At 72.1% G+C, this 54267-nt stretch carries 52 protein-coding genes; 13 read left to right on the top strand and 39 right to left on the bottom strand.

Annotation, left to right across the window (positions count from 1 at the left end; all coding sequences use genetic code 11):
* Positions 1 to 79: 79 nt before the first annotated feature.
* Entirely contained in the window at positions 80 to 1165 is a 1086-nt protein-coding gene (locus tag ACZ56E_RS38155; protein WP_471221601.1) for a methyltransferase, read from the top strand.
* A 66-nt stretch (positions 1166 to 1231) separates the two neighbouring features.
* Here ACZ56E_RS38155 and ACZ56E_RS38160 read toward each other — a convergent pair whose 3' ends face one another.
* The 9 genes from ACZ56E_RS38160 to ACZ56E_RS38200 all read right to left on the bottom strand — a co-directional run bounded on the left by ACZ56E_RS38160 (position 1232) and on the right by ACZ56E_RS38200 (position 12092).
* Positions 1232 to 2758 (bottom strand): MDR family MFS transporter, encoded by a 1527-nt coding sequence (locus tag ACZ56E_RS38160; protein ID WP_471221602.1) that lies wholly within the window; start codon positions 2756 to 2758, stop codon positions 1232 to 1234.
* A gap of 26 nt (positions 2759 to 2784) precedes the next feature.
* Entirely contained in the window at positions 2785 to 4242 is a 1458-nt protein-coding gene (locus tag ACZ56E_RS38165) for a multicopper oxidase family protein (protein WP_471221603.1), read from the bottom strand.
* A gap of 130 nt (positions 4243 to 4372) precedes the next feature.
* Entirely contained in the window at positions 4373 to 5134 is a 762-nt protein-coding gene (locus ACZ56E_RS38170; protein ID WP_471221604.1) for a winged helix-turn-helix domain-containing protein, read from the bottom strand.
* A 40-nt stretch (positions 5135 to 5174) separates the two neighbouring features.
* Complete coding sequence (locus ACZ56E_RS38175) at positions 5175 to 5612, bottom strand: GNAT family N-acetyltransferase (protein WP_471221605.1); 438 nt, start codon at positions 5610 to 5612, stop codon at positions 5175 to 5177.
* Positions 5596 to 6885 carry an adenylosuccinate lyase gene (gene purB / locus ACZ56E_RS38180; protein WP_471221606.1) on the bottom strand — a complete coding sequence of 430 codons (1290 nt, stop codon included), beginning with the start codon at positions 6883 to 6885 and terminating at the stop codon, positions 5596 to 5598. The genes ACZ56E_RS38175 and purB overlap by 17 nt, the downstream gene beginning before the upstream one ends.
* 25 nt (positions 6886 to 6910) lie before the next feature.
* Positions 6911 to 8422, bottom strand: coding sequence for a glutamine synthetase family protein (locus tag ACZ56E_RS38185; protein ID WP_471221607.1), 1512 nt, complete (start codon positions 8420 to 8422; stop codon positions 6911 to 6913).
* 3 nt (positions 8423 to 8425) lie between these two features.
* Complete coding sequence (locus ACZ56E_RS38190) at positions 8426 to 9823, bottom strand: amidase (RefSeq protein WP_471221608.1); 1398 nt, start codon at positions 9821 to 9823, stop codon at positions 8426 to 8428.
* The gene (locus ACZ56E_RS38195; protein ID WP_471221609.1) at positions 9820 to 11769 is read right to left on the bottom strand and encodes a hypothetical protein; all 1950 of its coding nucleotides are present in this window, start codon (positions 11767 to 11769) and stop codon (positions 9820 to 9822) included. The genes ACZ56E_RS38190 and ACZ56E_RS38195 overlap by 4 nt, the downstream gene beginning before the upstream one ends.
* Entirely contained in the window at positions 11766 to 12092 is a 327-nt protein-coding gene (locus tag ACZ56E_RS38200) for a 4Fe-4S dicluster-binding protein (RefSeq protein WP_468612746.1), read from the bottom strand. The genes ACZ56E_RS38195 and ACZ56E_RS38200 overlap by 4 nt, the downstream gene beginning before the upstream one ends.
* A gap of 197 nt (positions 12093 to 12289) precedes the next feature.
* Here ACZ56E_RS38200 and ACZ56E_RS38205 point away from each other — a divergent pair, with 197 nt between their 5' ends.
* Positions 12290 to 12772: a VOC family protein gene (locus ACZ56E_RS38205; RefSeq protein WP_468612744.1), complete on the top strand. Its 483-nt coding sequence runs from the start codon at positions 12290 to 12292 to the stop codon at positions 12770 to 12772.
* An 87-nt stretch (positions 12773 to 12859) separates the two neighbouring features.
* On the opposite strand, the gene ACZ56E_RS38210 is transcribed toward ACZ56E_RS38205, so the two are convergent.
* Together ACZ56E_RS38210 and ACZ56E_RS38215 are read right to left on the bottom strand one after the other, a co-directional pair.
* Positions 12860 to 13312 carry a carboxymuconolactone decarboxylase family protein gene (locus ACZ56E_RS38210; protein WP_471221610.1) on the bottom strand — a complete coding sequence of 151 codons (453 nt, stop codon included), beginning with the start codon at positions 13310 to 13312 and terminating at the stop codon, positions 12860 to 12862.
* 183 nt (positions 13313 to 13495) lie between these two features.
* Positions 13496 to 15679, bottom strand: a complete 2184-nt coding sequence (locus ACZ56E_RS38215) for an MMPL family transporter (RefSeq protein ID WP_471221611.1) — start codon at positions 15677 to 15679, stop codon at positions 13496 to 13498.
* 217 nt (positions 15680 to 15896) lie between these two features.
* On the opposite strand from ACZ56E_RS38215, the gene ACZ56E_RS38220 reads away from it, so the two are divergent.
* Positions 15897 to 16766: a sigma-70 family RNA polymerase sigma factor gene (locus ACZ56E_RS38220; RefSeq protein ID WP_471221684.1), complete on the top strand. Its 870-nt coding sequence runs from the start codon at positions 15897 to 15899 to the stop codon at positions 16764 to 16766.
* Positions 16767 to 16855: 89 nt separating this feature from the next.
* Here ACZ56E_RS38220 and ACZ56E_RS38225 read toward each other — a convergent pair whose 3' ends face one another.
* From ACZ56E_RS38225 to ACZ56E_RS38280, 12 genes are all read right to left on the bottom strand, one after another.
* Positions 16856 to 17353 (bottom strand): RICIN domain-containing protein, encoded by a 498-nt coding sequence (locus tag ACZ56E_RS38225; RefSeq protein WP_471221612.1) that lies wholly within the window; start codon positions 17351 to 17353, stop codon positions 16856 to 16858.
* A 136-nt stretch (positions 17354 to 17489) separates the two neighbouring features.
* Positions 17490 to 18356, bottom strand: a complete 867-nt coding sequence (locus tag ACZ56E_RS38230) for an alpha/beta hydrolase (protein ID WP_471221685.1) — start codon at positions 18354 to 18356, stop codon at positions 17490 to 17492.
* 596 nt (positions 18357 to 18952) lie between these two features.
* Positions 18953 to 20617, bottom strand: a complete 1665-nt coding sequence (locus ACZ56E_RS38235) for an FAD-dependent monooxygenase (protein ID WP_471221613.1) — start codon at positions 20615 to 20617, stop codon at positions 18953 to 18955.
* Positions 20618 to 20719: 102 nt separating this feature from the next.
* The gene (locus ACZ56E_RS38240) at positions 20720 to 22282 is read right to left on the bottom strand and encodes an FAD-dependent monooxygenase (protein WP_471221614.1); all 1563 of its coding nucleotides are present in this window, start codon (positions 22280 to 22282) and stop codon (positions 20720 to 20722) included.
* Between the two features lies 1 nt (position 22283).
* Positions 22284 to 23228, bottom strand: coding sequence for an aromatase/cyclase (locus ACZ56E_RS38245; RefSeq protein ID WP_471221615.1), 945 nt, complete (start codon positions 23226 to 23228; stop codon positions 22284 to 22286).
* A gap of 37 nt (positions 23229 to 23265) precedes the next feature.
* Positions 23266 to 24051: a 3-oxoacyl-ACP reductase FabG gene (fabG, locus tag ACZ56E_RS38250; protein WP_471221616.1), complete on the bottom strand. Its 786-nt coding sequence runs from the start codon at positions 24049 to 24051 to the stop codon at positions 23266 to 23268.
* A 13-nt stretch (positions 24052 to 24064) separates the two neighbouring features.
* Positions 24065 to 24331, bottom strand: a complete 267-nt coding sequence (locus ACZ56E_RS38255) for an acyl carrier protein (protein ID WP_468612726.1) — start codon at positions 24329 to 24331, stop codon at positions 24065 to 24067.
* A 68-nt stretch (positions 24332 to 24399) separates the two neighbouring features.
* Positions 24400 to 25611, bottom strand: a complete 1212-nt coding sequence (locus tag ACZ56E_RS38260; protein ID WP_471221617.1) for a ketosynthase chain-length factor — start codon at positions 25609 to 25611, stop codon at positions 24400 to 24402.
* Entirely contained in the window at positions 25608 to 26879 is a 1272-nt protein-coding gene (locus ACZ56E_RS38265) for a beta-ketoacyl-[acyl-carrier-protein] synthase family protein (protein ID WP_471221618.1), read from the bottom strand. The genes ACZ56E_RS38260 and ACZ56E_RS38265 overlap by 4 nt, the downstream gene beginning before the upstream one ends.
* Positions 26876 to 27205: a TcmI family type II polyketide cyclase gene (locus tag ACZ56E_RS38270; protein WP_471221619.1), complete on the bottom strand. Its 330-nt coding sequence runs from the start codon at positions 27203 to 27205 to the stop codon at positions 26876 to 26878. The genes ACZ56E_RS38265 and ACZ56E_RS38270 overlap by 4 nt, the downstream gene beginning before the upstream one ends.
* 172 nt (positions 27206 to 27377) lie before the next feature.
* On the bottom strand, positions 27378 to 28073 hold the full coding sequence (locus ACZ56E_RS38275; RefSeq protein ID WP_471221620.1) for an antibiotic biosynthesis monooxygenase family protein: 696 nt from the start codon (positions 28071 to 28073) through the stop codon (positions 27378 to 27380).
* Between the two features lie 51 nt (positions 28074 to 28124).
* Complete coding sequence (locus tag ACZ56E_RS38280) at positions 28125 to 29567, bottom strand: FAD-dependent monooxygenase (protein ID WP_471221621.1); 1443 nt, start codon at positions 29565 to 29567, stop codon at positions 28125 to 28127.
* Between the two features lie 196 nt (positions 29568 to 29763).
* Between ACZ56E_RS38280 and ACZ56E_RS38285 the strand changes: the two genes are divergently transcribed.
* Entirely contained in the window at positions 29764 to 30231 is a 468-nt protein-coding gene (locus tag ACZ56E_RS38285) for a nuclear transport factor 2 family protein (RefSeq protein WP_468612714.1), read from the top strand.
* A gap of 41 nt (positions 30232 to 30272) precedes the next feature.
* On the opposite strand, the gene ACZ56E_RS38290 is transcribed toward ACZ56E_RS38285, so the two are convergent.
* A complete protein-coding gene (locus ACZ56E_RS38290) occupies positions 30273 to 30689 on the bottom strand; it encodes a pyridoxamine 5'-phosphate oxidase family protein (protein ID WP_471221622.1) in 417 nt (138 codons plus the stop codon).
* 90 nt (positions 30690 to 30779) lie between these two features.
* Positions 30780 to 30908: a hypothetical protein gene (locus ACZ56E_RS38295; RefSeq protein WP_471221623.1), complete on the bottom strand. Its 129-nt coding sequence runs from the start codon at positions 30906 to 30908 to the stop codon at positions 30780 to 30782.
* A 210-nt stretch (positions 30909 to 31118) separates the two neighbouring features.
* On the opposite strand from ACZ56E_RS38295, the gene ACZ56E_RS38300 reads away from it, so the two are divergent.
* Complete coding sequence (locus ACZ56E_RS38300) at positions 31119 to 31331, top strand: DUF6059 family protein (RefSeq protein WP_471221624.1); 213 nt, start codon at positions 31119 to 31121, stop codon at positions 31329 to 31331.
* Positions 31332 to 31353: 22 nt separating this feature from the next.
* Here ACZ56E_RS38300 and ACZ56E_RS38305 read toward each other — a convergent pair whose 3' ends face one another.
* The 12 genes from ACZ56E_RS38305 to ACZ56E_RS38360 form a co-directional block, all read right to left on the bottom strand.
* The gene (locus ACZ56E_RS38305; protein ID WP_471221625.1) at positions 31354 to 32397 is read right to left on the bottom strand and encodes a ParB/RepB/Spo0J family partition protein; all 1044 of its coding nucleotides are present in this window, start codon (positions 32395 to 32397) and stop codon (positions 31354 to 31356) included.
* A 200-nt stretch (positions 32398 to 32597) separates the two neighbouring features.
* On the bottom strand, positions 32598 to 33479 hold the full coding sequence (locus ACZ56E_RS38310) for an ABC transporter permease (RefSeq protein WP_471221626.1): 882 nt from the start codon (positions 33477 to 33479) through the stop codon (positions 32598 to 32600).
* Positions 33466 to 34254: an ABC transporter ATP-binding protein gene (locus ACZ56E_RS38315; protein ID WP_471221627.1), complete on the bottom strand. Its 789-nt coding sequence runs from the start codon at positions 34252 to 34254 to the stop codon at positions 33466 to 33468. Before ACZ56E_RS38315 ends, ACZ56E_RS38310 begins: the two co-directional genes overlap by 14 nt.
* A 29-nt stretch (positions 34255 to 34283) precedes the next feature.
* Positions 34284 to 35432, bottom strand: a complete 1149-nt coding sequence (locus tag ACZ56E_RS38320; RefSeq protein WP_471221686.1) for an ABC transporter substrate-binding protein — start codon at positions 35430 to 35432, stop codon at positions 34284 to 34286.
* A 2-nt stretch (positions 35433 to 35434) separates the two neighbouring features.
* Entirely contained in the window at positions 35435 to 36760 is a 1326-nt protein-coding gene (locus ACZ56E_RS38325; protein ID WP_471221628.1) for a sulfate adenylyltransferase subunit 1, read from the bottom strand.
* A gap of 1 nt (position 36761) precedes the next feature.
* Positions 36762 to 37709: a sulfate adenylyltransferase subunit CysD gene (gene cysD, locus ACZ56E_RS38330; RefSeq protein WP_471221629.1), complete on the bottom strand. Its 948-nt coding sequence runs from the start codon at positions 37707 to 37709 to the stop codon at positions 36762 to 36764.
* On the bottom strand, positions 37706 to 38242 hold the full coding sequence (gene cysC / locus ACZ56E_RS38335) for an adenylyl-sulfate kinase (RefSeq protein WP_471221630.1): 537 nt from the start codon (positions 38240 to 38242) through the stop codon (positions 37706 to 37708). The genes cysD and cysC overlap by 4 nt, the downstream gene beginning before the upstream one ends.
* 48 nt (positions 38243 to 38290) lie before the next feature.
* Positions 38291 to 39790, bottom strand: coding sequence for an FAD-dependent monooxygenase (locus tag ACZ56E_RS38340; RefSeq protein ID WP_471221631.1), 1500 nt, complete (start codon positions 39788 to 39790; stop codon positions 38291 to 38293).
* A 2-nt stretch (positions 39791 to 39792) separates the two neighbouring features.
* A complete protein-coding gene (locus ACZ56E_RS38345) occupies positions 39793 to 41289 on the bottom strand; it encodes an FAD-dependent monooxygenase (protein ID WP_471221632.1) in 1497 nt (498 codons plus the stop codon).
* A 241-nt stretch (positions 41290 to 41530) separates the two neighbouring features.
* Positions 41531 to 43048, bottom strand: coding sequence for an alpha/beta hydrolase (locus tag ACZ56E_RS38350; protein WP_471221633.1), 1518 nt, complete (start codon positions 43046 to 43048; stop codon positions 41531 to 41533).
* A 301-nt stretch (positions 43049 to 43349) separates the two neighbouring features.
* Entirely contained in the window at positions 43350 to 44075 is a 726-nt protein-coding gene (locus tag ACZ56E_RS38355) for a sulfotransferase family protein (protein ID WP_471221634.1), read from the bottom strand.
* 136 nt (positions 44076 to 44211) lie between these two features.
* Positions 44212 to 44658 (bottom strand): carboxymuconolactone decarboxylase family protein, encoded by a 447-nt coding sequence (locus tag ACZ56E_RS38360; RefSeq protein WP_471221635.1) that lies wholly within the window; start codon positions 44656 to 44658, stop codon positions 44212 to 44214.
* Positions 44659 to 45024: 366 nt separating this feature from the next.
* Here ACZ56E_RS38360 and ACZ56E_RS38365 point away from each other — a divergent pair, with 366 nt between their 5' ends.
* The 5 genes from ACZ56E_RS38365 to ACZ56E_RS38385 all read left to right on the top strand — a co-directional run bounded on the left by ACZ56E_RS38365 (position 45025) and on the right by ACZ56E_RS38385 (position 49962).
* Entirely contained in the window at positions 45025 to 45798 is a 774-nt protein-coding gene (locus ACZ56E_RS38365) for an SDR family oxidoreductase (protein WP_471221636.1), read from the top strand.
* 129 nt (positions 45799 to 45927) lie between these two features.
* Positions 45928 to 46260, top strand: a complete 333-nt coding sequence (locus tag ACZ56E_RS38370; RefSeq protein ID WP_468612680.1) for a Rieske (2Fe-2S) protein — start codon at positions 45928 to 45930, stop codon at positions 46258 to 46260.
* Positions 46257 to 46976, top strand: a complete 720-nt coding sequence (locus ACZ56E_RS38375) for a gamma-glutamyl-gamma-aminobutyrate hydrolase family protein (protein ID WP_471221637.1) — start codon at positions 46257 to 46259, stop codon at positions 46974 to 46976. Before ACZ56E_RS38370 ends, ACZ56E_RS38375 begins: the two co-directional genes overlap by 4 nt.
* 219 nt (positions 46977 to 47195) lie before the next feature.
* A complete protein-coding gene (locus ACZ56E_RS38380) occupies positions 47196 to 48974 on the top strand; it encodes an FAD-dependent monooxygenase (RefSeq protein WP_471221638.1) in 1779 nt (592 codons plus the stop codon).
* A gap of 121 nt (positions 48975 to 49095) precedes the next feature.
* Positions 49096 to 49962, top strand: coding sequence for an NmrA/HSCARG family protein (locus ACZ56E_RS38385; RefSeq protein WP_471221639.1), 867 nt, complete (start codon positions 49096 to 49098; stop codon positions 49960 to 49962).
* Between the two features lie 73 nt (positions 49963 to 50035).
* Here ACZ56E_RS38385 and ACZ56E_RS38390 read toward each other — a convergent pair whose 3' ends face one another.
* The gene (locus ACZ56E_RS38390) at positions 50036 to 50812 is read right to left on the bottom strand and encodes an alpha/beta fold hydrolase (protein ID WP_471221640.1); all 777 of its coding nucleotides are present in this window, start codon (positions 50810 to 50812) and stop codon (positions 50036 to 50038) included.
* Positions 50813 to 51031: 219 nt separating this feature from the next.
* Between ACZ56E_RS38390 and hemG the strand changes: the two genes are divergently transcribed.
* From hemG to ACZ56E_RS38405, 3 genes are all read left to right on the top strand, one after another.
* Positions 51032 to 52492, top strand: coding sequence for a protoporphyrinogen oxidase (hemG, locus tag ACZ56E_RS38395; protein WP_471221641.1), 1461 nt, complete (start codon positions 51032 to 51034; stop codon positions 52490 to 52492).
* Positions 52493 to 52547: 55 nt separating this feature from the next.
* A complete protein-coding gene (locus ACZ56E_RS38400; protein ID WP_471221687.1) occupies positions 52548 to 53180 on the top strand; it encodes a mycothiol-dependent nitroreductase Rv2466c family protein in 633 nt (210 codons plus the stop codon).
* A gap of 158 nt (positions 53181 to 53338) precedes the next feature.
* Complete coding sequence (locus ACZ56E_RS38405; RefSeq protein ID WP_471221642.1) at positions 53339 to 53788, top strand: YdeI/OmpD-associated family protein; 450 nt, start codon at positions 53339 to 53341, stop codon at positions 53786 to 53788.
* Between the two features lie 85 nt (positions 53789 to 53873).
* Here the strand turns inward: ACZ56E_RS38405 and ACZ56E_RS38410 are convergent, their stop codons facing one another.
* Complete coding sequence (locus tag ACZ56E_RS38410) at positions 53874 to 54233, bottom strand: hypothetical protein (protein ID WP_471221643.1); 360 nt, start codon at positions 54231 to 54233, stop codon at positions 53874 to 53876.
* Positions 54234 to 54267: the final 34 nt, after the last annotated feature.

A 54267-nucleotide genomic window follows, 5' to 3' on the forward strand; every position in this document is an offset into this window, starting at 1 on the left:
CACTGTCCCCACCTTCCGTTCGTATCGGCCGGGCAACCGCCCGGCCATCCCGCAGCAACCGTCCAGCCGGAGGAATGTCATGCCGCCACTGCCGCCCGCCCGTGTCGTCCGTGCCGTGGAGAGTGTGCGCGCCGCTCTGCAGAGCCTGACGCGCAGACTCGCACCGCCGCCGTTCGCCCTGCTCGAACTCGTCCAGGGCGCCATGGTCAGCCAGGCGATCCACGTGGCCGCCGAGTTGCGCGTCGCGGAGACCCTCGTGGACGGCCCGCTGAAGCCGGCGCAGATCGCCGAGCGGGTCGGCGCGGACCCCGAGGCGCTGCACCGGCTGCTGCGCCTGCTTTCGACCTACGGCATCTTCACCGAGCACAAGGACGGGCGGTTCGCCCTGACCCCGATGGCGCGGGCGCTGCTCAAGGACGCCCCGATGTCCATGTACGGCATCGCCCGGCTGATGGGCCATCCCATCCACTGGGAGGACTGGGGTCACCTGGTCGACGCGGTGCGCACCGGTGAGCCGAGCCTGCCCAAGCTGCGCGGCATGGGCGCCTTCGAGTATCTGGAGGCCAACGCGGAGTACGGGGCGATCTTCACCGGCGGCATGGGCGCGATGTCGGGCACGGAGACCGAACCGCTGCTGGCCGCCTACGACTTCGCGCGCTATGGCACGGTGGTCGACTTCTGCGGCGGCCGGGGTGATCTGCTGGCCGGTGTGCTGAAGAAGACGCCCGCGGCGCGGGGCATCCTGTGCGACCCGCGGGTGGGCACCAACGGCGCCGCTGCCTTCCTGGCGGAGCAGGGCGTGGCCGGCCGGTGCACGGTCACCGACGGCGGCCTGTTCGACGCGGTGCCCGGCGGCGGTGACGCCTACATCCTCAAGCACATCCTGCACGACTGGCCGGAGCCGCAGGCCCTGGAGATCCTGGGCAACGTCCGCAAGGCGATGAAGCCCGGCGGCCGGCTCCTCGTGATGGAGATGGTCATCCCCGACAAGGTCAACGGCCCGCACTCGGGCAAGCTGGTCGACCTGTGGCTGATGCTGCTGGTCGGCGGCAAGGAGCGCACCCGCGCCCAGTACGCCGAGCTGCTGGCCAAGGCCGGCTTCCAGCTGGAGCGCGTGGTGCAGACGCCGGCGGCGATCTCGATCGTCGAGGCGAGCCCGCGCTGAGCGTGCCGGTGCACGTGCCGGCGCCGCGGCCCCCGTTCTTCCCGGGCCGCGGCGCCGGCTCTTTTTTCAGCGCTGCTGTGGTTGCTTGCGGGTGGTGCGCAGGGGGACCTCGCGGACCAGGAGCGCGGCGGTCAGGGCGAGTCCGGCGGCCAGCGAGGCCAGCAGGAACGCTCCTTGGACGCCCTGGGCGACGGCGCTTTGGTAGAGGGTGCGCAGGGCGGCCGGCAGGCGGCCCATGCCTTCGGCGTCCAGCCGGGTGTCGCCGGGGGCGGCGCCTTGGTGTGCGCTCATCGCCTCGCGTACGCGGTGGTTGAACAAGGTGCCCATGACGGCGACGCCGACCGACTGGCCCAGGGTGCGGAAGAGGGTCATGGCGGCGGAGGCGACGCCCACTTCCTGCGGGCCGACGCTGTTCTGGGCGACGGTCATCACGTTCTGTCCCAGAAAGCCCATGCCGGCGCCGAGCAGGGCCATGAAGAGCGCGGCGGTCGGGCGGGAGGTGCCGGTGCCCAGGTGGGAGAGGAGCAGGGTGCCGGTGAGCATGGCGGCCGAGCCGGTGAGCTGGAAGATCTTGTAGCGGCCGGTGCGGGCGACGGTGCGTCCCGAGAGCTGGGAGGCGAGGACCAGGGCGGCGAGCATGGGCAGCAGGAGCAGGCCGGAGCCGGTCGCGGAGAGGCCGTGCACGGCTTGTTGGTAGAGGGGGAGGTAGAGGACGGCGCCGAACATCACGAAGCCGTTGGTGAAGCTCAGGACGGCCATGAGGCAGAAGTTGCGGCGGCGGAAGAGGTGCGGGGGCAGGACCGGTTCGACGGCGCGGGACTGGGCGTGGACGAAGCCGGCCAGGGCCGCGGCGGACAGGGCGGCCAGCGTCACGATCACCTTCGAGTCCCAGGCGTGTTCGACGCCGCCCCAGGTGACCACCAGGACGAAGGAGACGATGCACAGGACCAGCAGGAGCGCGCCGACGTAGTCGATGTGTGCTTTCCTGCGCCGGCCGGTCACCCGCACCAGGCGGGCGATGAGGACGAGGGCCAGGGCGCCGACGGGCAGGTTGATCCAGAAGGCCCAGCGCCAGCCGATCCAGTCGGTGAGGGCGCCGCCGGCCAGCGGGCCGACGATCATGGAGAAGACCATGACGCTGGTGATCATGCCCTGGTAGCGGCCGCGTTCGCGGGGCGGGATCAGTTCACCGATGACCGCCATGACGCCGACCGCGAGCCCTCCCCCGCCCAGCCCCTGCAGGGCGCGGGCGGCGATCAGCTCGGGCATGGCCTGGCTCAGCCCGCACAGCAGGGAGCCGGTCAGGAACACCGACATCGCCACGACGAGCCACCGCTTGCGCCCGTACATGTCGCCGAGCTTGCCCCACAGGGGGACGGAGGCCGCGGCGGCCAGGGTGTAGGAGGTGACGGCCCAGGACAGGTAGGTGGTGCCGCCGAGTTCACCGGCGATGGTGGGCATCGAGGTCGCCACGATCGTGGTGCCCAGCGAGGAGGGCAGCATCGCGAGCAGCAGGGGTATCAGCGCGAGGCGTACGCTGCGCTGCCGGGGGCCGTGTCTGGTCCCCTCGGTCTCGCCCGTCGGCGCGTCCACGGGCTCCTCCTTCTGGCCTGGGCTCCTCATCTGATGTGCATGGTGGCCATCATGCCCCGCACGCCGTGCTCGAACATGTGGCAGTGGTAGAGGTAGTGGCCGCGGTAGGTGTCGAAGACGGCCTGGAGCCGGACGGTTTCGCCGGGGGCGAGGAAGATGGTGTCTTTGAGGCCGCTCTCCCCCGGCTCCGGCGGCCGGCCCGCGCGTTGCAGGATGCGGAACTGCACCAGGTGCAGGTGGAAGTTGTGTTCGGCGCGGGCGTTGGCGTTGGTGACCGTCCAGATCTCGCTGGTGTTGAACTTGATGCGGGCGTCGACGCGTTCGGGGTCGTACACCTTCTCGTCGATGTAGGCGCCGGGGTGTTCGCCGCCCTCGTCCATGCGCAGCACGACCTCGCGCTCGGTGTCGGGGCGGGGCAGCGGCGGCAGGGTGCGCAGCCGGCCGGGTATCTCGCTGGGGTCCGCTGCCGTGCGCACCACGTCGAAGCGCAGTACTTCGCCGATGTCCTGGGCCGGTCCGCTGCCGGTGGTGTTGGTCAGCACCACGCTGCTGCCCACGGGGTAGCGGGAGAAGTCGACGATGACGTCGGCGCGTTCGCCCGCGGACAGCGCGATGCGGTCGGTGGTGTGGGGGGCGGTGAGCAGGCCGCCGTCGGAACCGATCTGGACGAGGGGGCCGCCGTCGGCCAGGCGCAGTTCGAAGCGGCGCTGGTTGGAGGCGTTGAGCAGGCGCAGCCGGTATTTGCGGGCGGCGACCTGGAAGTAGGGGTAGGGCACGCCGTTGGCCAGGAGGGTGTTGCGGCCGCGGTCGCCCATGGCGTAGGCGAGTTGGCCCTGTGCGTCGAAGCGGGCGTCGCGCAGGGCGATGACGACTTCGTAGCGTCCCTTGGGCAGGGGCAGGGAGCGTTCGGTGGCGTCGGTGAGCAGGTAGCAGCCGGACAGGCCACGGTAGACGTTCTCCGCTTCGAGGTGGTGGGCGTGGTCGTGGAACCACAGCGGGGCGTGCGGCTGGCGGTTGGGGTAGTGGTAGACGCGGTCCTTGCCGGGTTCGATGACGTCCATCGGGTCGCCGTCGCTCTCGGGGCGCACCGCGGCGCCGTGCAGGTGGACGGCGGTCGGCACGGTGAGGCGGTTGCGCTGTCTGATCACGACGGGGCGGTTGGTGCGGGCCTTGATGACGGGGCCGGGGAAGTGGCCGTCGTAGGTGAGGACGTCGGTGGGGGCGCCGGGCAGGATCTGTGCGCGGGCGGGCTGCATGGTCATCACGTACACGTCGCTCTTGCCGCTGCGGCTGTGGGGTCGCTTCACGGGCAGCAGCGGCATCGGGCGCCGGAACTTTTCCAGGGCCTGGGCGGGCGCAGGGGTGGTGTCGGGGGTGGGTGGGGTGCGTGCGTGGGCGGCGAGCAGCGGGGTGAGGCCGGCGCCGGTCAGTGCTACTCCGGTGGTGGCGAGCGTGGCGCTCAGGGCACTGCGTCGGGTGATCATGGGTGTCTCCAGGGCTGGTCGGCACCGCTGCCGGCGTGGGCGTGGTGGTGGGTCGGGCAGTCATGCGGTCGTGCGGCAGGGTGCGCGCGCGTGCGGTCGGTGCGTGGGGTGGGGCGGTGGCCGGGGGTGCTCATCCGGTGCCGAGCTTGAAGCCCACTCCGCGGACGGTGACGACCCATCCGCTGGCGCCGAGCTTGCCGCGCAGGCTGCTGACGTGGGTGTCGATGGTGCGGCGCGACCAGGAGTCGCCCCATACCTGCTGCAGGAGCTGCTTGCGCGGGATGACCGTGTCGGGCTGGGAGGCCAGCAGGCACAGCAGGTCGAACTCCTTGCGGGTCAGGGCGACCGGTTCGTCGTCCACGGTGACCTGGCGGGAGTCGACGTCGATGCGCAGCCGGCCGTGGTCCAGTTCCCTGGCCGCGGCGGGCTGCCAGCGGGTGCGGCGCATCACCGCCTCGATACGGGCGATGAGTTCGCGCAGCCCGTAGGGCTTGGTGACGTAGTCGTCGGCGCCCGCGTGCAGGCCGAGGACGCAGTCCAGTTCGGACTGGCGGGCGGTGACGATGATGATGGGGACCCGGCTGACCTCGCGGATCGCCCGGCACACCTCCAGGCCGTCCAGGTCGGGCAGGTCGAGGTCGAGGAGGACCAGCTCGACGTCCTCGTAGGCCTGCAGGGCCGCGCTGCCGTGCCGGACGCCGATGGGGTCGTGGCCGTGGCGGCGCAGCTGGGCCGTGAGGGAGCCGGCCAGGGCGGTGTCGCCGTCCACCACCAGGATGCGCTGGCCGGTGGGTGCCCGGGCGGTCGCCGGGGCGCCCGGCTGGGTGGGCCGGGCGGCCTCGGGCACGGGGGCGAAGGGCTCCAGCAGTGCCGGTGACGGTATGTGGCTCATGCCTCCCCCGTGGAGTGTGCGGTGCCCGGGCGGGTTGTTGTTACGGCTGGGCGTGCGGCCCGGTGAGGGGCTGTCCGGGGTTCAGGACCCACGCCGAGTCGTGCCGGGTGAAGCCCATGCGCGGGTAGTAGCCGGTGGCGGCGGGGGCCGACAGGAGCACCACCTTGGCGTCGGGTGCCTCGCGGCGGGTGGCCTCCAGCAGGGCGGTGCCCACCCCGGAGCGCTGGTGGCGGCGGATGACGGCGATGTCCGAGAGGTAGGTGACGTAGGAGAAGTCGGAGATGCTGCGGGCGATGCCGATGAGGGTGCCGTCCGCCTCCCGGGCGATGACGACGAGGTTGGCCTGGCGGACCATCGCGGCCATCCGCGCGCGGTCCTGCACGGGGCGGCGCTCGCCCAGGCCGGATGCGTGGTAGACCGCGAGGACGTCGTCCAGGTCGAGGTCGGGGCCGTTGACGCGTTCAGTCTTCCAGCTCATCGAGCTTCTCCAATCGCCGCCGTATGACGTCGTGATGGACCAGGAACCGTTCGGGCCGCAGCTCCTGGCGCAGTTCGACGCCCTCGTGGGCCAGGGTGTCGGTGAAGGGGGTGCCGGTGGCCGCGGTGCGGTTGGCGGCGGCCTGCGCCGAGCGGTAGGCGTGCTCGCGCTCGGTGCCCTCGCCCAGCAGCTCCACCAGGACGGCCGAACTGTAGATGAGGCCGTGGGTGCGTTCCAGGGCGGCCCGCATCGCCTGGGTGTTCACGCGCAGGTGCGCCACCAGCTCCTCGGCCTTGGTGGCCTGGAAGTGGGCGACGGCCAGGCTGTCGGGCAGGATGACCCGCTCGACCGACTGGTGGGCCAGGTCCCGCTCGTGCCACAGGGCGACGTCTTCCAGGGCGGTGGTGGCGTAGCCGCGCAGCAGGCGGGACAGGCCGCACAGCCGTTCGCTGGTGGTGGGGTTGCGTTTGTGGGGCATGGCGCTGGAGCCCTGGTAGGCGGGGGCGCGCTGTTCCTCGACCTCGGCGACCTCGGTGCGCTGCAGCAGCCGCAGCTCCAGGGCGATCTGCTCGACGCAGGCGCCCATGGCGGCGACGGCCTGCACCAGTTGGGCGTGCCGGTCGCGGGCGACGACCTGGCTGGGCGCGGGTTCGATGCCCAGGCCCAGCGCCTGGCACACGTACTCCTCCACATAGGGGTCGATGAGGGCGTAGGTGCCCACCGAGCCGGAGATGGTGCCCACCGCGACGGCCTGGCGGGCGGCGGCCAGGCGGTGCAGGGAGCGGTCGACGGCGAAGGCGTAGCCGGCGAGTTTGTGTCCGAAGGTGGTCGGCTCGGCGTGAATGCCGTGGGTGCGTCCGACCATCAGGGTGTTCCAGTGTTCCAGTGCTCTGGTGACCAGGGTGCGGCGCAGGCGCCGGCCGGCGGCCGTCAGCAGGTCGCCGGCGCGGGCCAGGGTGTGGCCGAGCGCGGTGTCCACCAGGTCATAGCTGGTCATGCCCAGGTGGACCCAGCGGGCCGAGGATTCGGGGATGTTCTCGCAGTAGGCGGCGAGGAAGGACAGGACCTCGTGGTCGCGGTCCTTCTCGATCTCGGCGATGCGGTGGGCCAGGGGCACCGGGGCGCGGCGCATGTCGTTCAGGGCGTCCTCGGGGACGCGTCCCAGGCGCACCTGGGCCTCGGTGGCCAGGATCTCGACGCGGACCCAGGTGGCGTAGCGGGACTGGTCGGAGAAGAGATCCGCCATCTCGGGCAGGGTGTATCGGGCAATCATGCAACGACCTCTGTTCTCCGGGTGGTCAGTACGCCTCGAAGTACTCGCGCTGTTCCCATTCGGTGACCTGGGTGTCGTCGGTGCCGGTGGTGGCGCGCCAGGTCTGGTAGCGGTGCAGTTCGCTCTCCTTGAGCTTGGTCAGGCAGGCCGTCAGCGGGCGGCCGAGGAGCTGGGCGGCGCGTCCGGTGCGGAAGGCGTCCAGGGCTTCGGCCAGGGACTGCGGCACGTACTGGGCGGTGGCCGGTCCTGGCTGTTCGGCGTGGTGTGTGCCGGTGGCGTTGCCGGTCAGGCCCTCCAGGCCGGCGAACAGCTGGGCGGCGATGGCGAGGTAGGGGTTGGCGCACGGTTCGCCGCTGCGGTTCTCGATGTGGGCGCCGGTGCCGCCGCCGACCACGCGGAGCATGACGCTGCGGTCCTCCATGCTCCAGTCCATGCGGGTGGGGGCCAGGGAGTGGCGGGAGTTGAGCCTGCGGTAGCCGTTGACGGTGGGCACCGACAGCAGGAACAGTTCCCGGCTCCAGGCCAGCAGGCCGTCCGCGTAGGCCTTGGCCTGCGGGGAGAGGCCGCCCGCGGGTCCTTCGGCGGCGAAGAGGTTGCGTCCGTCGGCGGTGTCAAGGACGGACTGGTGCAGGTGCCAGCCGCTGGGGTCGAAGGCGTCCAGGCGCGGCTGGGACATGAAGGAGGCGTGGTGGCCGCGCTGGGCGCACCAGCGTTTGGTGACGGTGCGGAACAGCAGCATCGCGTCGGCGGTGTCCAGTGCGGACATCGGGCTGAAGGTGGATTCGACCTGGCCGGGGCCCGATTCGTGTTCCATGGAGCGCAGCGGTAGGCCGAGCGCGCTCAGGTGCATCGCCAGGGGGTCGGTGAGGTGGGCGACGGAGTCGTAGCGGGCGTCGAGGTTGAACTGGTAGCCGGCGTTCAGCGGCGCCACCTGGGGGGCCTGGCCCTGCAGGCCGAAGCCGTTGCCCTGGTTACCGGGCTCGCCCGCCAGCAGCCGGGTGAGGTACCACTCGACTTCCAGGCCCACCACCGGCGTGTAGCCGTGGGTGCGGTAGGCGGCTTCCAGGCGGCGCAGGACGGCGCGGGCGGACAGCGGGTGTGCGCTGCCCTCGCGCAGGTATTCGTCGCCGATGACCCAGGCGGTGCGCGACTGGGTGCCGGGCAGCAGCTGGAAGGTCAGCGGGTCGGGTACGAGGATGAAGTTGCCGGCGCCGGCGAGTTCCTCCACGCCCAGGCCGGGTTCGCCCAGGAAGTCGACGGCGATGGCGTGTCCGGTGTCGAAGAGGAAGGGGCCGGGGCTGAAGTTCATGCCGTTGCGCAGCACGGAGCGGAAGGTGTCGGCGGTCAGTGTCTTGGAGCGGGCCAGGCCGTGCGGGTCGGGGAAGACCAGGCGGACGAAGTCGATGTGGGCGAGGTCGGCCTCGATCTGTTCGGCGGCGGCGGACTGTTCCTCGCTCCACAGTCCGTGGTCGGCGACGAAGGAGGGGGTGCCCACGGCGTCCTGGGCGGCTACGGAGCGCCATGACCGGGTGTACATGGTTCAGGGGGTCCTTTCGGTGGCGGGGACGAGCGCGTGCCGGGCGCGGGGCGGGGGCAGCGGCCCGAGCTCCTGCTCCAGCCGGTGGGCCACCCTCAGGACCAGGTCGTCGGCGCCGACGGGCCCCACGAGCTGGATGCCGGCCGGCAGTCCGGAGGCGGTCAGGCCGGCCGGGAGGGTCACCGCGGGCTGGCCGGTCATGTTGAAGGGGTAAGAGGCCGGTGACCAGGCCAGCCAGAGCAGGTCGCGGGGGTCGGCCGCCCAGGGCGGGGCGATGGCGTCGAGGGCGAACGGCTCGATGGGGACGGTGGCCATGGCCAGCAGGTGGTGACGGCGCATCACCGAGCGCAGCCGGGTGCGCAGTTGCTGGCGGACTCCTTCGGCGCGCATCAGGGCGGTGCCGCTCAGGGTGCGTCCGTAGCGGACGATCTCCAGGCGGCCCGGGTCGCAGTGTTCCTCGTCCTGGCGGTCGGTGCCGGCCGCTTCGGCCGCGGCCAGGATGTCCACGAGGGCCGGGTAGAGGTCGTCGCAGCGCACCTCGACGCGCTCGACCTGGTGGCCCTGGCCGGCCAGGGCGGCCATCGCCTGTTCGCTCACCGTGCGGATCTCGTCGGTGGTGCCCTCGTACTCGATCCATCCGATGCGCCGGCAGGGGCGGTCGGCGGGCAGATCGATGGAGCCGAGTCCGGAGTCGGGGTCGGCGGGGTGGGGGCCCGCGACGACGGCGGCCAGGGCGGCCGCGTCGGCGACGGTGCGGGCCAGGGTGCCCTGGTGGGCCAGCCGGTCGACGCCGTTGGGGACGTAGGGGACGCGGCCGTAGGAGGGTTTGTAGCCGGCCACGCCGCAGAACGCGGCGGGGATGCGGATGGAGCCGGCCCCGTCGGTGGCCAGGGCGCCCTCGCCCAGGCCGGTGGCCACGGCGGCGGCGGCTCCGCCGCTGGAGCCGCCCGCGGTGAGGTGGGGCGCGTAGGGGTTGGCGGTGGGCGCGGTGAGGCGGCCCAGGGTGGCGGCGCTCCAGCCGTACTCGGAGGTCGTCGTCTTGCCGATGACGACGGCGCCGGCCGCGCGCAGCCGGGCGACGGCCGGGGCGTCCTTGCGGGGGCGCCGGTTGGTCAGCAGGGAGCCGCGGGTGGTGGGCAGGTCGCGGGTCTGCAGGAGGTCCTTGACCGAGACCGTGACGCCGAGCAGCGGGGCGCCGTGCCAGGCGTCGGCGCCGCGTTCGCGGATGCGCCGGTCGGCGGCTTCGGCGGCCTGGAGGGCGGTGTCGCCGGCGGCGGTGACGAACGCGCCCAGCGTGTCCTGTTCGCGTACGGCGCTCAGCACCTGCTGGACGTGTTCGGTGACGGTGCTCTCGCCGCGGCGCAGGCGTGCGGTGAGCTCGGCGATCCCCGGGGCGGTCATCGTGGGGTGCCCAGGGGGTCGGGGCGGGCCGCTCCGGTGGCGGTGATGGTGCGCCAGTGCCAGGCGGCGTCGAACGCGGTGACCTGCAACGGGGCCCCGGCCAGGGCCAGTTCGGCGGCGAGCGTGGTGGCGCGGGCGATGAAGCGTGAGACGCGGTGGGCGGCGAGCAGGTCCTGTTCGGTGAAGGCGGTGCCCGCGCAGCGCAGCAGGCGCAGGTCGACGAAGCCGTTGAAGGTGCGTCCGGCCACCTCGACGGGCTGCGGGGAGCGGATGGAGAAGCGCACCTTGTTGTTGACGTGCCCGTGGTGGTGCTGGTCGGAGAAGAACGCGATGTCGGGGATGGTGGGCGGTACGAAGTGGTCGCGGGCCACCACGGCGGGGTGGCGGGGCAGGTTGCCGGGGACGAAGTGCCAGGAGTTGTACTGCATGCGTGAGGACATCGCCCATGCCGCGTCGGCCACCGCCTCCAGCGAGCCGCCGAAGTGGGTGCGGGCCCGGGGCCGGGGCACCACGCAGCAGAAGTAGTGGGTGATGTCCCAGCCGCAGATCTCCGCCCAGCTCTCCGCGCGCAGCGCGCCGATCAGGGCGGGCAGGGAGCGCATGCCGCGGCTCATGGCGAAGTCGACGTCGCAGACGGCGGCGACGGCCGCCACGCTCTGGTGGACGAGGGCTTCCAGGCCGGTGCCGTAGGAGGCGTGCGGGCGGGCGAGCCACTGCGGGGCGGCGGCGGCGCTGTGGCCCAGTTCGTCCAGGGTGGCGCCGTCGAGCGGGAGGTGCTCGGCCAGGTGCCGGCTGATCTCCTCGTCCCGCTGCCGGGCGCCTTGGGCAGTGGTGGCGATGCGCTCCACCTTGTGCATCAGCGTGCCGTGGATCTCGCGGTAGAGGGGGGCCTGGCGGATCACCTGCCGGCGGCGGGCGCCCAGGGCTTCGGCGAGGGTGTTCAGGTCCTCCATGCCGTGCGAGGCGGCGGGGGCGACCGGCTCGCCCGGGACGCTGTTGTAGGAGCGGCGGATGCGCTCCAGCATGGCCGCGACGTGGTCGATGCTCAGCTGGGTGCCGTTGGCCTCCTCGACGCGGCCGAAGCCGGCCGAGCGGATGAGCAGGGTCAGGCCCGCCACCAGCTGCACGTCGTGGTCCGACCACAGTTCCAGGGGCAGTTGCTGCAGGCTGCTCAGGACGCAGTCGGGGTGGCCCGGCCACAGGGTCTTGCCGGTGAGGCTGTTCTGCTCGCGGAAGTTGGTGTACTGCCGGTGCTCCTGGTAGAGGACGAAGGGGGCGGTGCGCAGGGCTGCTTCCTTGGCCTGTTCCAGGAGGGCGTCGCGGCCCTTGTCGCCCTGCCGCTCCAGCCAGGCGCGGCAGTCGGCCAGGGTGGCCGCGCCGCGGGCGGCGGCGCGGTCCAGCTCGGCGCGGTAGGCGCGGGCGGCCTGCAGCGACCAGGGCACGCGTACGACACCGCCGACCAGGTTCCGGCGGTCCAGGGGGCCCTGGGCGGGGCCGCGCAGGAGGATCCGGCCGGTGGTGGCCAGGGCCAGCTCGCCGATGAAGACGGGTTCTTCGTCGGCTGCCTCGATGAGGTCGACGGCCGTGCCGGGGCCGGTGTCCTGGGCGTCGGCGGCCGGGGCGTGGGGGTCCTTCGTGCGCCAGGTCAGCTGCCACAGGGCCTGGAAGGCGGCTTCGTCGGAGGTGCTCAGTGCCCGCAGCTGCACCTCGGGGGGCACGTGCCGGTCGAGGCTGAGCAGGATGTCCACGCAGGCGCGCGGGTCTGCGGCGGTGCGGGCGCGTTCCCAGACCCGCTCCAGGAGGCCGGGGAACCCGGCGCCGGGCTCGCGGGTGCGGTCGGGTCCCGGCGCGGTGCCCGCGGGGGTGCCCAGCCGGCTGGGGCGGCGGCTGACGCGCTTCCTGGCGTTGGCGGCGCGGCGGCTCTCGCGCTCGGCCGGCCCGTTCATGAGCTGCCCGCGGTCAGGTCGATGTGGCTCCACAGGCTCGCGTCGGTGGGGTCCCAGTCCTCGTCGACGTAGATGCAGTCGACGGGGCACTCGAGCACGCAGGCGGGACAGCCCGAGCACAGCTCGGGAATGATGATGACGTCGAGACCGCGGTCGAATATGGCGCCGAACTCCTCGGGGCAGCTGCGCAGACAGCTGTCGCAGGTGATGCACTCCGAGGTCTCTATGCGGCGCGGTGGCTTCTTCCAGTTCTCGCCGCGAGTTCGCGCGGCGATCCGCTCGGAACGGGCGGATTTCGCCGCCGGTAATGCGTTCTCGCTCACGGAACACTCACCCTTCGGGTCGGTTCGAGACGCCCACATCGTTACGACGGGGTCTCGACCACTCCATGAGCTTCGGTGGTGGATTACTCGACTGCTTTGTTCAACCGGAGAAATGCTCGGTTGAACAGTGGCGGGGGGCCGATACCGTCGGGCCGGGAAGCCGACGGGGACACCGACCACGAACAGGAGCAGCCACGATGCCTGCGACGCCGGGGCCGAAACTGATGACGTTCCTGACCTTCAGGAGCCAGGCCGAGGAGGCGCTGGAGTTCTACACCGCGCTCTTCGACAACTCCGAGGTGCACCGGATGATCCGGGCCAGGGCCGGGGAGCCGGGGTGGGAGGAAGGAACGCTGCAGCACGCCGTCTTTACACTCGACGGGCAAATGTTCATGTGTACGAACATGCCGCCGCCCGGGGCCATTGGATACGATCTTGCCCCGTGGGATTCGTATGAGTTCTCTCCCGCGACCGCGATATATGTGCAGTGCGAATCGGAAAGCGAATTTGATCGTCTCTACACGGCCCTTTCCGAGAAGGGTGAGGTCATCATGCCGGCGGGCGGGTATGAATTCAGCGCCCGGTTCGGGTGGCTGACCGACCGGTTCGGGGTGTCGTGGCGCATCAATCTCGTGCCGGCCAGGGGGGCTCGCGCCCGGCGGGCGGCCCAGGCGGACTGAGAGCGGCGTAAGTCGGCAGACGGACACGGCTGAGGCCGGCCCACCGCTGGAGGTGGCCGGCCTCAGCCGTGTCCGTGCCCGGGCCGGTCAGCCCCAGGCGCCGGCCACCTGCTTGGTGGTGACGTTCAGCCGGTTGAAGAAGTTGGTCAGGGCGACCATCAGGATCAGTGCCGCCAGGCCCTTCTCGTCGTAGTGGGCCTTGGCGCGCTCCCAGACGTCGTCCGGCACCGGGTCGGTGCGGTCGGACAGCCGGGTGGCGGCCTCGGCCAGCTCCAGCGCGGCGCGCTCGGCGTCGGTGAAGTAGTTCGTCTCCCGCCAGGCGGCGACGGCGAACAGGCGCTCCTCGGTCTCGCCGGCCTTGCGGGCGCCGCGGGCTCCGGAGTCCACACAGGGGCTGCAGCCGTTGATCTGGCTCGCGCGCAGGTGGACCAGGTCCAGGGTCGTCTTGGGGACCCCGCCGGAGTAGACGGCCTTGTACATGTCCTGCACAGGCTGGGTGGCGTCAAGGATCATCGCCGGGTTCTGCAGGCGCGCTTCCATGGTTCTTCCTCTCTTCGATCAACATCGACGCCGCTCAGGCAGCGTCACTTCTATGACGAACGGGGGCGGACATGTGTGACAGCGGCAGGTCACCGGGTCGGCGGGGACCTGGCGGGTGGGTGCGGGGGCGGGCGCCGCGCCGCGGGGGAATCCGGCGCGGCGCCCTTCCGTCCGGCGCGCCGGTCAGGTGCCGACGTCGACGCGGGCGGTCTGTGCGGGGCGCTCGCCGAGGGGCGGCGCCTCGTCCTCGGGGTGGCCCGGGCGCCAGATGCGCGGGCCGATGCCGAGGGAGAGTGCGGGGATCAGCAGGCTGCGCACCAGGAAGGTGTCCAGGAGGATGCCGATCGCGATGAGCAGGCCCTGCTGCAGCGAGCCCACGGTGGGGATGGCGGCCAGGACACAGAAGGTGGCCGCCAGCACGACACCCGCGGAGGTGATGACGCCGCCGGTGACCGTGAGTCCGGTCAGGGTGCCCTCGCGGTGTCCGCGCAGCTTGACCTCCTCCCGGACCCGGGCCATCAGGAAGATCGTGTAGTCCACCCCGAGGGCGACCAGGAACAGGAAGCCGATCAGCAGCAGCCCGCGGTCGATGCGCGGATAGTCGATGGCGTGGAAGAGCAGGGAGGCGGCGCCGACGGCGGAGGCGTAGGAGAGCACCACCGAGACCAGCAGGACGAGCGGGGCGACCACCGCGCGCAGCACCAGGACCAGCATGAGCAGGACGACCGCGAGGATCAGCGGGATCAGCAGCATCTCCTCGTCCTTCTGGGCGTCGGAGGTGTCGAGCACGATCGCGGTCTGGCCGCCCACGACGGCGTCCGCGCTCTCTCCCCCGGCCCGGTCCAGTGCCGTGCGCATCCGTTCGACGGTGTCCTTGGCCGCCGCGGTGTCCGGGGCGTCCTCGAACACGGCCGTCAGGTGGGTCCAGCCGCCCGCGGTGCGCTCATTGGCCGCGGACTCCACGCCGGAGACGTCCTTGACGGTGCGCAGGGCGGTGTCGGCCGCGCCGGCGGGCACGTAGATGTCGGCGGGTGCCGCGGAGCCCGCGGGGAAGTGTTCGGCCAGCAGCTTCTGGCCCTCGACGGAGTCGACGGTCTTGGTGAACTGCTCGGCCTGGGTCTGGCCGGTCTCCACCGTGGTGGTGCCGAGGGCCAGGGCGGCCAGGATGCCCAGGGAGGCGGCCCAGATCAGGCGGGGCCTGCGGCCCACGGCCTGCGCCACGCGGGCCCAGGCGCCGTGTTCCTTCTCCACGCTCGCGTCGTAGCCGGGGGTGTGGCGCGGCACGAAGGGCCAGAACGTCCAGCGGCCCAGGATGACGAGCAGGGCGGGCAGCAGCGAGGTCATCGCCAGGAAGACCACCGCGATGCCGATCGCCACCACCGGGCCCAGGCCCTGGGTGGAGTTCATGCTGCCGAAGACCAGGCAGAGCGTGGCGACGCCCACCGTGGCCGCGGAGGCCGCCAGCGCCGGCATGGAGCGGCCCACGGCGATCTGCATCGCCTCGTGCCGGTCCGCGTGGCGGTGCAGTTCCTCGCGGTAGCGGGCGATGAGCAGCAGGGCGTAGTCGGTGCCCACGCCCACGCACAGGATCATCAGGATGTAGGCGCTGAGCCCGTTGACGAGCAGGCCCGCGTGTTTGGCCAGCAGATAGACGACGCCGCTGGCGACCTGGCTGGCCAGGAAGACGGTCAACAGCGGCACCAGCCACAGCACGGGGCTGCGGTAGGTCAGCAGGAGCAGCAGCGCGACGACGCCCAGGGCCGCGCCCAGCAGCGCCCCGTCCATGCCGCTGTAGACCTCGGCGAAGTCGCGGACGCTGCCGGCCTCGCCGGCGACGCGGATGTCCAGGCCGCCGGGTGCGCCGTCCTTGACGATGTCCTCGGACTCGCTCACGGCGTCGGTGAGGACCGCGTTGTCGCTGGGGCTGGTGCGCAGCGGGTAGCTGAGGAAGGCGGCCTTGCCGTCCTCGGAGACCTCGGGCTGGGGCACGTCGCCCACCGCGACGTCGTTCTCCAGCTCGGTGCGGTCCGCGGCGATCTTCTGCCGGTCGGCGTCGGTGAGTCCCTCGCCGCGGGCGTAGATGATGATGGCGGTGCTGCTGTCCTTGTCGGCGAAGTGCTTCTCCGCCAGTTCCACCGCCTGGGTCGACTGGGCGCTGGAGGGCAGCCAGGTCTCGGGATCGTTGTCCTGGACGTCTCCCAGCTTGGCCGCGAGGGAGCCGCCCGCCATGATCAGCACCAGCCAGATGACGAGCACGGCCCACTTGGAGCGGCGGCCGCTGACCATTCGGGCGTAACGGGTCAGGAAACCGGCCGCGCCGCCCGGATCGTCACTGTGCGTTGCTGGTCGCCGACGTAGAGTTGTCATGGATGCTCGCAAAGGGTCAGGGAGCCTGCTCTCGACAGCTCCGAGCTGAATCCGGGAGAGAGCGCGACCAGGGGCGCGGGGCCTGCCGTACCCGGCGGCTTCCGCATCCCGTCACACGCGGGTGGTCCCGTTCGTCACTGCTATGACGCCCGGCAGCGCGAAGATGTGACAGGCGTTTGTCACACACCGACCGGGATCGAAGGGGACGACGGTGGTCATGCAGGAAAACGAACGGTTGGCACGCGCGTTCGAGGAGAAGCGTCCGCGGCTGCAGGCCGTGGCCCACCGCATGCTCGGTTCGTCCGATGAGGCCGAGGACGCCGTGCAGGAGGCCTGGATCAGGCTGCACCGCAGCGAGACCGACAGCGTGGAGAACCTCGACGGCTGGCTCACCACGGTGGTGGGCCGGGTCTGCCTGGACATGCTCCGCGCCCGCAACCGCCGCGAGGAGTTCCTCGCCGAGCACGCCGAGCCCGCGGGCGAGCCCCGCACCGAGGATCTCTCCGACCCGGAACACGCGGCCGTGCTGGCCGACTCCGTGGGGCTGGCGATGCTGGTGGTCCTGGACACGCTCGACCCGGACGAGCGGCTCGCCTTCGTCCTGCACGACACCTTCGCCGTGCCGTTCGCCGACATCGCCGCGATCATCGGGCGCAGTCCGGCGGCCACCCGGCAGCTGGCCAGCCGGGCCCGCCGGCGCGTGCACGGCGCCTCTCCGCTGCCCGACCTGCAGCGCCAGCACCAGGTCGTGGACGCGTTCCTGACCGCCGCGCGCAGCGGCGAGTTCGAGCGGCTGCTGACCCTGCTGGCCCCCGACGCCACCATGCACGCCGACGACACGGCGGTACGCATCGGGGCCGCGCCGCTGACCGAGGGCGCCCGGGGCGTGGCGAGCATCTTCTCCGGCGGCGCCGAGGCGGCCCGCATCGCGCTCATCGACGGGTCGGTGGGCGCCGTGTGGCAGTCCAAGACCCGCCCGATCGTGGTCTTCAACTTCACCATCGAGGACGGAAAGATCGCCGCCATCGACCTGGTGGCCGGACCCGAGCGGCTGAAGGAGCTGGACATCGTGGTGCTGGACGCCTGAGCGGCCGCTCTCGCTGTTTCGTCCCGCCGGGGACGAAACAGCGGGGACGAAACGGTGGGGACGAAACGGCGGAGGCGGGCGCCGGTCGCTCAGCCGATGGTCCACCGCTGCGTGCGGTCGTTGCGGTCGCACGTGGCCGTCCGGTAGAGGCCGCCGTAGGTCTGGTAGAGGCAGAGGCGGGTCGCGGTGTTCCGGAGCATGACCGCACTGGCCGGCGCGGGCTGGATGACCTGCCACAGCTGGTTGTTCCCGCCGTTGCAGTCGCCTATGTAGACGTCCCGCTCCTTGTTGCTGTCCAGGCAGTGGTCCCAGACGTAGTTCTGGAGTGTCGAGGAGGTGTTGGTGGTGCCGGTCCACCGCCAGTACTGCTCGCTGTAGGACTTGTCGCAGGACAGGGCCCACAAGTTGAAGTAGTGGTTCTCCGCGATGCACTGCTTGTACTCGTAGTTCGCGAACCGGTCCAGGGACGCCGCGGTCTCAGCGGCGGCGGCCGTCCCCGGTACCGCCAGGGTCAGCGACAGGGCGAGCCCCACCGACGTCCCGACGACCGACACGGCCTGCTTGATCCTTCTCCTTGAAATGGACAAGATCGTTTCCTCCCAATCGCCTGGTGGCTCCTGCGAGTTGGTGTCGGCACATGGTCGCAGGCGATCGTCTTGATCGGGGCAGACAGACACAGACACTGAGCCGGGGCCGGTGCCGGGGCCGGGGCCGCGCGGTCGGTCAGCTTCCGGGGACGGCGGGGGCGGCGGCCGGGGGCAGGCACTCCTCCAGGAATGCCAGGGCCCGCAGGTGGTAGGCGCGGGCCGCCCAGCCCAGGCTGATGTTGTGGCCCGCGTCCGGCTGACGCTCGAGCAGGACGCGGGGGGCGGCGGTGAACCCGGCCGCCAGCGCGGCCAGTTCACCCTCGTCCTGGCGCCACCACCCCTCGTGCTCGGCGAAGGTGAGCCGTACCGGCACCCGCACCCGGGCCGCGAGCCGGTCGAACGCGCCCGGCCAGGACGCCAGGTCGGCGGCCTCCCGCGCGGGCATCGGCGCCACCACGCCCGCACTGGCCCGGAAGGTGCCCGGCGGATACAGCCGCAGCGGTCCCCAGTGCCGCCGCCGGTTTCCGGGGCGCCCGCCGCGTACCTCGTCCTCGGCGTCCGGCGCGTACCGCCGGCCGCAGCCCGAGACGTCCACACCCAGCAGCCCGTCGCCGGGCTGCGCGTGCGCGGCGGCCGACAGGGCGAGCTTGCCGCCGAAGGAGTGCGCCAGCAGGAAGACGCCCGCGCCCACGCGGTGGCGGCGGGCGAAGTCGGCGATGGCCGCGCGCAGCAGGGGGCTCTGTTCGGCGACCGGCAGCCCGCCGGGCAGCGCGGCGGCGGACCGGCCGTAGCCGGGGCGGTCCACCGCCAGCACCGTGTAGCCCAGCCGGGCCCCGAGCCGGAGCAGGGACAGTTCCGGGCGGGCCGCCCCGTCGAAGTACCCGGCGCTCATGCCACCGCCGTGCACCGCCACGACGAGCGCGCGCGGGTCGGCCCCGGCGGGTTCGCTCAGCAGGGCGGACAAGGTGAGCCCGGCCGCGTCCAGGACGATCGGGCGGACCACCTCGCCGTCCGGGGCGGCGCGATGGACCTGGCCGGCGGGTTTCTCGCCCGCGATCCCCGCACTGGTGGGTTCCGTGCCGGTGGCCTCCACGCCGACAGCCTCCTCACCGACGGGCACCTCGCCGATGGGTTCCGCGCCGGCGGGCTGCTCGCCGGCGAGCTCCGCACTGGTGGGTTCCGTGCCGGCGGGCTCCACGCCGACAGCCTCCTCACCGACGGGCACCTCGCCGATGGGTTCCGCGCCGGCGGGCTGCTCGCCGGCGAGCTCCTCGCCGAGGAGCGCCACGCTGGCGGGCTCCACGCCGACACCCTCCTCACCGACGGGCACCTCGCCGATGGGTTCCGCGCCGGCGGGCTGCTCGCCGGCGGGCTCCGCGCCGACGAGCGCCACGCTGGCGGGCTCAGCGCCGACGGGCTCCTCACCGGCCCGTTCCGCACCGACGAGCGCCACGCTGGCGGGTTCCTCACCGGCAGGCTCAGCGCCGATGTGCTCCCCGCCGACAGCCTCCTCATCGACGGACTCCCCGCCGATGGGCTTCTCACCGACGGACTCCGTGCGCCGTGGATCGGCCGTGGCCGGCCCAGGGGCCGTTGCCACTACGCGGCTCGACCCTCGCCGAACCACCGGGCCAGCGCGCCGGAAAGCCCGTCCGGTGAGCCCTCCCCCGTCCACACCACGTGCCCGTCGGGACGCACCAGGACCGCGTCCAGACCGGCCAGCACGTCACTGGCGCCCTCCACCGGCTTGGCGGTGGCCGTCACTACATCGACGCGGTCGGCCCAGCGGGCGGCGATGTCACGGACGCCGGCGTCGTCGGCCAGGTCGAGCAGGACGCCGCGCGCCGGGTGCAGCAGGCGCAGCGTGTCGCTCTCGCCGTCGGCTCCGGTCAGCGGGCGCTTGGCCAGACGGCGGCCGAGCAGGGGGTGGGCGGGGGCCGCCGCCGCCCCCTGCTGACCGGCAGCGCCGGACACGCCGGACACGCCGGGTGCGCCGGGTGCGCCGGGTGCGCTGGATGCCTTGGGTGCGCCGGGTACGCCGGACACCTCGGGGGCGCCGGACGCGCCGGATGCGACGGATGCCTCCGGGGCGTTCACCTCGTACCGGATGTCGAGATGGCTGACGATGCCCGCCAAGTGGCGTTTGACCTCGTCGTGTTCGATGAGTTCGGTGAACAGGGCCCGCAGCGGGTCCGACTGTTCGCCGCCCAGGAACACGATGCCCTGCGCGCGGGTGTTCATCAGCAGTCGTCGGCCGACCGGGTGCCGCTCCGCGTGGTAGGTGTCCAGGAGTGCGGCCGGGGCGGTGCCGCGCACCGTGGCGGCCAGCTTCCAGCCGAGGTTGGCCGCGTCCTGCACGCCGGTGCTCAGCCCCTGCCCGCCGGCCGGCAGGTGGATGTGGGCCGCGTCGCCCGCAAGCAGGACCCGGCCGCGCCGGTACTGGCCGCTCTGGCGGGTGGCGTCGCTGAAGGAGCTCACCCACTGGGCGCTGCCGCCGCTGATGTCCTCGCCGGTGATGCGCTGCCAGGCCGCGGCGACCTCGGCGAAGGTGACGTCGTCGTCCCGGTCACGGGCCGGCACACCGTGCGGGCAGACGATGATGCGGTCCACGCCCTCCTTGAGCGGCGCCGCCATCACCATGCCGTGCGGCAGCCGTTCGCCCAGGAAGCGGGGCTTGAGCCCGCAGCCCTCGACGTCGGCCAGGAACATGGTGCGGCTTGCGGGCAGTCCGGGGAAGTCGAAGCCGGCCGCCCTGCGGATGCCGCTCTGTCCGCCGTCGCAGCCCACCAGGTAGGCGGCGCGCAGCTGCCGGGTCCCGTCCGGGGTCGCGACGGTGGCCTCGACGTGGTCGCCGTCCAGGAAGCCCTCGGCCAGGCCCAGGACGTCCCAGCCGCGCCGGATGTCCGCGCCGAGCTCCAGCGCCCACGCCTCCAGGACGGCCTCGGTCTCGTTCTGCGGGATGCCGCGGGCCCCGAAGTGCGCGTCCTCCAGCGTGGTGTAGTCGAACTGCACCCCGCCGAAGTGGCCCAGGGGGCTTGTCGCGAGCGTCTCGCCCTGCCCGAACCGCGGCAGCAGTCCGCGCTGGTCGAACACCTCCATGGCCCGGGCGGTGAAGCCCAGCCCCCGGGACTGCCCGGTCGGCTCGGCCAGGCGCTCGACGACGGTGACGCGGGCTCCGCCCAGGCGCAGTTCGCCCGCGAGCATCAGCCCCGTCGGTCCGGCGCCGACCACGATGACGTCGGTGTCCACCGCTGTCCCTGCCATGATTGTCCTGCCTCTCCTCGCTCGGATCTGATCTGTGGTGTGGCTCGAAGGCGCTCGTGCGGCACGGCGGCGGCCGGCGGGCGAGGGCGGGCGGGCGGCGGGTCAGCGGGGGGTGCCGAACCAGCGCTCCAGGGCGGCCGCGAGCTCTCCGTCGCCGGGCCGCGCGCCCGTGTCCGCCGCCCAGATGACGTAGCCGTCCGGGCGCACCGCCACCGCGCTCACCTTGTCCAGTTCGCCGGGCTCGCCGCCCGGCTCCGGGCGGGCCGCCACCAGGTCGATGCGGTCGGCCCACCCCTCCCCCACGGCCGGCACCCGGCCCTCCAGGCCGAGCAGCAGCCCGCGCCCGGACCTGAGCAGTTCCAAGGTGGTGCAGGTGGAGCTGCCCACCCGCAGCCGGGCGTGCGGCAGCCGCAGGCCGGCCAGGCGGTGGCCGGATCCGCAGCCGGCGTAGCGGATGTCGAGGCCGCTGACCATTCCGGCGAGGCGGGTGCGCACCCGCTCGTGGGGCAGCAGTTCGGCCAGGACAGTGCGCAGCGGCTCCACCTCGCGGCTGCCCAGCAGCAGCAGTGCCTGGGCGCGGATGTTGGCCAGGACGGCGCTGCCCACCGCGTGGCGTTCCTCGTGGTAGGTGTCCAGCAGGTTTTCGGGGGCGTGGCCGGCCAGGACGGCGGCGAGTTTCCAGCCGAGGTTGAAGGCGTCCTGCAGGCCCAGGTTGAGGGCCTGGCCGCCGATGGGCATCTGGCGGTGGGCGGCGTCGCCCGCGTACAGCACGCGGCCGTGCCGGTACTGCGCGAGCTGGCGGTTGGCGTCGTCGAAGTGGTTGACCCACAGGGGGGTGCCGGCGCTGATGTCCTCGCCGGTCACCCGCTGCCAGGCGGCGGCCATCTCCTCGAAGCGGGGCGGTCGGCTGCGCTGTCGTACGGCTGCTCCGAACTCGTGGACCATCACCCGGGTCACTCCGTCGGGGCGGCGCGCGGCGATGGCCAGGCCGCGCGGCAGCCGCTCGAAGCGCCGGTCGGGGATGTCGATGCCCTCGACGTCGGCGCGCAGCAGTTCGCGGCGGGCCTCCTGGCCGGGGAAGTCGGCTCCGGTCAGGCGGCGCACGGTGGAGTCCTGGCCGTCGCAGGCCACCAGGTAGCGGCCGCGCAGCCGGACGGGGCGGCCGTCGCGGCCGACGGCTTCGGCCTCGACCATCTCGCCGTCCTGGGTGAGGTCGAGCAGTTGCAGCCGGTGGCCGCAGCGGATGTCCGCGCCGAGGGAGAGCGCCCACTCCTCCAGGACGGACTCGGTCTTGGTCTGGGGCACCTTGTGCTGGCCGGGGTGGGCGCCGGGCAGGGTGAGGTCCAGGGGCAGGCCGCCGAAGTGCCCGCGCGCTTCGGTGGGCGGGCTGCCGAGGTCGGTGAGCAGGCCGCGGCTGTCGAAGATCTCCATGGTGCGGGCGTGCAGGGTGGAGGCCCTCGACTCCTTGGTGGGGCGGTGGCGCTGCTCGACGACGGCCACCTGGATGCCGTGCAGGCACAGTTCGGCGGTGAGCAGCAGCCCCACGGGCCCGGCGCCGACGACGATGACCTGGGTGTCCATCACCTCGGTCGCCTCGGCCGCGTCGGTCGCCTGGGTGCGGCCCGGGCCGGGCCCGCGGGTGCGGTCGGCGTCCTGGGCGGCCATGTCAGCGCTTCCGCTCCGCGTAGTCCTTGGCGTGCCCCAGGGTGGCGCGGCTGTTGGTGCTCAGCGCGCTGTGCACGTACGCGCGGGCATCGGCGACGGTGGCCTGCTCGCCGAGAATCTTGGCGATGTTGGCGGTGTTGATGGACACGGTGTGCTGCGAGCTCGCCTCGGTGGTGCCCGGGCCGGTTTCGGTGAACGTCCATATGCCGGTGTGCAGGGTCATCAGGGCGGGCAGGGTGACCTGCTTGTAGGCGATTTTGCGGGCGTCCAGGGCGACCCGGTAGGACTTGGTGGTGTGCACCGAGCCGTCCTTGGCGCGGGTGTCCATCTCCAGGATCTGCAGTCCCGGGGCGGGTTCTTCGAAGCGTACGGTGGCCACGTGCGGCAGCCGCTCGGGCCACCGGTCGGCTTCGTTGACGAAGTCGAAGACGTCCTTGGCGGCGCCGTCGATGTGCACGGTGTCGGTGAAGGAGAAGAGGAGTTTCTCGCTCTCCGCGGCGTGGGCCTGTTCGACGTTGTCCTTGAGGGCGGCCAGTTCCGAGGTGCTGTTGGTGTCCACGGCCTGGTCGATCCACCGCAGGTCCTGCGGGTCGTCGTCGATGGCCCGGTAGTCGTGCAGCAGCCGGACCCGGGAGCTGTCGGTGCCCAGCGGTTCGACGATCCAGGTGCCGCCCATCGCGGCGACCGGCGCGGTGGTGATCTCCTGGCGGAAGTCGATGCGCAGGGCTTCGGGGTCCAGGGTGCGGCGCGATGTCCAGTTCTTGGCCTGGCCGTTGGCGGTGGCCCAGATGTGGATGCGCTCCTGGTGGGCGCCGGTGTCCTGGCGTTCGACGTGGATGGTGGGCGGGAAGATCTGCGGCCAGTGGCTCACGTCCGCCAGCAGGCGGTAGACCGTGGCCGCGGGCGCGCCGATGGTGATCTCGTGCTCGACCTGACGCGTCGTCATGTCTGGGGCTCCTTGGGCGGGGCGGTCGGGGCGGTTTTCAGAAGTTGCCGAGGCCGCCGCAGACGTTGAGCGCCTGGGAGGTGATGGAGGCGGCGGTGTCGGAGGCCAGGTAGCCGATCAGGCCGGCGACTTCCTCGGGGGTGCTGTAGCGGCCGAGGGGGATCTTGGCCTGGAACTTGGTGAGGATCGCCTCCTCGGTGGTGTCGTAGGCGGCGGCGTAGCCCTGGCGCACCCGCTGGGCCATCGGCGTCTCCACGTAGCCGGGGCAGACGGCGTTGACGGTGATGCCGGTGGGGGCCAGTTCGTTGCCGAGCGCCTTGGTGAAGCCGACGACGCCGTGCTTGGAGGCGGAGTAGGGGGCGCCCAGCACGACGCCCTGTTTGCCCGCGGTGGAGGCGACGTTGATGATGCGGCCCCGCTCCTGGGTGCGCATGCCGCCGGTGGTGAGCACCGCGCGGGTCATGCGGAAGACGCTGTTGAGGTTGGTGTCGATCACGTCGTCCCACAGCTCGTCGGTGAGGTCCGCGGTGACGCCGCCGCCGGAGCGGCCGGCGTTGTTGACCAGGACGTCGATGCGGCCGTAGCGGTCGACGGCGGCCTGGACGAAGGCGGTGACGGAGGCGCCGTCGCGTACGTCCAGCACCTGGCCCTCGGCCTCCAGGCCGTCGTTGCGCAGGGCCTTGACGGTCGCGATGACGTCGCTCTCGGTGCGCGCGCCCAGGAAGACCAGGTGGCCCTGGCCGGCCAGCAGCCGGGCGGTGGCCAGGCCGATGCCGCTGGTGGCGCCGGTGATGAGCGCGACGCGGGAGGTGGACTGTGTCATGGCGGGTGTCCTCTCAGGCCACGCGGGCGGCGGCCAGCCGCTCGTTGACGGTGTCGATCAGTTCCCGGGGGGTCAGGGCGTCGGTCAGCGTGTCGTCGTCGAGCGATATGCCGTACTCGCGCTCGATGCAGCCGCCGGTCTCCAGCAGGGCGAGCGATTCGTAGCCCAGCAGGGCGAAGGTGGTGTCCAGGATGTCGTCGGGCCGGGCGGCCTCGTCGGCGCCCGCGGCCTCGACGAGGATGCGCTTGAGGTCGGCGAGGGTGAAAGGTCGGTCGGTCATGGTTGGTGTTTCCTTCGTCTCGGGTCCGGCCGGCGCGGCGGTGCTCGCCTCGCCGGGGCGCGGGCGGCTCACTGCCCGGCGCGCACGACCATCGCGGAGTTGAACCCGCCGTGGCCGCGGGCCAGCACCAGCGCGGTGCGCAGGGTGGCCGGGCGCACCTGGTACAGGACCAGGTCCAGGTCGTACTCGGGGCAGGGGTCGATGTGGACGGTGGGCGGGATGACGCCGGCCCGCATGGCAAGCAGCGCGCAGGCCACGTCCAGGGGTGCGGCGCCGGAGTGCAGGCGGCCGGTCATCGTCTTGGGCACGGTGACCGGGACGCGGCCGGAACCGAAGACCTCGCTGATCGCCGCGGCCTCGGCCCGGTCCAGTTCGGGCACGCCCGCGCCGTCGGCGAAGACCACGTCGATGTCGCCGGGGTCGGTGCCGGCGTCGTCCAGGGCGGTGCGGATGGCGGTGCGCAGGGTGGAGCCGCGGCCGCTGTGCGGGGGCGGGTCGATGGTCGCCCCGTAGCCGGCGAGTTCGCCGTAGACCTGGGCGCCGCGGGCGCGGGCCGCCTCGGTGGACTCCAGGGTGAACAGCGCCCCGCCCTCGCCGGGCACGTAGCCGCGGGCGTCGCGGTCGAAGGGCAGGTAGGCGCGGGTGGGTTCGTCGCTGTCGCTCATCCGCCCGCCGGCGAGCTGGGCGACCCAGCCCCAGGGGCAGACCGAGGCGTCCACGGCGCCGCACACGATCAGCGGGGTGCCCTTGCGCACCAGCCGTCTGGCCTGTGCCAGCGCGTCCAGGCCGCCGGCCTGGTCGCTGACGAGGACGCCGCTTGGCCCCTTCATGCCGTGCCGGATGGAGATCTGGCCGCTGTTGACCGCGTAGAACCAGGCGAAGGACTGGTAGGCGGAGACGAACTGGCTGCCCTTGGCCCACAGTTTCTGCAGTTCGTCCTGGCCGAACTCGAAGCCGCCGGCGTGGCTGGCGGTGACCACGCCCATGTCCAGCGGGTCGAAGGCGGCCACGTCCACGCCGGCGTCCGCCAGCGCCCAGTCCGCGGCGGCCAGCGAGAGCCGGGTGACGCGGTCGGTCTGCGGCAGCAGCCGGCCCGGCAGGTGCTCGGCGGCCTCGAACCCGGGGATCTCGCCCGCCAGTTGGGCGGGATAGCCCGAGGGGTCGAAGCGGGTGATGCGGCCGATGCCGCTCTTGGCGCCGAGGGTGGCCGCCCAGTAGTCGGCCGCGCCCAGTCCGTTGGGGGCGGCGATGCCCATGCCGGTGACCGCGACCGGGGTCATACGGTGCTCCTTTGCGCGCTGGTGAGCACCATGGCGCTCTGGAATCCGCCGAAGCCGCTGCCGACCGTCAGCACGGAGTCGACCCGCTGGTCGCGGGCCGTCAGCGGCACGTAGTCCAGGTCGCATTCGGGGTCCGGCGTGTGCAGGTTGGCCGTGGGCGGCACGACGTCGTACTCCATCGCCAGGGCGGAGGCGGCGATCTCGATGGAGCCGATGGCGCCCAGCGAGTGGCCCACCATCGACTTGATGGAGCTGACCGGGGTGCGGTAGGCGTGCTCGCCCAGTGCCTTTTTGAACGCGGCCGTCTCGTGCCGGTCGTTCTGCTTGGTGCCCGAGCCGTGGGCGTTGATGTAGTCGATCTGCTCGGGGTCGAGCCGGGCCTCGTCCAGGGCCAGGCGGATGGCCTCGGCCATCTCCGCGCCGTCCCGGCGCAGTCCGGTCATGTGGTAGGCGTTGGAGCGGGTGGCGTAGCCGGCGATCTCGGCGTAGATGTGGGCGCCCCTGCGGCGGGCGCTGTGCAGTTCCTCCAGGACGAAGAAGGCGGCGCCCTCGCCGAGCACGAAGCCGTTGCGGGTGCTGTCGAAGGGCCGCGAGGCCTGGGCGGGCGCGTCGTGGCGCGGGGTGGTCGCCTTGATCGCGTCGAAGCACGCCATGGTGATCGGTGAGATCGGCGCGTCCGACGCCCCGGCGACCATGACGTCGACGGATCCCTCGCGCACCAGCTCCACGGCGTAGCCGACGGCGTCGATGCCCGAGGTGCAGCCGGTGGAGACGACCGTGGAGGGCCCCTCGGCGCCGACCGCCCAGGCCACCTCCGCCGCGAAGGAGCTGGGCACCAGGTAGTTGTACAGGTGCGGCACGGCGTAGCGGTGGTCGACCAGGTCGAGGCGGCCGCCGTCGCTGACGACGCGGTATTCGTCGTCCAGGCCCATGGTGGCGCCCACCGCGCTGCCCACGACCACGCCGACGCGGTGGGGCGGGTGGGCGGCCAGTTCGGCGCCGCTGTCCTCGACCGCGCCGCGCGCCGTGACCACGGCGAACTGCGCGGCCCGGTCCATGCGCCGTACCTCTTGCGGGGTCAGGCCGTTCTCCAGGCCGCAGAAGTCGGCCTCGGCCGCCACCTTGGAGCGGAACGGCGCGGGGTCGAAGAAGGTGATGCCCCGGGTCGCGGTGCGGCCCTCGCTGAGCAGCTGCCAGAACTCTTTTCGGCCCAGGCCGCCGGGGGCCAGGACCTCGATGCCGGTGATGACCACGCGGCGCTGCGTCATGCGCCGGCCTCCCAGGAGTAGAAGCGCTTGGCCATGGCGTCGGCCGGGGAGCGCCAGGTCGCCGGGTCGTAGGCCTCGATGTGCGGCTTGAGGTCCTCGCTGATCCTGACGAAGCGCGGATCGTCCTTGGCCAGTTCGATCCGGGAGCCTCCGTCGTCGCTGTCGAAGTCCTGGAGGTGGAAGTAGAGGCCGCGGTAGGCGAAGAGCTGACGGCGCCGGGTCCCCATCCGGTGGGGCATGTCGGTGGCGTCGAAGTCGGAGAACAGTTCGGCGACGTCGTGGCTGGAGTCGATCGCCATCCGGGCCACGATCAGCGTGCTGTGCATACCTCGCTCCTTGCGGTGGGCGCCGGGCGCTGGGCACGACAGGGTCAGGGCCGGCGGGCCTGCGTCGGGCGGGCCGGGGCCGGGCGGGGGCGCCCGGCCCCCGGCGGGCGGCCGGGCGCCGGGTGTGCTCGACGGGCCGGCCCGCGCGGCCGGCCCCGGGCAGGGGCAGGGCTCAGGCGCCCGCGGCGCGGCTGTGGATGACCCGGTAGGAGTTCCAGTCGCTCTCGGTCTTCAGGGCGTTGATGCGCGCCTCGGACTTCTGGCGGGTCTCGGACTGCTGCGCCAGGGGCTGGTGGCGGTGGGCGTCGTACTGCTCCTTGCTCGCCCACTGCGAGTAGACGACGACGAAGGGCCCGTCCAAAAAGCGGGCGCGCAGGCCCTTGAAGACGCTGTGCGAGCGGTAGCCGTCCACGTCCACGAGCCAGGACTGGCCCTCGCCCAGCTCCGCGATCAGCTCGTCCTGGTTGCCTTCGGCGACCTTGAAGATCTCGATGACGGTGTGGTCGTCGCGGTCGGGCGAGACCTCGGTCGCCTCGCCCTGGGAGGGGTGGCGCTGGGTGTGGACGATCTCGCTCTGCAGCAGCCGGATCGAGGTCGTGATGTCCTGGAAGACGGGCAGCGTGCGGTGCTTGAACTCCTCGCCCGCATACCGCTTCTCCAGGTCCTCGCCGCTGCGCCACTGGATGAAGTTGGCGGTGCCGGGGCTGTCCTGGCCGGCGTGCACGGTGGAGGAGATCCAGCCGTCGAAGGCCGCGGTGTCGACGATCTTCCGCATCTCCTGGATCAGCTTGTCCTGCTTGTCCGGCCGGTCGGTGGTGAACAGGTTGAGGACGGTCAGGTACTTGTCCTGGGTGGAGATGTAGGGCATGGCGGGGTGTCACTTCCTGTCAGGAATGGATGCGGACCGTGGGGCCGGGCGTCAGGCGGCGGGGCCGAACCAGCGCTCCAGTGCTCGGGGCAGGGTGTCGGCGCCCTGGTCGGGCGTGATCCAGGCGATGTAGCCGTCGGGGCGCAGCAGGATCCCGTCGGCCTCGGGCAGGTCCTGGCCGCGGTCCGCCTCGACGATGTCGACGCGGTCCGACCAGGCCTTGGCGGCATCGAGCAGCGGGCTGTCGCCGCCGAAGTCGAGCAGGACGCCCCGGCCGGCGCTCAGCAGGCCGTAGACGCTCCTGCGCTGTCCGTCGCAGGTCAGTTCGGCGTCCTGGAGGCGCCGGCCGAGCAGCGGGTGCTCGCCCGCGCCCACCTCGTGGCGGATGTCGAGTCCGGTGACCATGCCGACGAGGTGGGTCTGCACCGACTCGTACTGCGTGAGCTCGGTGAACACGTCCAGCAGCGGGGTGATCTCCTCGCCGCCGAGGTAGAGGATGCGCTGGGCCAGGGTGTTGGTGAGGATGCGGGCGCCGACCGGGTGCCGCTCGCTGTGGTAGGTGTCCAGCAGTGCGTCGGGGGCCAGCCCCTTGAGGACCAGCGCCAGTTTCCAGCCGAGGTTGACCGCGTCCTGCACGCCGGCGCTCATGCCCTGGGCGCCGATGGGCAGGTGGATGTGGGCGGCGTCGCCCGCCAGGAAGACCCGGCCGCGCCGGTACTCGGCGGCCTGCCGGCTCACATCGGTGGTGGAGCTCACCCACAGCGGGGTGGCCGCGTGGATGTCCTCGCCCGACAGCTTCTGGAAGGTGTCGGCGACCTCCTCGAAGGTGATCGGGTCGGCGCTCTTGCGCAGCGGTTCGGTGCGGTCGTAGTAGATGATGCGGCAGCGGTCCGGGCCCAGCGGCAGCACCATGATCATGCCGTCGGGCACCCGCTCGCCGGCGAACCGGGGCCGCAGCCGCACCCCGGCGATGTCGGCGAAGCGCAGCTCGATGGCCGGCTCGGTGCCGGGGAAGTCGATCCCGGCGGCGGTGCGCACCGCGCTGCGGGCGCCGTCGCACCCGATGACGTAACGCCCGCGCAGTTGGCCGCCGTCGGGCCCGGCCAGCTGCAGCGTGACGCCGTCGTCGTCCTGGACCAGGCCGGTGACCTCGACGGGCCGGCGGATGCGGGCACCCTGCTCGGTGGCCCAGCCGGCCAGCATCGCCTCGGTGCGGGACTGGGGTATCCCCCGCGCGCCGTAGGAACCGCCGCTGAGCACCCGGTAGTCCAGCGGCACTCCGCCGAAGTGCCCGGCGGGGATGACGTCGACCTCGCCGAGGCGGGACAGCAGCCCGCGCTGCCCGAATTCCTCGATGGTGCGCGCGGAGAATCCAAGAGCGCGTGACTGCTGCATCGGTTCGGCGAGCCTGTCGACCACGAGAACGGAAATTCCGTGCAGGCCGAACTCACCGGCAAGCATGAGTCCTGTGGGACCCGCACCTACGATGATCACGTCCGCGTCATAATTGTCCATCGTCGTCCATCCGCCCTCTTCTGGTTGATGTTTTACGAGTATGGACAGCGCCGGAGCGGGCGGTAAAGAGAAGCTGGTTCACGGCTTCTGCAGTCCAGTACAGAAACGTGCGGAGAATGTCAGATCTTCTACAGGCGGGGTTGGTCGGGGTGCCTTTGTGGGCCCATTCTCAAGCATGACCTCGACTGAAGCTGAAGCCTTCACTCCGGACACGGCCATGGTGGACGCCTTTACCGTGCGCGGGCTGCTGGACCGCTATCTCCTGGCGTTGGACACCGAAAAGCTCGACGACGCGTGGGCGCGCACGCTGTTCACCGAGGACGCCGTCGTCGCGTTCCCCCTGAGCCGGCACGAGGGAAGGGCCGGGCTCGCGGAATGGCACCGCAGCGCGCTGGCGCATTTCGCCCGCACCCAGCACCTGAATTCGCCCGCGGTGGTGGACTGCGCGGGCGACGAGGCGAGCCTGCGCGCCAACCTCGTCTCCACGCACGTGCACCATCCCGGCGGCGAGGGGCCCGAGTTGTTCACCACCGGCACCTCGGTGAGCGGCTCGGCCCGCCGCACCGCGGACGGCTGGCGGCTCACCCGGCTCTCCTTCGGGCTGATCTGGGTGGACGGGGTGCCGCCCGGCGCGCGCGGCTGATGACCCGCATGCCATCAGGGCCCTCACCAGGTGCGGCGGGCTCAGCAGTTGAGGGTCGTCACCCGGTCGACCGTGATCTCCACGACCACCCGTCCCGGCGGGTTCGGCGGCCCGGAGAAGTAGCGTTCGGTGTAGCGGCGGACCCCCTCGGCGACGCGTTCGGGGGCGTCGAAGACCTGGGCGGTGCCCTCAAGGGTGACCCAGGCGAAGCCGTCCACCTGGCAGAGCGCGACCCGGGCCAGCGGCGCGGCCAGCACGTTCTTGACCTTGCGCGTCGTGTTCACCGTCAGGACCCGGGCCAGGCCCGCCCGCTCGTCCCAGGTGAACCGCACGGGCGTCAGATGGGGCGTGCCGTCAGGTCGCAGCGTACTCAGCACGGCGGTGTGCGGCGCGGTGAGGAACGTACGGGCCGAGGGGGACATCGCCGTCGTGCCGGCGCGCCGCGGGGAGAGCGTCATCGTCTTGGATTCCTCTTTCGGTCACCGGCGCAACGCGCCCTGGCACACCACCGTCGCGGCTCGCGGTCCCGGCCGGGAAGGGGGGGTCTCTCAGTCGATCCCGCGGACCACGTTCGCCTCCACGGGCTCGTCCTCGTCGTCGTCCACCCCGGCGAGCCGGAGCACCGGCGCGACCCCTTCCGCGCCGCGTCCCTGCCGCTCACGTTCGGCCTCGTCCATGGGCCTCTCCTCCTGCGACCGTGCGCCCCGCGGAGCCGCGGAGCGCGACTGCTCCACCCGGCCACGTTGGCAAGGCGCTCTCGAGGCCGGGCTGAGGGGCGGCTCGAGTCCGCCTCGACACCCCGTCGACCAAAGCCCGCACCGTCACAGCCCGGCGCGCCCGCAGCCTCTGCGGTCCCCCGTGGCCGCGCCCCTATCGGAGGGATCCCCATGCCCGGCTTGATCAGGCGTTTCTGGCGCGAGGTGTACGCGGCCCTGCAGGCCCACGGCGCCATCTACATGTCGGGAACCTGGCTCCCGCCCGGCGCCGTGCCCCGGGAGCCGGCGGGCCCGCCCCAAGCCCATCCGGAGCGGCTGTGCCCCGAGGTCGCCCTGACCCCGGTGGAGCACGCGCTCGACCAGCAGCTGAAACAGCGCTCCTGACGCGGCATCACGGGGGCGGGCCTCACACCGCTCCCTGCCGGCCCCTGAGCCGCTCGGCGAACAGGCTCCACTCCTTGCTGACGCTCTCCGCGATGGGGGCGATGACGCCGACCCAGTGCGGCGGGACGGCGCCGACGAGCTCGCGCCAGCCGTCCGGGTCACCGGCGTGCTGGGCCATCCACTGGAGGAACTCCTTGCCGCCGGCGGTGTAGCGGATGCACGGGTCGTTGGCGACCTTGGCCGCGACCGTCTCCCAGGCGGGGGGCTCATCGGCCGGGCCGGTGCGCCGCAGGGGCAGGTCCTCGGCGTCCGGCGCCTGGGCGTGGTCGGCCGCCGGGGCGGCCTGCGCGGCCCGGTCGGGCGGGTGCAGGGCCATGCGCGCCCCGGTCCCCCTGAGCCCGTTGCGTTCGGGGCTGACGCCGCGGCGCAGCCGGGCGCTCACGTCGTGGACGGTGCCCAGGGACACCTCGGTCTCCCGGGCGACTTCCCGCAGCGTGGCCTCGGGGTGGGCGTTGATGTAGGCGGCGGCGCGGCGCCGGCCCTCGCCGGCGGTCACCGAGCGCAGCTTCCCGTCCAGGCCCAGGCGCTGGCCGCCCGGCGGAGTGGTCAGCGCGGAGCGGTCGCGCAGGGCCGCGATCGTCTTGGCGCTCAGTCCCGTGACGCTCGCGATGGCGCGGTCGGACCATTCGGGGTGCGCCCGCAGTACGCGTTCGGCTCCGCCGATGCGGTCGGCCTTCGACAACGGAAGTCCGTGCGCGCTGTTGGCCTTCATGGCGATGACGAGTGCTTCGGCGTCCGAGCAGTCGATGAGCCGCGCTTTGATGCTGTGGTCGCCGCAGAGTTTCGCGGCCTCCAGTCTGTGCAGCCCGTCGATGATCCGCCAGCCGTCTTTCTGCACGAGCACGGGCGGCAATTGGGAGCGGCCCGACGCCTCGACGAGCAATTGGAGATACGCGGCGTTGATTCCCCCCTGGCGCAGGTGCAGTCCGGGCGAGAGCGCATGGACCGGGAGTTCCTGTGCCGGTGTGTTCTCGATGTTTTTGGGGCCGATTTCTTCACCGGTCACCGGCTCGTCGCACCCTAATTCGGCGGAACTCAAACCGTCTGCGATCACCGTAGCCCGCCCGTCATTGAAAGCCATCCGGTGTGCCCTTTCTGCCGCTATTCCGGATGAGCGTCGCAGCGGGGTCTCTAGCCCCGGTCGAGGGTGAGTTGACGGTCATCGGACCGCGGCCCGAGCTGGGATTCAGCGCTGCACGAGCGGATTCAGTGCTTCACGAGCAGGCCGCGGCTGCGCAGGACCCAGCGCTCCAGGGGGCTGAAGATGAGCAGGTCGATGGCGATGCCGACCAGCAGGATGAGCAGGATGGCTTCGAAGACCATGGCCATGTCGCTGGCGTTGCGGCCGTTTTCCAGGAGCTGGCCGAGACCGAGGCCGAGGTCGGGGAAGGAGGCGATGATCTCGGCGGCCATGAGCGAGCGCCAGGAGAACGCCCAGCCCTGTTTGAGTCCGGCGACGTAGCCGGGCAGGGCGGCCGGCAGCACGACGTACCAGGTGCCCTTGAGGCCGGTGGCGCCCATGGTGCGTCCGGCCCGCAGGAACAGCGGCGGCACCTGGTCGACGCCGGAGACCAGGCCGTTGGCGATGGAGGGGACCGCGCCGAGCAGGATCACCGCGTACATCATCGAGTTGTTCAGGCCCAGCCAGATCACCGCGGGCGGCACCCAGGCCACCGAGGGCAGGGACTGCAGGCCCGAGAGGATCGGGCCGATCGCCGCGCGCAGGAACTTCAGCCGGGCCACGAGCAGGCCCAGGGGGGTGCCGATGAGCAGGGCGAGGCAGAAGCCGAGCAGGCCGCGCGAGACGGACGTCCAGATGTAGCCCAGGAGTTCGCCCTCCAGCCAGGCCTGGCGCGCCACCTCGTACACCGCGCCCGGGGAGGGCAGTTTGCTGGGGTCGTCGACGATCTCGAAGGAGACCAGCGCCTGCCACACCGCGAGGACCAGCGCGATGGCGGTGACGGGGGGCAGGACCTTCTCCCGCAGGGTCAGGGTGAAGGGCTTGCGGATGTGCTGGTGGGCTTCCAGGGCGTCGAGGCCGGCGAGGTCGTTGCCGTCCTTGGCGGTGGGTGTCTCAGTACTGGCCATGCCGGCGGATCTCCCCCCGTAGCTGTTCGGTGATCTCGATGGAGAGCTCCGCGACGGCGGTGTCCTCGATGCGGCGCGGCTGGGGGATGTCCACGTCCCAGGCGCGGGCGATGCGTCCGGGGCGGGAGGAGAGCAGGATGACGCGCTGGGCCAGGCGGGCGGCCTCGCGCACGTTGTGGGTGACGAACAGCACCGACAGCTGGGTCTCGCTCCAGATGCGGGTCAGTTCGTCGTGCAGGACGTCCCGGGTGATGGCGTCCAGGGCGGCGAAGGGTTCGTCCATCAGCAGCAGGCGGCTCTCCTGGGCCAGCGCGCGGGCCAGTGCGACGCGTTGACGCATGCCGCCGGACAGCTCGTGCACCCGTTTGCCGTGGGCGCCTTTGAGGCGGACGAGTTCCAGGAGCTCGTCGGCGCGCTCGCGCCGCTGCCGGGGGGCGACACCGCGCAGTTTGAGGGCGAGTTCGATGTTCTTGCCGGCGGTCAGCCAGGGGAACAGGGCGTGTTCCTGGAACATCAGGGCGGGCCGGCCGTCGGTGGTGATCTCGCCGGTGGTGGGCCCGTCGAGGCCGGCGACGAGGTTGAGCAGGGTGGATTTGCCGCAGCCCGAGGCCCCCAGGAGGGTGACGAACTCGCCGGGTGCGACGGTGAGGCTGATGTCGTCCAGCACGAGCTGCGGCCCGGCGGGGCCGGGGAACGACTTCGAGACGTGCTCGAGGCGGGCGGCGTGGCGGGCCGTCGCGGTGGCGTCACCGGCCTTGGCCAGCGTCGTGGTCATGGTCGTCACCTCCTGGGAACGCATCGGGGTCAGCGGACGCCGAGGCCGGCGTCGTCGGCCGGGGGCCGGCCGGCGGCCTTCAGGATCTTGTTGAGCGGGGTGAGGTCGTAGATGCCGGCCAGGTCGGGCCGCTCGAGCAGGCCGGCCTCGACGGCGTGCCCGGCCTGGGTGCGCAAGGTGGCGGCCAGCGGGTCGTCGGTGAAGTCGATCGACTTCCAGGCCGCGTCCAGGACCGGGCGGGGCAGGGCCTTGCCGGCGTCGGCGGCCAGTTGTTGGTTGGCGGCCGCCTTGGCCGCGCCGGGGTGGGCGGCGATCCACTTGTTGGTGTCCACCGACGCCTTCAGCACCGCCTCGACGACCTTGGGGTGCTTGGCGAGGAACTTCTGCGACACGATGATGTTCGTGATGACGAACGTGCCGCCGGGCCACAGCGTCTTCTCGTCCAGCAGGACCTTGCCGCCCTGGGCGACGATTTTGGAGGCGGTCGGCTCGGGCACCCACGCGCCGTCGATGGAGCCGGACTTGTAGGCGTCCGGGGTGACCTTGTTGTCGCTGCGCACCACGGTCACCTCGCCCTTGCCGCTCTGCGCGTCGACGTGCCAGCCCTGCCCGGCCGCCCAGTTGAGGAAGGCCACGTCCTGGGTGTTGCCGAGCTGCGGGGTGGCGATCTTCTTGCCCTTGACGTCCGCGATGGAGGTGATCTTGTCGGGGTCGACGACCAGTTTGACGCCGCCGGAGGCCGAACCGCCGATGATGCGCAGGTTCTTGCCGCCGGACTTGGCGAAGCCGTTGATGGCCGGGGACGGGCCGATCCAGCCGATGTCGATCGACCCGGAGTTGAGCGCCTCGATCTCGGAGGGACCTGCGTTGAACGTCGCGTACGTCGCCTTCGTGGCGCCCAGCGCCTTTTGGAAGAAGCCCTGCCGGTTGCCCACCAGCGCAGTGCCGTGGGTCAGGTTGGCGAAGTAGCCGATGCGTACGGAGTCCAGGCCGTCGATGCGCTGCGCGCCGGCGGCGATCTTCGCGGTGCTCCGGTCGTCCTTGGCCTGGGAGCCGTAGCCGCAGGCGGTGGGGGCCAGCAGGAACACGGCGGCCAGGACCGGTGCGGTACGGCGTAGCACGGTACGGCGCGGCAGAGGGCGGCGGCGGGTGGGTGGGGGCGGGCCGGTGGCGGGCATGGTCAGAAGTCCCATCCGTCGTCCCGGGCGCCGTCGGCGGCCGGGTCGGGTGAGGCGAACGACTCGCCGGCCATGCCCGCGGTGAGGGTGGTGCCGTCACCGGGGTCGATCAGGATGAACGAGCCGGTGCGCCGGGAGTCTGCGTAGGAGTCGACCGGCAGCGGTTCGGCGGTGCGGATCTTCACGCGGCCGATGTCGTTGGCGGCGAGCTGTCCGGGGTGCGGGTACAGCGACAGGTCGTCCAGGGTGAGCCGGGAGGGGATGTCCTTGACGATGGCCTTGACGGTGCGGGTGCCGTGTTTGAGCAGCACCCGGTGGCCCACGCGCAGCGGCTGGTCGGCGACGTGGCACACGGTCGCCTCCACCTCCCGGGTGGTGGCCGGCGCGTCCTTGGCCGGCACGATCAGGTCGCCGCGCGAGACGTCGAGGTCGTCGGCGAGCAGCACGGTCACCGACTGCAGGGTCCAGGCGCTGTCCACGGGCCGGCCCAGCCGTTCGATGGCGGTGATGGTGGAGGTGCGGCCCGAGGGCAGGACGCACACCTCCTGTCCGACGCGGAAGGTGCCCTCGGCGATCCGGCCGGCATAGCCGCGGTAGTCGGGGTGCTCGGGGGTCTGCGGGCGGATCACGTACTGCACGGGCAGCCGGGCGGAGCAGGGTGCCAGGTGGGGGCTGACCGGGACGGTCTCCAGGTGTTCCAGGACGGTGGGGCCGCCGTACCAGTCCATGTGCGCGGAGGAGTCCACGACGTTGTCGCCGGCCAGGGCGGAGATGGGGATCACGGTGACCTCGGGGCCGCCCAACTCCTTGACGTAGGCGGTGTATTCCTCGGCGATCGCGGTGAAGACGGACTCCTGGTAGCCGACGAGGTCCATCTTGTTGACGGCCAGTACGACGTGCGGGACGCGCAGCAGGGCGGCGATGGCGGTGTGGCGGCGGGTCTGCTCGACGACGCCGTTGCGGGCGTCGACCAGGATCACCGTCAGCTCGGCGGTGGAGGCGCCGGTGACCATGTTGCGGGTGTACTGCACGTGTCCGGGCGTGTCGGCGAGGATGAACCGGCGCCGCGGGGTGGCGAAGTAGCGGTAGGCGACGTCGATGGTGATGCCCTGCTCGCGTTCGGCCCGCAGGCCGTCGGTGAGCAGCGCCAGGTCGGGGGTGGCCTGGCCGCGGTTGCGGGAGGCGTGGGCGACGGCTTCCAGCTGGTCGGCCAGGACCGACTTGGAGTCGTGCAGCAGGCGGCCCACCAGGGTGGACTTGCCGTCGTCCACGGAGCCGGCGGTGGCGAAGCGCAGTGTGTCGACGGTGGTGTCGGTCAGAACACTCATCTCAGAAGTACCCCTCGCGCTTGCGGTCTTCCATCGCGGCCTCGGAGAGCTTGTCGTCGGCCCGGGTGGCGCCGCGTTCGGTCAGCCGGGACGCGGCGATCTCCGTGATGACCTTGTCGATGGTGTCGGCGTCGGAGTCCACCGCGCCGGTGCAGGACATGTCGCCGACCGTGCGGTAGCGCACCCGCCGCCGCTCGGTCCGCTCCCCGTCCCTGGGCCCGCCCCAGGGGCCGGCGGTCAGCCACATGTGGTTGCGCCGGAACACCTCGCGTTCGTGGGCGAAGTAGATTTCCGGCAGTTCGATGTGCTCACGGGCGATGTACAGCCACACGTCCAGCTCGGTCCAGTTGGAGAGCGGGAAGACGCGGACGTGTTCGCGCGGCAGGTGCCGGCCGTTGTACAGGTTCCACAGCTCGGGGCGCTGGCGGCGCGGGTCCCACTGGGAGAACTCGTCGCGCAGGGAGAACACGCGCTCCTTGGCGCGGGCCTTCTCCTCGTCCCGGCGTCCGCCGCCGAACACGGCGTCGAAGCCCTGCTGTTGGATGGTGTCGGTCAGCGGCCGGGTCTGCAGCGGGTTGCGGGTGCCGTCGGGGCGCTCCTTGAGCTCTCCGCGGTCGATGTAGTCCTGCACCGAGGCGACGTGCATGCGCAGTCCGTGCCGGGCCACCGCGCGGTCGCGGAAGGCCAGTACCTCGGGGAAGTTGTGCCCGGTGTCCACGTGCAGCAGCGCGAAGGGCACCGGTGCCGGCGTGAACGCCTTCAGCGCCAGGTGCAGCATGACGATGGAGTCCTTGCCGCCGGAGAAGAGCACCACCGGGTTCTCGAACTCGCCCGCCACCTCGCGCAGGATGTGGACCGCCTCCGACTCCAGTGCGTCGGGGTGCGAGAGGGCGCAGGGGGTCTCCCTGTCCTGCTCGCCGGCCCTGACCGGGTCGACGGTCGGCGTCATAACAGTCCCCTTTCGGTGAGCACGGCGTACACCGCGGCGGCGGACTCCCGCACGGTCTGGTGCTGCGATTCGATGCGCAGGTCGGGCGCCGTGGGCTCCTGGTACGGGTCGTCCACTCCGGTCAGGCCGGTCAGCTCCCCGGCGGCCTGTTTGGCGTACAGGCCCTTCACGTCGCGTGCGCTGCACACCTCCAGGGGGGTGGCGACGTGTACTTCGAGGTAGGGGGTGCGGTTGGTGTCGTGGCGCTTGCGGACCGCTTCGCGGCTGTCGGTGTACGGCGCGATCACCGGGACCAGCGCCAGGATGCCGTTGCGGGCCAGGAGTTCGGCGACGAAGCCGATGCGCTGCACGTTGGTGTCGCGGTCGGCGCGGGAGAAGCCGAGGCCGGCCGAGAGCGCCTCGCGGATCTCGTCGCCGTCCAGGACCTCCACGCGGTGGCCGTCCGCGCGCAGCCGCTCGGCCAGCTCGTAGGCGATGGTGGTCTTGCCGGCGCTGGGCAGTCCGGTGAGCCAGACGGTGACTCCGGTCGTCACGTGCATCTCCTGGGGGTCGGGGGGTGGCGTCCGTGCGGCGCGCGGGGGTCAGCGCGGCCGGGCGGCGGTGGTGGCCGTGGTGCGGGGGGTGCCGAACCAGTGGGCCAGGGCGTCGGTCAGGTCACTGTCACTGCCCGGAGCGGTCCAGGCGACATAGCCGTCGGGCCGGATGAGGACCGCGTCCGGCGCCGGGTGCGGGCCGTGTGTCCAGGTGGCGGTGACGATGTCGATACGGTCGCTCCAGTCCTCGGCGAGCTGGGCCACCTTGCCCGCACCCTCCGTGTCCTCGGTGCAGATCAGTACGCCGCGTGCGGCATGCAGCAGGTCGGCGATGCGCGACGGGGTGCCGTCGGATCGGGTCAGTTCGTGGTGGGGCGGTATGCGCCGGCCCAGCAGGGGGTGCTCCCCCGGCCCCAGGTCGTAGCGGATGCCCAGGCCGCTCAGGACGCCGGCCAGGTGTGCGGCCGCGTCCTTGTGGGTCAGCAGTTCGCCCAGCACGGCACGCAGCGGGGTCATCTCCTGGCCGGTGAGGCGCAGTTCGATGGCGGCGCGGGCGTTGCGCGCCAGTTGCTGTCCGATCGGGTGGCGTTCGCCGTGGTAGGTGTCCAGCAGGTCTTCGGGGGCCTGGCCGCGCAGGACCGCGGCCAGTTTCCAGCCGAGGTTGACCGCGTCCTGCACGCCCACGCTCAGCCCCTGGGCCATCGCCGGCGGCTGGACGTGGGTGGCATCGCCCGCCAAAAAGACGCGGCCGCGCCGGTATTCGGCGGCCACCCGGGAGGCGTCGGTGAAGCAGCTGATCCAGCGGCACTGCCCGTGGTGGATGGACTCGCCGGTCAGGCGCTGCCAGGCGTCGGCGAGTTCGGCGTACGAGAGGGAGTCGCGGTCCTTGGGGCGCATGCCCCGCTCGTAGGCGACGACTCGGGTGACGCCGTCCTCCAGGTCCATCGCCATGATCATGCTTCCGTCGGGGAGGTTCTCGCCGATGCGCCGGCGGCGGGTCTCGATGCCGGTCACGTCGGCTGTGTAGAAGCCGCGGGTGGGTTCGGGGCCGGAGAAGTCGATGCCGGCCAGCTTGCGGACGGTGCTGCGTCCGCCGTCGCAGCCGATGAGGTAGCGGGCGCGGTCCCGGCCGGGGCCCTGGGGTCCGGTGAAGCTCACCTCGACGCCGTCGGGCCGCTCGCTCAGTGCGGTCACCTCGTGGCCGCGGCGCACCGGCACCCCGAGCTCGCCCACCCAGTCCTCCAGCATCCGCTCGGTGCGGAACTGGGAGACTCCTCTGGCGCCGCTGTGGTCCTCCTCCAGGATGCCGAGGTCGATGGGGACGCCGCCGAAGTGGCTGTCGGCGGGCTCGGTCGCGCCGAGCCGGGTGAGCAGTCCGCGCTGGTCGAAGCTTTCGACGGCGCGCCGGGTGAGGCTGGCGCCGCGGGACTCGCGCGCCGGGGCGGGCAGCTGTTCGTAGACGACGACGTCGGCGCCGCCCAGGCGCAGTTCGCCGGCCATCATCAGCCCGACCGGGCCCGCGCCGACGACTATCACGTCCCTGGTCATGCTCACGCTCCTGTTCGGTGGGTGGCGCGGGGGGTGCCGAACCAGTGGGCCAAGGCGTCGGTCAGGTCGCTGTCGCTGCCCGGAGCGGTCCAGGCGACGTAGCCGTCGGGCCGGATGAGGACCGCGTCCGGCGCCGGGTGCGGACTGTCGGACCAGGTGGCGGTGACGATGTCGATACGGTCGCTCCAGTCCTCGGCGAGCTGGGCCACCTTGCCCGCGCTCTCCGTGTCCTGGGCGCAGATCAGGACGCCGCGCGCGGTGTGCAGCAGGTCGGCGACACGGGCGGAGGTGCCGTCGGATCGGGTCAGTTCACGGTGGGGCGGCATGCGCCGGCCCAGCAGGGGGTGCTCCCCCGGCCCCAGGTCGTAGCCGATGCCCAGGCCGCTCACGATGCCGGCCAGGTGTCCGGCCGCGTCCTTGTGGCTCATCAGTTCGCCGAGCACGCCGCGCAGCGGGTCCATGTCGGCGTCGCCGAGGTAGAGCATCGACGCCGCCTGGGCGTCGCGGATCAGTTGCTGTCCGATCGGGTGGCGTTCGCCGTGGTAGGTGTCCAGCAGGTGCTCGGGCGCCCAGCCGCCCAGCACGCCCGCCAGTTTCCAGCCGAGGTTGACCGCGTCCTGCAGTCCGGCGCTCAGGCCCCAGGCGGCCAGCGGCGGCATCGCGTGCGCGGCGTCGCCCGCCAGGAGCACCCGGCCGCGCCGGTACTCGTCGGCCAGGGCGGCCGCGTTGTTGCACGACCACATCCACTGGGCCTGCGCGTGGTGGATGGTCTCGCCGGTCAGGCGCTGCCAGGCGTCGGCGATCCGCGGGAAGGTCAGGGTGCCGGGGTCCTGGTGCGGGGACAGGCCCTTGTCATGGACGACGATGCGGTAGCGGCCCTCGCCCAGCGGGGTGCACACCACCATGTGGCCGCCGGGCAGGCGTTCGCCGATGGGCCGCGGGCGCAGCGTCACCCCGGTGATCTCCGCGGTGTACATGCCGCGGGTGGGCCGCCACTGTCGGGCGGGGATGCCGGCCGCCGTGCGGACGGTGCTGTGCGGGCCGTCGCAGCCCACCACGTAGTGGGCGCTCGCCTCGCCGGGGCCCTGGGGTCCGGTGAAGCTCACCTGGACGCCGTCGGGTTGCTCGTGCAGGGCGGTCACCTCGTGGCCGCGGCGCACCGGCACTCCGAGCTCGGCCAGCCAACCGCCCAGCATGGCCTCGGTGCGGGCCTGGGAGAGCCCCAGGACGCCGCTGTGGTCCTCCTCCAGCATGCCGAGGTCGAAGCGGACGCCGCCGAAGTGCCCCATCGGGCCCCACCGGAATTCACCGAGCCGGGGAAGCAGTCCGCGCTGGTCCAGTGATTCCGCCGCCCGCCGGTTGAAGCCGAGGGCGCGGGATTCTCCGGAGGGGGCGGGGAGCTTGTCGAAGACGGTGACATTCACACCGCCCAGGTGGAGTTCGCCGGCCAGCATCAATCCCACAGGGCCGGCACCGACAATTATTACGCCAGTTTCCATTGTTGACCTTCCACGCGGGGCGGCTGAGGAATCGTCGATGTCAAACTACACATCCCCATGTCCGGCTGCAATGACGGTGTTGAATTCATAAGCGGGGCCGGTGTCTTGGGCGTTCAACCGCGGTTTTCACGCGGTTGAACGCGACGGGCGGATGAGCAACTTCCGGATACCGGCGGCTCTTTCCGGTGCGGGACAGACTTTGCGGGTGCGAGGGGCGGACTTTGCGGGTGCGGGTGCCGGGCTAGGGCGTGGGCACCGGCTGGGGGCCGGCCTGGCAGGTGGCGTCGGCGCCGCTGGTGGCGGCCGGGCGGGTGCCGTCCTTGAGGTAGGCGCCGACCAGGTCGTTGACGCAGGCGTTGGCGTTGCGGGACAGGGACGTCTCGTGTTCGTAGCCGTCGCGTTCCACCAGCAGCCGGGAGTCGGGGAAGCGCCGGTGCAGGGCGCGGGCGCCCGAGAGCGGGGAGCCGGCGACGTGCTGGCCCTGCACCACCAGGACGTTCACGTCCTTGGCGCCGATCTTGCGCGGGGTGTCGGCGGGCGCGGGCCAGAAGGCGCACGGCGCGTTATACCAGGCGTTGTACCAGGTCAGGAAGGTGTTGCCGGCGCGGTACTGGCGGGAGTAGTCGGTGTGCCAGCGCTGCCAGTCGCGCGGCCAGGGCGAGTCGGTGCACTGGACCGCGTTGTACATGGCCTGCTTGTTCTGCGTGGGGTAGCCCGGTTCGTTGAAGTTGGCCTTCAGGCCCGTGGGGTCCTTGCGCAGCACCCAGTCGGCCAGGGCCTTGGTGTGGCCCGTCCAGGCGGAGCGGCGGTAGAGGGTGACCAGGAAGACCTCGGTGTACTCGGCCGGGCCGATCCTGCCCTCGACGGGGGCCTTGCGGAGCATGTCCATGCCTTCGTAGTACTTCGCCTCGACCGCGGCCCGGGTGGTGCCCAGGTGGTAGGTCGCATCGTGCCGGGCGATCCAGGCGAAGTAGTTCTCGGCGCTCTTCTCGAAGGTCGCGTTCTGTTCGAGGACGTCCTTGTACCAGCCCTTTTCGGGGAGCATCACGGTGTCGAGGACCATGCGGCGCACCCGGTGGGGGTACATCGAGGCGTACAGCGAGCCGAGGTAGGTGCCGTAGTCCCAGCCGAAGTAGGTGAGTTGCTCCTGGCCCAGGGCCCGGCGGATCAGGTCCAGGTCGCGGGCGGCGTCCTTGGTGCCGAGGTGGTCGAGGGTGTCGCCGTGGGCGCGGCCGCAGCTGTCGGCGAAGTCGCGGGCCTTGGTGCGCCAGGCCTCTTCCTCGGCGGCGGTGGCGGGGACCAGGTCGGCGCGGGCCGTGCCGGGCCAGACGTAGCCCGGCTCGCAGGTGATCTTCGGTTCGCTGGCGCCGGTGCCGCGCGGGTCGAAGCCGATCCAGTCGTAGGTGGCGCCGACGGCCGGGGAGAGCCCGGAGGTGCCCTTGGCGAAGCGGGTGGGCAGGTCGCGTCCGAACTGGCCGGGCCACTGGCCGCGGTTGAGCAGCACGATGCCCTGGTACTGGTCCTCGGGCGCGGTGTGCCGGGCGCGGGTCAGCGCCAGTTCTATCGTGCGGCCCTCGGGCCGCGTGTGGTCGAGCGGGACGTCGAGCGAGCCGCACTCCAGCCCTTTGAGCAGGCCCCCGACGACGGGGTCGCTGTCCGGGCAGGGCGACCAGGAGACGCCGGACACCGGCCGGTCGGCCGGGGCTTTCGCCGGTGCCGCGGCGACCGTTCCCGCCAGGGCAGTGGCGGCCGCCGCCATAATTGCTAGGAACTTCCTCACGTAATCCCCTTCTTGAGGCTGGTCCGCCGCCGGGCCGATATTCGGGCAGGCCGACGAAGCCGGTTTTCACGGGCAAAGGTCCAGGGGGCGGCGCGAGACTAGCGGCTGCGGGAAGTGGCGTGAAAACAACTGCGGTTGAACAATGACCGCCGGTCGAGCGGGGCTGGAATGGCGGTATCGGGCCAGTACGGCGGGCCGGTTCTGTAAACGCGAAAACCCCCGCGGAGCAGCCGGTAATTCGGCTCTCCGCGGGGGAATGGAGAAAAGCGAGGGGGTGCTGTTACCGCGCTCCGCCGGGGGCGGACGGACCACCGGGGGCGGACGGGCCACCGGCAGCGGGCGGGCCACCGGCAGCGGGCGGGCCGCCGGCGGCCATCTGCTGCATCCTCTCGCGCATGTTCGCGGTGGTGTTGGCGTGCGGGAAGTCCGTGGCCGGCGCCTGTTCGCCCAGGAAGGCGCAGAGCGGTTCCCAGCCCTGCTTGACGTCGTAGACCAGGAGGTTGTCGGCGGGGACCGCGTCGATGATCTCCTGGTTGCGGCGGTGGTAGACCTCGATGGCGTGGTCCTTGTCGGAGAACCGGCCCTTGAAGAGCCCCTCCCAGGTCATGACGTTGGTCATGCGGTAGACCCGGGCCTGCCGGGTGCCCTGCTCGGGAGGGGTCTCCTTGTTCTTCAGGACGAACTGGTAGAGCGTGTTGTACGTGCTCTCGTACCAGCCCTCGGCGTCGCGCACCGTGAGGACGACCTTGGCGGCGGGGAACGTCTGGATGATCTGGTCGTAGTAGAAGGAGGGCGGGCCGTCCACCGCGGAGGCGTACCCCTCGAACACCGTCTCCCAGTCGGGCTGTTGCCCCTCGCAGATGATGCGTTCCCACTGCTCGAGGCGCTTCTCGTCGCCGACGATGTCGAACATGTGGTAGCAGGGGCCGTAGCCGAGCTGTTCCAGCGCCACCTGGAGTGAGGTGGTCCCGGTCCTGCCGAGACCGGCGTTGATGAGCTTCAACACGGTGCGGTTCCTTCCCTGCGGCTGGGTGTCGTCCGGGTGCGTGCGGGGCCGGCCGTCACTGCTATGACGCCCGGCGGCGCGCAGATGTGACAGGCCCCTGCTCACCGCGCGGGCGGTGGCCGGGGGGCGGGGCGGTTCAGCGCCAGGGCGCGGGCACCTGCCGGGTGGCGACGTTGATGCGGTTCCAGCAGTTGACCAGGCCGATGTGGATGACCAGGGAGGCGAGTTCCTCCTCGGTGTAGTGCTCGGTCGCCTCCTGCCAGACCTCGTCGGGCACCGCGTCCTCCCGGCCGCTGAGTTCGGTGGCGTCCTCGGCCAGCGCCAGGGCGGCGCGCTCGGCGGGGCTGAAGCAGGTCGCCTCGCGCCACTCGGCCACCTGCGGCAGGCGGGTGTCCGCCTCGGCGGCCTGCCCCAGGTCGTCGGGGATGGTGTAGACGCGGCCGTTGATCTGGCTCACCCGCAGCCGGATGAGGTCGAGCGTGCGCTGCGGAACGCCGACCTTGCCGATGACCTTGGTCAGGTCGAGCAGGGGCTGCAGGGCGTCGGCGACGACCAGCGAGGGGTTGTTCATCCGAGGTGGCATCGGGGCGTCTCCTGTGAGTCGGGCCCGCACCGACATCGCTCCGGCGCCCTCCGGCCGGATGCGCGGGGGCGGTGAGCAGAGCGGGGGCGGGCAGCGGCGAGTGCCGGTGCACCAGGCTGCCGTCGCGCTGTCCGTCCTGCAAGGGGGCGGCGAACGGCGCGGTGCGCGGCCGGTGTTCGACCGCGTGTTGCCGCAGTTGAACATCTCCTGCGTTCACCATGGCCCGGGGCGGGCCGGTCGAACTGTGTGACTCTTCGACGGGTTCCGGCGCGGGATGACCCGCGACGGGTTCCGCCGTGGGTCATCCCCGGGTGAGTCACGGGTGAGCCCCGGGTGAGTTACGGGTGTGCCCCGGGTGAGCCATGGGTGAGCCACTCCCCTACCCCCTCGACGAGAGAAGGGATCATCGACGTGCCCCTCGACAAGATCGCGCTCATCACGGGCGCCAACAAGGGCATCGGGCAGGAGACCGCACGGCAGTTGGGCGAGCGGGGAGCCGTCGTCCTGGTCGGTGCCAGGGACGAGGTGCGCGGCAAACAGGCGAGCGCCGTGCTGGCGGACCGCGGCATCACGGCGGTGCCGCTGCACATCGACGTGCGCGACGCGGCCTGCGTGGCCCGGGCCGCGGCCCTCATCGAGCAGCGCTACGGCCGCCTGGACATCCTGGTCAACAACGCCGGGATCGCCGGGGGGTTCACCGGTGCGCCCAGCCAGGCGGCCGCGGACGACCTGCGGGAGGTGTACGAGACCAATGTCTTCGGCGTGGTCACGGTGACCAACGCGATGCTGCCGCTGCTGCGCCGCTCGCCGGCCGGGCGCATCGTCAACATGTCCAGCCACCTGGGTTCGCTGGCCCTGAACGCCGATCCGGCCTCCCCGATGGCCCACGTCAACATGCTCGCCTACCAGTCCTCCAAGACCGCGCTCAACGCCCTCACCGTGGCCTACGCCAAGGAGCTGCGGGGCACCCCGGTCAAGGTGAACGCGGCCCATCCCGGCGTGGTGGCCACGGACATCAACGGCCACCGGGGACAGCGCACCCCCGCCCAGGGCGCCGTGATCGCGGTGCGTCTCGCGCTGCTGGACGCCGCGGGACCCACGGGGGCGTCCCTGTCGGAGGACGGCCCGGTGCCCTGGTAGCGGAGTCCGCGGACTCCGATGAACCTCGTCTTCTGCTCGGCTCATCCTCAAGAGTGCGGGCGGAACGTGACTCCCGGCGCGTGAGATCCGGGAGATGCCGGACCCCGATGCAGGAGGAGAGCGGGAGCGATGAGCTTCATCAAGGTTTGCCCGGTGGACAAGATCCCGGCCGACGGCGCGATCGCGGTGGAGGTCGAGGACGCACCGGTGGCACTGGTGCGCAGGAACGACACGGTGTACGCGGTCAGCGATTTGTGCTCGCACGCCGAGGTCTCCCTCGCCGAGGGGGAGGTCTACGGCACCACGATCGAGTGCTGGCTGCACGGCTCGTGCTTCGACCTGCGCACCGGTGAGCCCGTCAACCCGCCGGCGACCCAGCCGATCGCCACCTACCGGGTCAAGGTCGAGGACGGCTTCGTCTACGTGGCGCCCCACTCCAAGGACCAGGGACAGTCGACATGAAGTCAGCGCAGTCAGCCAGGCCGGTGGTCGGGATCACCGCACGGACGGTCCCGGTCGCCCTGCAGGGCGCCGACATGGTGGTGAGCCTCTCGCTCCAGTCGCACGTGGACTTCCTGGCCGCCGCGGGCTGCGTTCCCGTGGTGCTGCCGCTGGGGCCCGGCGCCGAGCAGCTCGTCGGTGATCTGCAGGGTCTGCTCGTCCCGGGCGGCCCGGATGTGGATCCCGCACTGTACGGGCAGGAGCGGCACCCCAGGACCCGCGGCGGCAGCCCGGACATGGACCGGGCCGAACTCGCCCTGATCGGCGCCGCGTTGGAGGAGGGGCTGCCGCTGCTGGCCATCTGCCGCGGCATGCAGCTGCTCAACGTGCGGTGCGCGGGCACCTTGCACCAGCATCTGCCGGAGGTCACCGGCAGCGACGCGCACCGCCCGCAGGGCGCCGGTTTCGAGTTCGGCCAACATGTCCTGGAGCTGCGGGCCGGCAGCCGCATCGCCCAGATCTTCGGCGACGACACCCCCAAGACCGCCTGCCACCACCACCAGGCCGTGGACCGTGTCGGCACCGGCCTGGCCGCCACCGCCCGCACGCCGGACGGCGTGGTCGAGGCGGTCGAGGCGGTGGGCCACCCCTTCGCGCTCGGCGTGCAGTGGGAGGCCGGCCAGACCGAGGACGACCGCCTGCACCGGGCCCTGGCGGACGCGGCCCGGCGCAGCTGACCCACCCGCCGCGATCCGCCCGACGCGATCCGCCCGGCGGGATCCACCCGTCATCGACCCGGGCTAGAGAACCCCTGGTCATGCTTCGCGCACATTTCGCCTCACCATGCACGGCTCAGCACGCACAGCCGATCACGACACATTCCGTGTCGCCTTTCATTCCCGGCACATTCGGCAGTCCCCGTGAGCGTGAGACTGTCACCTTCCGGAAGGACGAAAATGGGAGCAGTCGAGGTTCCGGTTCTTATCGTGGGCGGTGGCGGATGCGGTCTTGCCGCCTCCAACTTCCTGTCCGACCACGGTGTGGACCACCTGCTCGTCGAACGGCACGCGGACACCGCGCACGTGCCCAAGGCCCACTACCTCAACCAGCGCACGATGGAGATCTTCCGTCAGCACGGGCTCGACGGGCCGATGGTGGAACAGGGGGCGCCCCTGGAACTGTTCGGGAAGCTGCGCTGGCTGACCTCGCTCGCCGGGGACCAGCCGATGGACGCCCGGCTGATCCACGAGATCGACGCCTTCGGCGGCGGCTCGCTGCGTGAGCGGTACGCGGCGGCAGGCCCCGTCATGCCGGTCAAGCTGCCGCAGGTGCGCCTGGAGCCGATCCTGCGCCGCACCGCGGAGGAACGTAACCCCGGACGCGTGCTGTTCGGCCACGAGATGGTCGCCTTCACCGACGAGGGCGACCGGGTGGTCGCCGAGATCCGCGAGCGGGCCACCGGCGAGAGCACCACGGTCACCGCCCGCTATCTGATCGGGGCCGACGGCGGCCGCACGGTGGGCGGCGCCCTGGGCATCGAGATGCAGGGCGTGCCCGGCCTGCTGGATGTGACGACCGCTTACTTCACCGCGGATCTGTCGCAGTGGTGGCAGGAGGGCACCCTGCTCACCCACTTCCTCAACGCCCACGACCCGGACCTGTGCAGCAACCTCATCGAGATGGGGCCCAGCTGGGGCAAGGCCTGCGAGGAGTGGGTCCTGCACTTCCCGCCGATGGACGCCGACCGGCTCGACGAGGAGTCGGTCGTGGCCCGGGTGCGCCAGTTGCTGGGCCTGCCCGACCTGGAGCTGACCTTGCACCACGTGACCAACTGGACGGTGCAGGCGCTGGTCGCCGAGCGGTACCGCAAGGGGCGGGTGCTGCTGGCCGGCGACTCCGCGCACCGCCAGCCGCCCACCGTCGGCCTCGGGCTGAACTCCGGTATCCAGGACGCCCACAACCTGGCGTGGAAGCTGGCCGCGGTGCTCGGCGGCCGCACCGACGACGCCTTCCTGGACACCTACGAGGCCGAGCGGCGGCCCGTGTGCCAGCTCAACGTCGACTGGGCGGTGTCGGCGGCCTCCCACCACCAGGCCGTCCTGGACACCGTGGGCCTTGGCCCGCACGCCCCCGCCCAGCGCAGGCAGCGGATGTTCGCCGCGTACTTCGACCAGTCCCCCATCGGTGAGGTGGTGCGGGCCCGGACCGCGGAGATCCTGGACACCCACCGCGCCGGCTGCCAGGCGCACGACTTCGAGATCGGCTTCAACTACGAGCAGGGCGCGGTCGTCCCCGACGGCAGCCGGCCCCCGGCAAGGGTGCCGATGCGCGATGTGTACCAGCCCACGACCCGGCCCGGGCACCGGCTGCCGCACGCCTGGCTCGAGCGGGACGGCCGGCGCCTGTCCACGCACGACCTGACCGGCTCCCCGGCCGGGTTCGTGCTGATCACCGGGGCGCGGGGCGGCGCGTGGGTGGAGGCGGCCGCGCAGGTGGCGGAGAAGCTCTCCCTCACCATCCACGCGGTGCGCATCGGCGAGGGCGCGGAGTGCGCCGACGTCGAGGGCGGCTGGGAGAGCGTCCGCGAGGTCTCCGGGGACGGCGCCGTCCTGGTGCGCCCCGACAACCATGTGGCCTGGCGCAGCATGGGCGCCGGCGAGAACCCCGCGGACCTGCTCGCCCAGGCGTTCTCCCGCATTCTCGACCCGGGTGTCCCTGCGGGTTCCGCTTCCTGATCGGACGCGACAGACGAAAGGGTCCCGGCCCTTGGGCACGGCATGCCCGGCGGGCCGGGACCACAACTATCGGTGGGGCCATGGACGACGTCGGCGAGGCAATGGACAACGGAGGAATACGGTGGCGGTAGACGGAGCGGTCCTGGTGCTGGGCGGAACCGGCCGACAAGGAGGTGCGACGGCCCGCGAGCTGCTGCGCCGGGGGCGGGTCGTGCACGCGCTGGTGCGTGATCCGCAGGCGCCCGCGGCGCTCGCGCTCGCCGAGGCGGGTGCGGTGCTCGTGCGCGGCGACCTGGAGGACAGGGCGTCGCTGGACGCGGCGATGCGGGGCATGCGGGGGGTGTTCAGCGTCCAGACGTTCCGGGGGCCCGGCGGGGTGGCCGCGGAGGAGCGGCAGGGCAAGGCGGTGGCCGACGCCGCCGCCGAGGCGGGCGTGGCCCACTTCGTGTACAGCTCGGTGGGCGGCGCGGACCGCTGCGAGGTCATCCCGCACTTCCAGAGCAAGTGGAACATCGAGCAGTACGTCCACAAGCTCGGTCTGCCGGCGACGGTGCTGCGGCCGACCATGTTCTACGACATCCTCCTGGACCTGGGCCCCCGGCTGGTCGACGGTGAGCTGGTCCTTGGCCTGTGGCTGCGCCCCGAGGTCCCGGTCCAGGTGATCGCGACCAGTGACATCGGGGCGTTCGCCGCGGATGCCTTCGGGGATCCGGAGGCGTGGCTGGGCCGGCAGGTCGAGATCGCCGGTGCGGAGCTGACCGGACCGCAGATCGCCGAGGCGTTCGGGAAGGTGGCCGGTGTCCCGGCCCGCTACGAGCAGCGCTCCTTCGAGCCGCTGCGCACGGCCCGCCCGGACCTGGCCGCCATGTTCGACTGGCTGGACACCGAGGGCTACAGCGCCGACATGGCCGAGCTGCGCCGTCTGCGGCCCGGCCTGGTCGGCCTGGAGACGTGGCTGCGCGACAACTGGAGCGTCCCGACAGCCTGATACCGGACTCCTTCGGGCATGCCGCCGCCGCGGCCGGTGATGGATACCGGCCGCGGCGGCGGAGCTGCTCTTTTCAGGTGGTGGCGAAGCCGGCGAGGACCCGGCCCAGGATGTCGGTGTCGATGCGGTGCCAGGAGCCGGGCAGTTGCATCCCCCAGCCGTTGGGCAGGACGGTCGCGGTCGCCCGGGCCGCGTCGCGCAGCCAGTCGCCGGTCGCGTCACTGTTGAGGACCAGCGCCGGGGTGCGCAGCGTCGCCAGGCGTTCGGCGGGCACCTCGAAGTCGCCCAGGATGGTCGTGTCGTACACCAGGGTGTGGGCGTTGGCCTCGTTCGTCGCCCACAGGGGGGCCTTGCGCCAGTCGGCGATGACCTCGGGGCTCAGTCCCAGCAGTTCGCGCAGCCAGTACTCCGCGGTGTCGCCGCGCCGGTCCTGGGCGAGCAGCGTGCGCAGGGTGTCCATGCAGTCCGCCGGGGGCTTGGGGTGGGGGGCGATGCGGAAGTAGGGCTCGTGCAGCGCGAGTTTGGTGATCGGCACGCCGGCCAGGGCCGCTTCCAGGGCCAGGTTCGCGCCGGTGGAGCCGGCGAAGACGACCGCCTGTCCGCCGGCGTCGTCGATGACCGCCGCGAGGTCCTCGATCTCGCGCTCGACGGCGTACTGGGGGCTGTCGCCACTCTGTCCGCGGCCGCGGCGGTCGTAGACGTAGGTGGTGCAGTGCGGCGCCAGCTCCGGGACCAGCGCGTCGAAGATGGTGTGATCGCGGAACGCGCCGTTCATCAGCACGATGGGCGGGCCGTCGCCGGTGCTGCGACAGGCGATCGTTGTGCCGTCCTGGGACACGACCTTCCGCATGCCACCACTCTCCATTCGGGTTCCAAGGGTGTGTTGTCGCAGCGAATGTCCAGTGGCCCGGTCGATGACGGGTTGAGGATGAATCGGGTGCGGCGCCGCACACAAAGGGCCTCAAGTGCCCCTGGTTCAGGTGGATTTCGGGTCCACTCCCGCTCAACCGAGACTATCGGTGCCCCTTCAAAACTGATGCGACACCGTATCCACGAAGGAGCAGGTCGTATGGCGGACAACGGAATGGCTCAGGCGGGCGCGGTTCCGCATGTGGTCGTCGTCGGGGGTGGCGTCGCGGGGCTGGCGGCGGCGTTCTTCCTGCGCGAGGAGCCGGTGCGGGTGACCGTCCTCGAGGCCGGGTCCCGGCTGGGCGGGCAGCTGTCGGTGTCGGAGCTGGCGGGCGTCGTCATCGACGAGGGCGCGGAGTCGACCTACGCGCGGCGGCCCAAGACCGCCCGCCTGCTCAAGGCGGCCGGCCTGGAGGACCAGGTCGTGGCGGCGGGCACCAAGTCGATGGCGCTGTGGAGCGGTCAGCAGCTGCGGCCGCCGCTGGACCGTCAGTTCATGGGTGTGCCCTGCGACATGGACGAGCTCGCCAAGTCCGGCGTCCTGTCCGATGCGGGCATGGCCCGGGCGCGCCAGGACCTGACGCTGGAGCAGAGCGAGCGGGGCGGGGATGTGTCCGTGGCGGACTTCGTCGGCGCCCGGATGGGCCGTGAGGTCGTGGACCGCCTGGTGGACCCGTTCCTGTCCGACGCCTACTTCGGCCGCGCCCAGGAGCTGTCGTTCCAGGCCACGCTCACCCCGCTGGTCACCGCCGCGCGCCGGCGCGCCTCACTGGCCGAGGCGGCCGGGGCGCTGCTGCCCGCCCCGCCGCCGCCCGGGCAGGAGCCCACCACCGGCATCTCCACCCTGGCCCGGGGGCTCGGCTCCCTGCCCCAGGTCCTGGCCGACGGGCTGCTCGCCGCCTCGCCCGGCTCGGCGGTGCGCACCGGGAGCGCGGTGCGCGCGCTCGAACGCCGCGAGGACGGCTGGCGGGTGAGCGTGCACACCGCCGCCGGGCCGGAGCACCTCGACGCGGACGCCGTCATCGTCGCCACCCCCGCCGCCCACGCAGGACCGCTGCTCGCCGGGGCCGGCAGCCCCCAGGCCGCCACGGCGCTCGCCGAGATCCCCTACGCCGGCTCCGTCATCATCACGCTCGCCTTCCCCCGCACGGCCCTCTCGGCGATGCGCGCCCTGGGACACAGCGGCTACCGGGTGCCTGCGGTGGACGGGCGGGCACTGAAGGTGGTCACCTTCTCCACCATGAAGTGGCCGCACCTGGCGGGCGAGGTGGACATCGTGCGGTGCCAGGCGGGCGGCAGCGGCGGCGAGGACCTGCTGGGGCGCGAGGACGCCGACCTCGTCGCACTCGCGTGCGCCGAACTCGCCGAGGTCACCGGGGTGAGGGGCGGGCCGCTGGCCTCACGGGTGAACCGGTGGGACGCGGCGGTGCCGCAGTACACGGTCGGACACCTGGAGCGGGTGGCGCGCGTCCGCGCGGGGGTCAGCACGCAGCCGGGGCTCGCGGTGTGCGGCGCCGCCTACGACGGGGTCGGGGTCGGCCAGTGCGTGGCCAGTGCCCTCAAGGCCGCCGAGGACGTGCTCGGCGGGCTGCGCACCCACGCCTCCGCCCCCTCGGCATGACAGGCCCGCACCCCGCAGGCAGCACAGGACCCTTGCAAAGGAGGCTGACATGTCGATGCCCCAGGACACCGCGAGCCCGATGCCCCAGGACACCATGAGCGCCGTCGACTTCTGGTTCGACCCGCAGTGCCCGTGGGCGTGGATCGCCTCGCGGTGGATCCACGAGGTGGCGGCCCGGCGGCCCATCACCGTGCGCTGGCGCGTGATGAGTCTCGCCGTCCTCAACGAAGGGCGCGACGTGCCGCACAAGTACCGCGTCGGGCTGGGTTTCGGGCCGGTACGGGTGTGTGTCGCCGCCGAGCAGAAGTACGGCCCCGAGGTGCTGGGCCGCCTCTACACCGAACTGGGCACCCGCTACCACCACGAGAAGGCGCCCAAGGACCGGGCCACCCTGCGGGCCGCGCTGGAGGCGGCCGGCCTGGACGGGGAGCTGGCCGCGGCGATGGACTCCACCGAGTACGACACGGCGCTGCGCGCCTCGCACCACGCCGGCATGGACCAGGTCGGCTATGACGTGGGCACCCCGGTGATCGCCGTGGACGGCAACGCGTTCTTCGGCCCGGTGGTCACCCCGGTGCCGCGGGGCGAGGCCGCGGCGAAGCTGTGGGACGGCGTGCTGCTGGTCACCGCGACCGACGGGTTCTTCGAGCTCAAGCGCACCCGCGACCGCAAGCCGGTGTTCGACTGACACCGATGCCTTCGGCCGTCGGCCCGCGCTGCGCCACACGGATGGCGCCGAACCCCGCACCGGGGGCGCCCGCCCCCGTCAGGATGTGACACAGCACGGTCACCGAACGCACGGAGGTGACCGTCGCGCCGCGCGCCGGCACACGTCGACAGGAGCAGATGATGAAGTTCCGAACCTACGTCGAGCCTCCCGAGCCCATGCGGGGCCTGGAAGTTCCTCCGGAGGTCGTGGAGAAGCTCGACGGAGGCAAACGACCGGCCGTGACCATCACGGTCAACGGGCACTCCTGGAACAGCCGGCTCGCGATCATGCGGGGCCGCCATTTGATCGGCTTCAGCAAGGCCAACCGGGAGGCCGCCGGGGTGGAGACCGGTGAGGAGGTCGAGGTGGAACTCGCCCTGGACACCGAGCCCCGGGTCCTGGTCGAACCGGACGACTTCACCCAGGCCCTGGACGCCGACCCGATCGCCCGCAAGGTCTACGACCGGTTGTCGCCCAGCCGCAAGAGGGCGCACGTGCACGCCATCGAAAGCGCGAAGAAACCCGAGACGCGCCAGAGGCGGATCGACAAGGCCGTGGCGGCGCTGCGCGACGAGCCGTTCACGTAACCCCACCGAGTCACCCGGCCTTCGGCATCCCGGGCCGGCGCCCGCCCGAGATGCCGAAGGAACGGCGAGAGCGCACTGCGGGGGGTCAGTCGCCGGCGGCCAGGTGCTTGATCTTCTCGAACGGGTAGGCGCCCACGATCACCACGGCCATGCCGTAGAGCGCGAAGGCCGCCAGCCCCCAGGTGGAGACGGACTTCCCGCCGCCGCTCAGGAGCACGCCGCCGATCGGCACGAGAGGCGCCACGCTGAGCAGCGCCGCGCCGGTGCACCAGAAGGCGATCAGCTGGTTCGCCCGCTTCCTGAGCACGGGGTCGGCCCGCACCCGCGCCGGGACGTCGTACCCGACCGACCTGTCGCAGGCCTGCCCCCGGTATCCGGCGCGGGCGGCCAGCAGGCTGACCACGCCCAGCACGCAGAAGCAGCCGAAGATGAACAGGTAGGCCACGGGACCTCGACCTCCTCCGCGTCTCCTCGCGTAC

The organism is Streptomyces sp. NPDC039480, from assembly GCF_055597165.1.

Excerpts from the sequence above, each read along its gene's own strand:
- ACZ56E_RS38155 (WP_471221601.1), top strand. The coding sequence starts at position 80 with ATGCCGCCACTGCCGCCCGCCCGTGTCGTCCGTGCCGTGGAGAGTGTG.
- ACZ56E_RS38165 (WP_471221603.1), bottom strand. The coding sequence starts at position 4,242 with ATGATCACCCGACGCAGTGCCCTGAGCGCCACGCTCGCCACCACCGGA.
- ACZ56E_RS38170 (WP_471221604.1), bottom strand. The coding sequence starts at position 5,134 with ATGAGCCACATACCGTCACCGGCACTGCTGGAGCCCTTCGCCCCCGTG.
- ACZ56E_RS38175 (WP_471221605.1), bottom strand. The coding sequence starts at position 5,612 with ATGAGCTGGAAGACTGAACGCGTCAACGGCCCCGACCTCGACCTGGAC.
- purB (WP_471221606.1), bottom strand. The coding sequence starts at position 6,885 with ATGATTGCCCGATACACCCTGCCCGAGATGGCGGATCTCTTCTCCGAC.
- ACZ56E_RS38185 (WP_471221607.1), bottom strand. The coding sequence starts at position 8,422 with ATGTACACCCGGTCATGGCGCTCCGTAGCCGCCCAGGACGCCGTGGGC.
- ACZ56E_RS38190 (WP_471221608.1), bottom strand. The coding sequence starts at position 9,823 with ATGACCGCCCCGGGGATCGCCGAGCTCACCGCACGCCTGCGCCGCGGC.
- ACZ56E_RS38195 (WP_471221609.1), bottom strand. The coding sequence starts at position 11,769 with ATGAACGGGCCGGCCGAGCGCGAGAGCCGCCGCGCCGCCAACGCCAGG.
- ACZ56E_RS38205 (WP_468612744.1), top strand. The coding sequence starts at position 12,290 with ATGCCTGCGACGCCGGGGCCGAAACTGATGACGTTCCTGACCTTCAGG.
- ACZ56E_RS38210 (WP_471221610.1), bottom strand. The coding sequence starts at position 13,312 with ATGGAAGCGCGCCTGCAGAACCCGGCGATGATCCTTGACGCCACCCAG.
- ACZ56E_RS38215 (WP_471221611.1), bottom strand. The coding sequence starts at position 15,679 with ATGACAACTCTACGTCGGCGACCAGCAACGCACAGTGACGATCCGGGC.
- ACZ56E_RS38220 (WP_471221684.1), top strand. The coding sequence starts at position 15,897 with ATGCAGGAAAACGAACGGTTGGCACGCGCGTTCGAGGAGAAGCGTCCG.
- ACZ56E_RS38235 (WP_471221613.1), bottom strand. The coding sequence starts at position 20,617 with ATGGCAGGGACAGCGGTGGACACCGACGTCATCGTGGTCGGCGCCGGA.
- ACZ56E_RS38240 (WP_471221614.1), bottom strand. The coding sequence starts at position 22,282 with ATGGCCGCCCAGGACGCCGACCGCACCCGCGGGCCCGGCCCGGGCCGC.
- ACZ56E_RS38245 (WP_471221615.1), bottom strand. The coding sequence starts at position 23,228 with ATGACGACGCGTCAGGTCGAGCACGAGATCACCATCGGCGCGCCCGCG.
- fabG (WP_471221616.1), bottom strand. The coding sequence starts at position 24,051 with ATGACACAGTCCACCTCCCGCGTCGCGCTCATCACCGGCGCCACCAGC.
- ACZ56E_RS38255 (WP_468612726.1), bottom strand. The coding sequence starts at position 24,331 with ATGACCGACCGACCTTTCACCCTCGCCGACCTCAAGCGCATCCTCGTC.
- ACZ56E_RS38260 (WP_471221617.1), bottom strand. The coding sequence starts at position 25,611 with ATGACCCCGGTCGCGGTCACCGGCATGGGCATCGCCGCCCCCAACGGA.
- ACZ56E_RS38265 (WP_471221618.1), bottom strand. The coding sequence starts at position 26,879 with ATGACGCAGCGCCGCGTGGTCATCACCGGCATCGAGGTCCTGGCCCCC.
- ACZ56E_RS38270 (WP_471221619.1), bottom strand. The coding sequence starts at position 27,205 with ATGCACAGCACGCTGATCGTGGCCCGGATGGCGATCGACTCCAGCCAC.
- ACZ56E_RS38275 (WP_471221620.1), bottom strand. The coding sequence starts at position 28,073 with ATGCCCTACATCTCCACCCAGGACAAGTACCTGACCGTCCTCAACCTG.
- ACZ56E_RS38285 (WP_468612714.1), top strand. The coding sequence starts at position 29,764 with ATGACCTCGACTGAAGCTGAAGCCTTCACTCCGGACACGGCCATGGTG.
- ACZ56E_RS38290 (WP_471221622.1), bottom strand. The coding sequence starts at position 30,689 with ATGACGCTCTCCCCGCGGCGCGCCGGCACGACGGCGATGTCCCCCTCG.
- ACZ56E_RS38295 (WP_471221623.1), bottom strand. The coding sequence starts at position 30,908 with ATGGACGAGGCCGAACGTGAGCGGCAGGGACGCGGCGCGGAAGGGGTC.
- ACZ56E_RS38300 (WP_471221624.1), top strand. The coding sequence starts at position 31,119 with ATGCCCGGCTTGATCAGGCGTTTCTGGCGCGAGGTGTACGCGGCCCTG.
- ACZ56E_RS38310 (WP_471221626.1), bottom strand. The coding sequence starts at position 33,479 with ATGGCCAGTACTGAGACACCCACCGCCAAGGACGGCAACGACCTCGCC.
- ACZ56E_RS38315 (WP_471221627.1), bottom strand. The coding sequence starts at position 34,254 with ATGACCACGACGCTGGCCAAGGCCGGTGACGCCACCGCGACGGCCCGC.
- ACZ56E_RS38320 (WP_471221686.1), bottom strand. The coding sequence starts at position 35,432 with ATGCCCGCCACCGGCCCGCCCCCACCCACCCGCCGCCGCCCTCTGCCG.
- ACZ56E_RS38325 (WP_471221628.1), bottom strand. The coding sequence starts at position 36,760 with ATGAGTGTTCTGACCGACACCACCGTCGACACACTGCGCTTCGCCACC.
- cysD (WP_471221629.1), bottom strand. The coding sequence starts at position 37,709 with ATGACGCCGACCGTCGACCCGGTCAGGGCCGGCGAGCAGGACAGGGAG.
- ACZ56E_RS38340 (WP_471221631.1), bottom strand. The coding sequence starts at position 39,790 with ATGACCAGGGACGTGATAGTCGTCGGCGCGGGCCCGGTCGGGCTGATG.
- ACZ56E_RS38345 (WP_471221632.1), bottom strand. The coding sequence starts at position 41,289 with ATGGAAACTGGCGTAATAATTGTCGGTGCCGGCCCTGTGGGATTGATG.
- ACZ56E_RS38350 (WP_471221633.1), bottom strand. The coding sequence starts at position 43,048 with ATGGCGGCGGCCGCCACTGCCCTGGCGGGAACGGTCGCCGCGGCACCG.
- ACZ56E_RS38360 (WP_471221635.1), bottom strand. The coding sequence starts at position 44,658 with ATGCCACCTCGGATGAACAACCCCTCGCTGGTCGTCGCCGACGCCCTG.
- ACZ56E_RS38370 (WP_468612680.1), top strand. The coding sequence starts at position 45,928 with ATGAGCTTCATCAAGGTTTGCCCGGTGGACAAGATCCCGGCCGACGGC.
- ACZ56E_RS38375 (WP_471221637.1), top strand. The coding sequence starts at position 46,257 with ATGAAGTCAGCGCAGTCAGCCAGGCCGGTGGTCGGGATCACCGCACGG.
- ACZ56E_RS38380 (WP_471221638.1), top strand. The coding sequence starts at position 47,196 with ATGGGAGCAGTCGAGGTTCCGGTTCTTATCGTGGGCGGTGGCGGATGC.
- ACZ56E_RS38390 (WP_471221640.1), bottom strand. The coding sequence starts at position 50,812 with ATGCGGAAGGTCGTGTCCCAGGACGGCACAACGATCGCCTGTCGCAGC.
- hemG (WP_471221641.1), top strand. The coding sequence starts at position 51,032 with ATGGCGGACAACGGAATGGCTCAGGCGGGCGCGGTTCCGCATGTGGTC.
- ACZ56E_RS38400 (WP_471221687.1), top strand. The coding sequence starts at position 52,548 with ATGCCCCAGGACACCGCGAGCCCGATGCCCCAGGACACCATGAGCGCC.
- ACZ56E_RS38405 (WP_471221642.1), top strand. The coding sequence starts at position 53,339 with ATGATGAAGTTCCGAACCTACGTCGAGCCTCCCGAGCCCATGCGGGGC.